Below are 54,599 nucleotides of genomic sequence, written 5' to 3'. Positions count from 1 at the left end.
ACGGACATATTTGATCGCCCGCCGGAAGTAGGTGTAGGCGACGTGGATCGCGCCGTCCGCGCCTTCCAGCAGATAGGGGTAGGACAGCTCAAAGTTCTTGCCGTCCACCGAGTTATTGGTGAGGCAGGTGCCCGGGCTGTCGTCGACGATGCGGCGGATCGGCCAGGTGAGGCCACCATCGGTCGAGATGCAGAGGGTCAGCGGCGCCCGCGGAACGCCCCATATGGGGGCGCAGCCCCCGCTGGCGTCGGGCCGGTCGTCGCCTCCCTCGAGCTCATCGTAGAGCGAGGCACGACGATCGGTCGAAGTGGCCGCCGAGACTGGGTTGCACACCATGGCGAGGCGGCCATCGGCGAGCCGGATGACGTTGATCGAGCTGTTGTTGTTCGGCACATCCGTCGGTGCCGGCGCCGACCAGCTGAAGCCGCCGTCACGACTTTCGGAGCGGTGGACGAGATCCGACTGCCGCCTGCGGTAGAAGGCGACCATGTGGTCGCCATCGAGCGGCACGATGGTCATATGCACCGAGCCGATCGAGCCCGGGACTTCGTCCAGCGTCCAGCTCTGGCCGTCATCGAGGCTCGCGGCCACCCCGGCAGTGTCGTGGCTGCCGTTCCAGCGCTGGCCCGCCTGCGTGATGCAGCGGAACACCGGCATCAGCCAGGCGCCGTCCTTGCGGCGGACGAAGCGCGCGCGAACGAAGGTGCCGAGCGGCAGGGCGATCTCGCGCGGCTCGCCACCGGTCAGGCGGTCGCCATCGAGCGACACCGGGCGAATGCGAAGCAGGCACTCGTCCTGGTTGCCGGCCGGCTGGGCGGTGTGGATCAGCTGCCAGTTACCGGCGCCGTCGCGGGCAAGAACCGGGTTCTGCTCGGAGCGGTCGGCATCGTTGCTGAGCTGCACCGTGGGGCCGAACGCCTCGGCCCCGGGCCTGAGCACGGTGCCGTGGATGGAGATGTCCGACTTGCCTTCCAGCGTGCCGCCGAACCAAAGGCAGGCCAGCGTGCCGTCGTCGAGCAACTCGATGAAGGCCGCATGATTCTGCACCATCGGTGAGGCGAGGAACGCCTCCTTGCGCCCGTCGGCCGCGCCGACGAGCTGCCCGTCCATGCGTGCGGCAATCTCGTCCGGAGTCATTTCTCCCCCTTCCTGGTTGGCCGCAAAAGTCACATCCAAACACATGTTGTCAAGTTATAATCCTTCGGCGCGGCATTCGCTGGCTGCAACATGTCATAATTTAAACATGGTATTTCAACATATTAGCTGGCAAGCGCCTCCGACGGTGATGCGTCAATACACTTTTGGTTTGACAACTAAGCTGCATCGCGGCTTAGGTGTGCCCCGCTGGCGACCGCATAAGTGGCGCCCCGGAGGATTTCGCGCAGGCCGCTCGCAGCTCGGTCTACGCTACCCGCGAAAGCTGCGATGGGAGGATGAGTTGATCATCAGACACGTTCTGGTTGGCGCCATCTTGGCTTCGAGCATGATCGCTCCGGCCTTGGCACAGACCAACACCGACATAACCGTGGTGCTCAGTGAAGAGCTGGACCTGGTCGAACCCTGCATGGCGACCCGCTCGAATATCGGCCGCGTCATCATGGGGAACATCTCCGAGACGCTGACCGAGCTCGACGTGCGTGGCGACAAGGGCCTGATGCCGCGCCTCGCCGAGAGCTGGGAGGACAAGGGCAACGGCACCTGGCAGTTCAAGCTACGCCCGGGCGTGAAGTTCTCGGACGGTACCGATTTCGACGCCGCCGACGTGGAGCACTCCTTCGCCCGCGTCTTCAGCGACCAGATCACCTGCGAGAGCAAGCGCTACTTCGCCGACACCAAGCTCGCTTTCACCGTGGTTGACGCCAACACTATCGACGTCACTGCGACCCCGCCCCAGCCCATCCTGCCGCTGCTGATGTCGCTAGTCACGATCGTTCCGTCGGAGACCCCGATGGAGTTCGTGCGCGATCCGATCGGCACCGGTCCCTACAAGCTCACCGAGTGGACCGCCGGCCAGCAGATCGTGCTCGATCGCCGCGACGACTACTGGGGCACCGCTCCGGCCGTGACCAAGGCCACCTACGTGTTCCGTTCGGAATCGGCGGTTCGCGCCGCCATGGTTGCCGCCGGCGAGGCCGACATCGCGCCGCAGATCTCGGCTGTCGACGCCACCAACCCGGCCACCGATTTCAGCTACCCGAACTCGGAAACCGTGTACCTGCGTATCGACCAGACGGTCGAGCCGATGGGTGACCTCCGCGTCCGCCAGGCGCTGAACGCCGCCATCGATCGCGAAGCCTTCATCGGCACCGTGTTGCCGGCCGGCACCGAGCTTGCCGTCGCCATGGTGCCGCCGACGACGCTCGGCTGGAATCCGGACCTGACACCGCCGGCCTATGACCTGCAGCAGGCCAAGGACCTCCTCGCCGCTGCCGCCGCCGATGGCGTGAACGTCACGGCGCCGGTCGAAGTGATCGCCCGCACCGAGAATTTCCCGGGCGTCACCGAAGTGGGCGAGGCGCTGGTCGACATGCTCAAGGAAGCCGGCTTCAACGCCAGCCTGCGCATGGTCGAAGTGGCCGAGCACGAGCAGTACTACAGTAAGCCCTACCCCGAGGGGCGTAACGCCCAGCTCGTGGTTGCCCAGCACGACAACGCGCGCGGTGACCCGGTGTTCTCGATGTACTTCAAGTACCACAGCCAGGGCACCCAGTCGGGCATCAACGACCCCAAGGTCGACGACCTGATCACCCGCGCCAGCGCCGCCACCGGCGAAGAGCGCGCCAAACTCTGGTCCGAGCTGTTCGCCTACGTACAGAAGGATGTCGTCGCCGACGTCCTGCTGTTCCACATGGTCGGGCTGAGCCGCGTGAGTGAGCGCCTCGACTTCACGCCGACCATCGCCACCAACCAGCAGCTGCAGCTGAGCGAGATCGCCTTCAAGTAAGGCCGCTCTGCAGTACAATCAGGCAGCGCCGGACCCCCGCGTCCGGCGCCGCTGCTTAAACTCAGGACGCGCTTTCGAGGTGGAAAGGCTGCAACTTTTCCTGAAAGCGCTCTGCAAAACTTCGGAATGCCGCCATGACCAGACTGATCGGACAACGTGCGATCGCCAGCCTCCTCTCCCTGTTCGGGCTGATGGTCCTGGTCTTCTTCCTCTCCCGCCTGACCGGCGATCCGGCGGTGCTGTTCCTGCCCATCGACGCCACCGAGCAGATGAAGCAGCAGTTCCGGGCCCTACACGGTCTCGACCTGCCGGTGGTCGAGCAGTTCTGGCGCTATCTTGTCGACCTGGTGCAACTCGATTTCGGCGAGAGCCTGCGCAAGGCGCGACCCGCCCTCGACGTGGTGCTCGAAGCCTATGCGTGGACGCTGCCGCTGGCGCTGATCACCATGGGCATCGTGGTTGTCGCGGCGATCGTGCTCGGCTCGCTCGCAGCCTTCAATGTCGGCGGCTTCTTCGACCGGCTGGTCTCGATTGTTTCGCTGGTCGGCGCCTCGGCTCCCGATTTTTGGATCGCGATCGTCGCGATCGTCGTCTTCTCGATCGGCCTGGGCTGGGTGCCCACTTCCGGTGTCGGCACGCCGTTGCACTGGGTGCTGCCGATCGCGGTGCTGTTCATCCGCCCCTTCGGCCTCGTGGTGCAGGTCGTGCGCGGCTCGATGTTGTCGGCTCTCTCGGCGCCCTATGTGAAGACAGCGCGGGCCAAGGGCGTGAAGAACATGCCGCTGATCTTCGTCCATACGTTGCGCAACGGCATGCTGCCGGTGATTACGGTGATCGGCGACCAGGCGGCGGCCATGCTCAACGGTGCGGTGATCGTCGAGACGATCTTCGGCTTTCCCGGCGTCGGCAAGCTCATGATCGACTCGATCCTGCAGCGCGACTTCAACGTGGTACTGGCGGCCATTATGGTCACGGCCATCGCCATCTTCATCATGAACATCCTGATCGACATGGCGTACTCGCTGCTCGATCCTCGGATCCGGCACTAAGGAGGCGTCGCCATGACGGACATGTCGCTCGCCAAAGAGCCCGCAAAGACACCGGTTCAGTCACCGGCCCCCATGCCGCGCCCGGCCTGGCCGCTGCTCGCCATGCTGTGGCGCGACAAATTGGCCTTCACCTCGGCCATAGTGCTGCTCCTGATCATCGTCGCGGCGCTGATCGGCCCGGCTTTGCTGGGCGAAATGGCCAACGACCAGAACCTGCGCGGCCGCAATTTCGCGCCGTTCAGCCTGACCCGCGGCTGGGAATTCTTCCTCGGCGGCGACTCGCTGGGTCGGCCGATGCTGGCCAGGCTGATCGTTGCCGCGCACTCTACCATCCTGATCGCCGGCGGCACCGTCCTTGCGGCCATGGTGATCGGCGCGGGCCTCGGCCTCGTTGGCGGCTACATCGGCAAGAATACCTCGCAGGTGATCATGCGGCTGGCCGACGTGATCATGAGTTTTCCTTCACTGCTGCTGGCAGTGGTGGTGCTCTATGTGCTTGGGCCGTCGATCCCCAACATGATCCTCGTCCTCGCCATCACCCGCATTCCGATCTACCTGCGCACGACGCGCGCCGAGGTGCTGGAAGTGCGCGAGCGCATGTTCGTGCAGGCCGCCATCGTGATGGGCGCTTCGCACCGGCGCATCATCTTCCGGCACATCCTGCCGGTGGTGGCGCCGACACTGGTGACCATCGCAACGCTCGACTTCGCGTTCGTGATGCTGGCCGAAAGCTCGCTTAGCTTCCTCGGCATCGGCGTCCAGCCGCCGGACATCACCTGGGGCCTGATGGTGGCGCAGGGGCGGCCGTACCTCACCAGCGCATGGTGGCTGGCCTTCTGGCCAGGCCTGCTGATCGTCATCACCGCCCTGTCGCTGAACCTGCTGTCGGGCTGGATGCGCATTGCGCTCGATCCCAACCAGCGCTGGCGCCTCGAGGCCCGCAGCACTACGGAAGCGAGCAAGACAAATGGCTGACGCGATCCTCTCGGTCAAAGACCTGTCGGTCGACTTCCATACCGCGCGGGGCACCGTGCATGCGGTCAAAAATGTCAGCTGGTCGGTAAATCGCAGCGAGACGCTGGCGATCCTGGGCGAAAGCGGTTCGGGCAAATCTGTCTCCGCCAACGCGGTGATGAACCTGCTCGATATCCCGCCTGCCAAGATCGTCTCGGGCGAGATCATCTACGAGGGCGAGGACCTGCTGAAGGTCAGCTACGAGAAGCACCGGGCCCTGAACGGCAAGAAGATCGCGATGATCTTCCAGGATCCGCTGGGTCACCTGAACCCCGTCTACACCGTCGGCTGGCAGATCGTGGAGATGATGACGGCGCATGGCCGACCGGCCGATATGGCCCGGGCCCGCGCACTGGAACTCATTGCTCGAGTGGGCATCCCTGACCCCGAAACGGCCATGCGGAAATATCCGCATCAGTTCTCGGGCGGCCAACGGCAGCGCCTGATGATCGCCATGGCGCTCATGCTAAAGCCGGAGATCCTGATTGCCGACGAGCCGACCACGGCGCTCGACGTCACCATCCAGGCCGAGGTGCTGGCGCTGCTGAAGGAACTGCAGGCCGAGACCGGCATGGCGATGGTCCTGATCACTCACGATCTCGGCGTCGTCGCCGAGATCGCCGACCGCGTCGTGGTGATGAACCAGGGCGAGATCGTCGAAGCGGGTTCGGTCCGCGACGTCTATCACAACCCGCAGCACCCCTATACGAAGAAGCTGATCGCGGCGGCACCAGGGAAGGGCGCGATCAAACTGCTCGACACTGGCACGCCGTTGCTGCTCGAGACCAAGAACCTCACCAAGACCTACGGCAGTTTCACCGCGCTCAAAGGCGCTTCGCTGACGCTTGCGCGTGGCCAGAGCCTCGCGGTGGTCGGCGAAAGCGGTTCGGGCAAGTCAACGCTCGCCCGGACACTGCTGCGGCTGGAGACCGCTGATGCCGGCGAAGCACTGTGGAAGGGCCGCGACCTTCTGAAATTGGGTGCGCGCGACCTTCTTGCCGTGCGCCGCGAGATCCAGATGGTGTTCCAGGACCCGACACAGTCGCTGAACCCGCGCATGTCGGTCTACCAGCTGATCGCCGAGGGCTGGGATATCCACAAGCTGATGCCGGACAAGCCGAAACGACATGGTCGCGTTGCGGAACTCCTCGACCAGGTGGGACTCCAGCCCGAGCACGCCGAACGCTACCCCCACCAGTTTTCCGGTGGGCAGCGCCAGCGTATCGCTATCGCCCGAGCCCTGGCGCTCGAGCCGGAACTGATCGTCTGCGACGAGGCGGTGTCGGCGCTCGACGTGTCGATCCAGGCCCAGGTGATCGCGTTGCTCGACAGCCTGCGGCAGCGCCTCGGCATCTCATTCCTGTTCATCGCCCACGATCTCGGCGTGGTCCGCGATTTCGCCGACACCGTCATCGTCATGAACAAGGGCGAGATCGTCGAGCGTGGACCGACGGCGCAGATATTCGACAACCCCCAGCACGCCTATACGCAGCGGCTGCTGGCGGCCAATCTCGATCCCGATCCGGACGTGCAGGCGCAGCGGCGCGCGTCGAGCTCTTTGACCAATGCCTGAACTGGCGATCATCGCCGACGACCTGACCGGGGCTCTCGATGCAGCGGCGCCGTTCGCCATGCGCGGGATCACCACAACGGTCGCGCTGGGTGCTTCCGCTATCCCTACGGCCATCGCCACAGGCGTCACCGTGGTGGGCGTCTCCACCGACAGCCGCGAGGTTTCGCCCGAGCAGGCGCGCGAAAACACGCGGGCCGCCGTTGCAGCGCTGCCGGCGGGCACGACGTTGTTCAAGAAGGTCGACTCCCGGCTGAAGGGCAATATTGCCGTTGAGCTCGATGCGATCCCGCATGAGCGGAGCCTTGTGATCCCGGCGATCCCGGCCTTCGGCCGCTGGATGCGCGACGGCAGGCTTGGCGGCCTTGGCGTGAACGAACCGATCGACATCGCCGCGCGGCTCGGTCGGCACGCGGCAGTCGCGACGATCCCCGATATCTCCCAGCAGGCGGATATCGAAGCCGCTCTGGCGAACCCGCACGACCTGCCTATCGGGGCACGCGGACTGGCCGAGGCGATGGCCGCCGCCCTTGCGCCGGCGGCTAGAACGCCAGACACCACATTGCGCAACGAACGGGCTTATGTCGTCATCGGCTCCACCGACCCCATCACGCTCACCCAACTCGCCCGTCTGCGCGCCGGCGGCTTGAACCTCGCCTATGTCGCGGCCCCGAACGGGATCGGCCCACAGGTACTGCCGTCCGCTGCGCGGCTGACTGTCATCCAGGCGACGCCCGGCGCCGAGGCAGCCGATGGCAAATCGGTCGCACTCGCACTGGCGGACACATTGGCTCGCTTCGACCCGCCTCCCGGTTCGCTGCTCGTCCTTTCGGGCGGCGCCACCGCACAGGTGATCCTCGAGCGGCTCGGCATCGATGTGCTCGAACTTGTGGGCGAGGCCCTGCCCGGCCTGCCGCTGGCGCGGGCCAACGGCTTGACCTTTGTCACCAAATCAGGCGGCTTTGGCAGCGAGGACACCCTGGAGCGGCTGCTCGCCCCGTTCCAAGCGCATCAGGAGCGCATCGCATGACCATGAGCGATGGTCTCAACGTAAGGCGCAGCCTTTCCGACGCAGTGTTCGACCGCATCCAGCGGGCGATCAAATCCGGCGCTTATGGTGTCGACGAACGGCTGCCTACCGAGCATGCGCTCGCCGCCGAGTTTCAGGTGTCGCGCCCGGTGGTCCGCGATGCACTGCAGAGGCTGCGCGATCAGGGGCTGATCTATTCGCGCCAGGGCGCCGGCAGCTTCGTCCGCGAACAAGGCATCCGCGAGCCGCTCGGCTTCGGGCAGATGGAGAACCTGTCCGACCTGCAACACTGCTACGATTTCCGCCTGACGATCGAGCCGGAAGCAGCCGCGATGGCAGCGCAGCGGCACACGCCGGAAGCGCTGGCCAAGATCAAATCGGCGCTGAGCCTGCTGCGCGACGCCACCAACCGGCAGGCGCACCGGGCGGACGCGGATTTCATGTTCCACCTCAGCATCGCGCAGGCCTCGGCCAACCCCTATTTCTCCACCGCCATGCAGGCGCTCGAAGAGCACATCGCGGTGGGCATGCGCTTTCACGGCATGTCCCTGCGGGCCACCAGCGACGGACTGCAGCACGTCTTCGTGGAACACTCCGCTGTGTTCGACGCCATCGCAAATCGCGATGCAGAGAGTGCCCGAACTCTCATGCGCAGGCACCTGACCGGTTCCCGCAACCGCCTATTCGCGCCATTGCCGCGATAGCGTTTGTCACGTCCACTTTGGGCCAAAAGCGGCCTACGAAGTCCTCTTGCGTCACAAGCGGTCGGTCAGTTCCTCGCGGTAGGACGTGCACGAGGGGGCAACGCCGAACGGCAAGTGCCTTAGCGCGGACGCATGATTGCACCTTCAGGCCGCAGCCGTCCCGAACGCAAGCTGACATTTCACTACCGAGGAGCTTGACCCGCCCCTGAGGCGGCAAGGCGGCCTGCAAACTCTTTGCGGCAAGCTTGGCGACGATATCGATCAGCGCCTGCCTAGCGGCGGGATCCGCGGCCTGTTAACCAGCCGAAACGCAGAATATCACCGTACACGACGGCACAGGGAATCGATGCATCGCGCTTCTTCTGCCACATAGGGTCGACCTATGCAGCCTTTGATATTTGGCGGCTCTGGCTACCGCCCGCTACACTTGCTTCCGCGATCACGAAAACATCTACGATACGGTCGAGCTCGCTGGCTTGCGCTTCGGTCTGCTCGATCGCGGCATTGGTCTGTTCAACTAGCGCGGCGTTATGTTGGGTCATTTCGTCCATCTGCCGCACCGCCGTCGTTACCTCCGAGATGGCACTCGCCTGCTCGCGGCCGGCCTTGGCGATCTCGTCAATCAGGGCGGCGTTGTCCCGCACGCCTTCGAGCATGGAGGCCAACCGGTCCGCCGCTTCGCTGACCAGCCGAGAACCGCCGCTGACTTCGGCGGCCGACTGTTCGATTAGCGCCTTGACCTCCGAGGAAGCGCTGGCCGCCGACTGCGCTAGCCGGCGCACTTCCACTGCGACCACGGCAAATCCCTTGCCCGCATCGCCGGCACGCGCCGCTTCCACCGATGCGTTGAGCGCCAGCAGGTTGGTTTGGAACGCGATGTCGTCGATGAGCCCAATAATGTTGGAAATCTTGCCCGACGAAGAGGATATCCGCTCCATCGCCGAATTGGCGGTGCGCATTACGTCGCCCGTCTTCTCGGCCGTCTGCGACACCTCTCGAGCTTTGGTGCGCGCAGAGTCTGCCCTCTGCGCGTTATCAGTGACGGTCTGGGCCAGCTGTTCCATGGCTGCGGAGGTCTCTTCGATCGCTGCTGCCTGTTTGGTAGTGCGTTCGGCTAGATCGTTGGCTCCTGACAGGATCTCGCCAGTAGCCGATTTCACCGCGCCGGAGGTGGTCCGCAGCTGCCCGATGATGTCGGTCAGTTTCTCGCCAACCGCGTTGGTATCGGTCTTCAGGCGGGCAAAGGCCCCCTTGTAGTCGCCACGCACCCGGTGCGTGAGGTCGGTCCGGGCCAACGCCGCAAGCACGCTGCCGGTCTCGGTGATGCCCCGATCGACGGTAGCGACTAGGTTGTTGACCCCGGTCATGACGCCTCGCAGGTCGTCGTCCCGCAGCGTCAACTCGATACGGCGCGAGAATTCGCCGTCGACGGCAGCATCCACTACATCGGCGAGCCCGGCGACCAGCGCATTCATAGCCTCGGTTCGTTCCCGCGTCTGCCCGGCGCGGACCTGTTCAGCCAGGTCGAGTTCGCGCACCTTGATGCCGTTCTGCTTGAACACCTCGACGGCCGCCGCCATGGCGCCGATCTCGTCGCCTCGGTCCTTGCAAGGGACATCCGTCTCGAACCTGCCTTCGGCCAATTCGCGCATCGCCGCGGTCATGGCGACGAGCGGTCTCGAAATGGCGCGGGCGGTGACCACGGAGATGGTCGCACCCAACACCACGCCCAGCGCCAGCATCAGCCATTCGGTGATCAACAGCGTGGTTGTCGCCGCCGAAGAGGCAGCTGCGTCTGCCCTAAGCATGCCGGTCTGGTTGTCGACCATGCCACCAGCCCGCGTGCCGTCGGCCTGCACCGGTCCGAGCAGGATGGTAAGCAACTGGTTGGCCCGCGGCGCTGCTTCCGCCACCAGCATGGTGATCGCTGGCCTGGTGTCGGCGAGATCCGTGATCGCTTCGACACCGGCTTGCGCCGCCTTGAACTCGTCGCGGATGGTTTTGAAGTTGGCCCAGGCGTCGATGTTCTCCTGGTTGGTCCAGCGTGCCGACAGCGCGTCCATCTCGACGCCTGCCCGGTCGATATCGGCCCAGCTCGCGGCCCGATCCGCCTTGAAGCTGTCCTTGCCGGTGAGGATGTAGCCGCGCAGCGCCGCCAGCGAACCCTGCAGGCTCGCAGTGAGACGCTCGGCGGTCAGCGCCGTCGGCGTTCGCAAGGTGGCGATGCGCGCGCTGATTGTCTCGATGGCGTTGACCTGCCAGAGCGCGACGGAAACCGCTCCCACCAGCAGCAGCACGGTGATTGCGAAACCAGCGTATAGGCGATGTGAGATCTTCAGACTGCGGAAAAGTTGGCGCACCGTTTACCTCCTGGCAAATGGCGACGGACGTGTTCGCCCCTCGGCCGGCGCTTGGACTCCCCGTACATGCTCCAGCCACCTAGTATTACCGCGTAGGCAATAACCTAAGGTTAAGCATTTATTCCCGCGTCGGCCAAAGGCGGCCGCCGACGCTGCTAGGTCGCCTCGTCCAGCAAGCGCAGCAGCATCAGGAAATCGACGCCTCCGTAGATCAGCCTGCTTTGCGCCAAAGCGGTCAAGCAACCGGAGTCAGTTATTTTCAGGAGCAGACGCAGTGACTCCGGAGGGCGTGGGCACCCCGCCGCGGATCGCCGCAATCGTCGAGCGGGCTACCGTGGCAGCTTCACTGCGGAGCGACAACTGACGTTCGGCGTCATCAGAAAAAGGCGGACTCTGGCATAGTTCTGGTCTATGCCGACGCACGTTGCCGGTTCGCCGGCTTTTTGCAACTGGTCCATGAATGAAGCGCCGCGAGCCCACGACGTCGAGCCTGTTACGCCGACTCAATCGTTCGGCAGTGGTGGATTTGATCCGCACCGAAGGAGTGGCATCGCCTTCGAGCCTTGCCGAACAACTGAACATCAGCATTCCGACCGTGACGCGAGTGATCAATGATCTGATTGCCGAGGATCTGGTGGCATACGACGGGTTTGACGAGGCCAATGTCCGGGGCCGTCCTCGGGCACGCGTCAAGTTCCGCGGCGCGGCGCATGCGATCATCGGCATTGAGGCCGGCAAGGGCGAGTTCTATGGCGCCGTGGCCAATCTCGAGGGGGTCGTGCAGACCGAAATGCACGAGACGGCCGACGATGATGGCGAACGCAACTTCGAAAAGCTGGTGGGCCTGATCCATCGGCTGATGGCGGCCCCCCGCCCGAGCGGCCAGACCATTCGCGGTATCGGCATTGGCCTGCCCTCGATCGTCAGGCAGCCGGCGGGCGAAGTGGTGCTGACGCTCGGGCTCGGCTGGCGTGACATGCCGTTGCGGGCGCGGCTCAACGAACATTTCCAGATGCCCATCGTCGTCGAGAACGGGCGGAACCTCGCCGCCGTGGGCGAATGGGGATTCGGGGCTGGGCGTGGCGCCGACAGCGTCGTGAGCCTCTCGATCGGGCCCGGTGCCGGCGCGGGCATCGTGATCGACGGCAAGCTCTATGGCGGGCACTCGCATGCGGCGGGCGAGCTCGCCTGGTATCTCGATGACCCCCTCCTCACCGGGCGGCCGTTCGAACATCTGGGCGACAAGCAATCGCTGCGTTTTTTCGGCATCCCCGAACAGGCGACCAAGATGCTCGAAGAAGCCAACATCCAGTATGCGGCGGGGAAGCTCACCCTTTCTGCCGTCACCGACCGGCAGGCGGACAAAATCGCGCCGGTCGTGACCGAACTGCTCGATTATGCGACGATGGCGGTGGGCAGTGTTGCTGCCTTCATGAACCCCGAAATCATCGTGCTGGCGGGCCGGGTCGTCGGCGGCGGTGATCTGGTGCTCGATGTGCTGCGGCATCGCCTCAAGGGCAATGTGTACGACCCGCCGCGCCTCGTAATAGGCGCCCTGGGGCACCGCGACATCGTGCTTGGAGCGGTGCGCCTGGTGCTCGATGCGACAACGCTCAACCCTGCCGACAGCCTCGCGATGGCCGACTAAGATCAATCGATCGCGATTGACAGCGATTGAATCTCGGCATTAAGTTTCTAACTGAAAGAAAAAACGCGCCCTGCATCGTGTAGGAGCGTGTCTTTCGAGGGAGGACTTCAATGACGAAGATTTTCAATCCGCTCGGGCGGACGATGCAGCGTCGTGACTTCTTGAAAGTTGCGGGTGCGAGCGTTGCGGTGGCCGCCCTGCCAGCGGCAGTTCGTGGTGCCGATCCCGTCAAGGTGGTGCTGTGGTCGTGGGTGCCGGATCTCCAGCTTCAGGTCGATATGTTCAACGCCGCGCATCCGGGCATCCAGGTCGAGCTCGTCAATGCTGGCCAGGGCGACCCAGAGTATCAGGCAGTCCGTGCGGGCCTGCAGGGGGGCAGCGGCCTGCCCGACGTCGTCCAAATCGAATTCCAGCACCTCGAGAGCTTCCGCCAGTTGGACGCTTTCGCCGACATCGGCCAGTGGGCAAACCCGCACAAGGCGGAGTTCCCGGAAGGCACGTGGAGCCAGCTCGGCAAGGGCGATGTGGTCAACGCCATGCCGCAGGATACCGGTCCGATGGCGATGCTCTATCGCAAGGACGTCTTCGACAAGCATGGGATCACGCCGCCCGCCACCTGGGCCGAGTTTGCCGATGCGGCCAAGAAGCTGCATGCGGCGGATCCCAATGTCTACCTGACGGACGCGCTGTTCAGCTCAGGGGACTGGGTCAATGCTCTGCTGTGGCCGATGGGCTGGAAGCCGGTCAGCCGCGACGGCGACAAGCTCGTGATCAACATCAACGACAAGATTTCTAAGGACTTCGCCACCTATTGGCAGGACCTTATTTCCGCCGGTGTCATCGAGACCAAGCCGGGCTTCAACAATGAGTGGTACACCGGCCTCGACTCGGGGCGCTATGCCACTTGGCTCACTGCGGGCTGGGGTCCGGTGTTCCTGACCTCGTTCGCCAAGACCAGCGCGGGCCAGTGGCGTGCCGCCGATCTGCCGCAGTGGGACGCAAGCAAGTTCGCGACCGGCGCCTGGGGTGGCTCATCACTGGCCGTGCTGAAAGCGACCCAGCATCTGCCTGAGGCCGCTGAAGTCGCGATCTGGCTGTGCAGGGATCCCGAAGCCACAAAGCTCTACACCACCAAGCAATTCTTCTTCCCCACGACCAACGCGTTGCTGTCGAGCCCGGAATGGGCGGGCAACAAGATGGATTTCTACGGCGGACAGGAAGTGAACAAGGTGTTCGCCAAGTCGTCGAATGCTGTGACGCCGTTTGAATGGAGCCCGTTCCAGAGCTTCTTGTACCAGTCGATGTCCGATGAATTCGGCGCCTCGCTCAGCGGTAACGGCACGCTGTCGGATGCGTTCGACCGTATCCAGGACGCGGTGGTCACCTACGCGAAGGAACAAGGCTTTACCGTAGCCTAAGTTCTCCCGGGCAACGGCCGGGCGCGCCTGATCGGCGCGCCCGATCTCTTCATCTTGCCGGACGGGGGGCCTTGGCAATGTCGAATACGCCAGCCGCTATTACGCGCCCAGCGCGGTCGGGCGGTTTTACGTCACGAAAGCTCGCGCCCTATCTCTTCTTGGCGCCATTCTTGCTGCTGTTCATCGCCTTCATCGTCGCGCCACTTGTGTATGCGTTCTACATGAGCCTGTTCCGCGACACGCTTGTCGGTGGCCGACAGTTTGCCGGCGCCGCGGCCTATATCAAGGTGGCGAGCGACGCGAAGTTCTGGGGCGGCGTCTGGAACCTCGTTATCTTCGGGATCGTCCAGGTGCCGATCATGCTGGGTCTCGCTCTGCTGTTCGCCATCGTGCTCGATCGTGGCCAGATCTATGCCAAGGGCGTCTTCCGGCTCGGCTTCTTCCTCCCCTACGCCGTGCCGAGCGTAATCGCGACGATCATCTGGGGTTATCTTTACGGCCCTACCTTCGGCCCGTTCACCCAGATGGCCAAGGCGTTCAACCTGCCACCGCCGGACTTCCTGTCGCCGGGCGCGATGATCTTCTCGTTGGCCAATATCGCGACGTGGGAATATGTCGGCTACAATATGGTGATCTATTACGCGGCGCTGAAGGCGATCCCGTCGGACCTCGCCGAGGCCTCGCGGATAGATGGCGCCTCGCCCTGGCAATTTGCGCGGCTGATCCAGCTGCCGCTGCTGTGGCCGGCGATCCTGCTCACCATCATCTTTTCGATTAACGGCACACTGCAGCTGTTCAATGAGCCGTATTTGATGCGCGCGCTCGCCAGAAACACCATCAATTCGAGCTACACGCCGAACCTCTATGCCTATTCGCTGGCGACTCAGAACCAGCAGTATGGCTATGCAGCCGCCGTCTCGTTCGTGCTTGGCATCGTGATCGCCGGTGCCTCCTATATCTTCACCCTGGTCACCAACCGCCGTCGGCCGGAGCAGTGATGACTGCGACCACCGAGATCGCCACTTTCGAAGCTGCCAGGCGCCTGCCCGGCGAACGGCGGCGCGCGCGTATCATGCTCACGCTGCTGTTGTCACTGTTCCTCGTCTACAGCCTCGCGCCGCTGCTCTATCTGGTCCTATCGGCAACCAAAACAAATGGTGACCTGTTCGCCACGTTCGGCTTCGGCTTCGGCACCGAGTTCAACCTCTGGCAGAATCTGGTCGATCTGTTCTCGCGTGACAATGGCATGTTCCTGCGTTGGATGTTCAACAGCGTACTCTATTCGACCATTTCGGGGGCAGGTGCGGCGCTGCTGGCAACAGCGGCGGGCTACGCGTTCGCGAAGTTCAAGTTCCGCGGCCGAAATCTGACCTTTGGGCTCGTGCTGGGCGCGGTGTTTGTCCCGCAGACGGCCCTAGTGGTGCCGATCTTCCTGCTGCTGGCGCTTTCGGGTCTCAGCGACAATCCCCTGGGCGTGATCCTGCCCTCGATGATCTCGCCGATCGGTGTCTATCTGATGCGCGTCTATATCGAACAGGGCGTCGATGACGAACTGCTCGACGCCGCACGTATCGATGGCGCCGGCGAGTTCATGATCTTCCGCGCCATCGTGCTGCGGCTGGTGGCGCCGGGCATGGTGACCGTGGCGCTGCTCTCGTTCGTCGGGACCTGGAACAACTACTTCCTGCCGCTGATCGTGCTGCGCTCGCAGGAGTATCAGCCGATCACGGTGGGCCTTGCGACCTGGTATCAACTCGCGCAGCAGGGCGGTGGCGGCGGACAGGTGCTGTTCTCGATCGTCATCACCGGCGCGCTGGTCAGCATCATCCCGGTCATCGTGGTGTTCCTGCTGCTGCAGCGGTTCTGGCAGGGCGGCCTGACGGCCGGCGCCATCAAATAGACTATCGCCTGGAGTTTTCCGCCTATGACCACTGCCTCGAAATCCGCGCCGCTCTCTGTCTGGCGGCCGATCGCGACCGACACTTTCCTCGTCGGTACCCCGCATTACCCGGAGCATGTCGATGAGAGCTATTGGCAGCGCGACGCCGACCGCATGGCAGCCGCGGGCTTCAACGCGGTGCGACTTGCGGAATTCGCCTGGCATATTATCGAGCCGCATGAGGGGACGTTCGATTTCGATTTGTTCGACCGGGCCATCGATGTGCTGGGCAAGGCCGGCATCCAGACCATCATGTGCACGCCGACGGCGACGCCGCCGCGCTGGTTGACGGCGCGTTATCCCGAAGTGCTGCGCGTCGATGCCAATGGACGCGCCATGAGCCATGGCTCGCGCCAGCACGCCAATCTTGCTAGCGGAGTGTTCCGCGAGCATTCGAAGCGCATCACTAAAGCGATGGCCGAGCATTATCGCGGCAATTCGCACATCATCGGCTGGCAGACGGACAATGAGCTCAATACCTCTGGCTCGCTGTCTTACGGTCCGGTGACGCTGGCCGAGTTCCAGGCCTTCCTCAAGGACAAGTACAATACCATCGCCGCACTCAACGATGCGTGGGGCGGACATTTCTGGGCCACCGCCTACGACGATTTCGATCAAGTGGTGCTGCCCCTCGACTACGCCCCGGCCCCGGTCGGGCCGACCCATATGGTCGACTATCACCGCTTCCTCGCTTTCGTCACGGCGCGGTTCCAGCACGATCAGGTGCTGATCCTGCGCGCCACCAATCCAGACTGGTTCGTGTTCCACAATCTGGGGCGGATCGACGACATCGACTTCCGCGGCGAGTTCTCCACCGATCTCGATTTTCTCGGCTTCGACATCTACCCGTATCTTGATGACGAGAAGCATCGCGTCGGCGGCGTGGGCGAAGCGCAGGCGCTTCAACTCGATATCTGCCGCGGCTTTACCGGCAATTTCATTGTGCCCGAGCAGCAATCGGGCTTCGGCGCACAGCCGTACTTTTCGACGCTGACGCCCGAACCCGGGGAGATGCGCCGCATGGCCTACACCTCGGTGGCGCGCGGCGCCGATGGCGTAATGTTCTTCCGCTGGCGGCCGGCACATTTTGGCGCCGAGATCTATTGGATGGGCATCATCGATCACGACGACATCCCGCGCCGCCGCTATGACGAGGCCAAGCAGTTTGCTGGTGAGGTCACAGCGCTCAAGGACAAGATCCTCGGCACCCATGTGCGCATGGATTTGGGCATCGCCGGATCAGATTTCGACAATCAGGAGATGCACCGCTCCTACCCCATCGGCTTGCCGAGCCCGCAGGACGATGCGATGCTTCTGCATCGCTATTGCTACCGGCACAACATCGCCTGCGGCTTCATCCATCCAGAGGACGATCTATCGAAGCTCAAGGCACTCTATGTGCCGCATTGGCTGAAATGGACCGATGCGTGGACGGCGCGCATCGAGGCCTTCGCCAGGGCCGGTGGAACGGTGATCCTCGGCGGTCGCACCGGATCGCGCGACGTCAACAACCAGGTCATCCGCGAGACCTCGCCGGGCAAGACGCTCTCGGCGCTGGCCGGTGTCACCGTCGAGGAGTTCGGACGTTTGACGCCAGTCGACGGCGACGGCCTGTTCGCGCATGGAGGCCGCTTCGGCGCCAACACGGTGCGCAGGAAGCTGCCGGCGACATCGGCCAGCCGACAATATGAACTCAAGATCGGGAATGCGCAGGTGACGGCGGCGCATCTCTATGAGCTGCTTAATGTCGCGCCCGGCACGGAGATTATCGGCAGATGGGCCAGCCGCTTCGCCGAGGGCCAAGCCGCGATGACTTCGCGCAAAGTCGGCAGGGGCAATGTGATCTACCTCGGCACGTACCTCAGCGATGCTCTGGTCGAGGTGCTGGCCGATCAACTGCTGGCGCCCGCCGGTATCGTGCCGCTCATGGCCAACATGCCGGCCGGCGTCGAGGCGACCATCCGCGAGAGCAAGGACCGCCGCCTGCTGTTCATCCTTAACACGCTGGGAGAACCGGCAAGCATCGGCGATGTCCCTGCGGGCAAAGATTTGCTCGACGACGGCAAAGTGCGAGGCGGTAAGCTGTCACTCCCGGCCTATGGCTGCAGCATCATCGAACTCGACTAGAATGCTTGGGCGCGACTGACCGAAGGAGGCGGAGCCAGTCGGTCCATTAACGCCAGTGCCAGCGTCATCGGACCGCGGCGCGTCACCGCCGGGCACACCGCTGGAGCCACCGAGGTGATTGACCAGCGCCAGCAGTGCCTCCCTCGGCCAGCAGATATCGGTATTCGGGACGACAGCTCCGATCAACTGCAAACCAGTTGGCAGGCTCGGGCGGACGGCAGGTGCCCTCAGTGGGCGCCGGACATTCGGATGATCCACGTAGCGTCATCGTGGCAATTCGAGCTAGGATACTGCAGCCCTAGTGATGAGCGGCCCCATCTACTTGACGACGGCCAGACGCTTTCACGAAGGAGGAGGGCAGCGAGTCGATGGTACGGCACGAGTCCGGCTCATCTACTTTTTCCCGTGTAGGCATGCTTGCCGCCGCCGCGGCGATGGTGGTGGGTGCCGTCATGTTTGCCCAGGGACAGGCGAGTTCTCGCGCCCTCGACAGGCCGCCGCAGTTGTTGTCTGAGACCGGGCTCTACGCGGATGCCGGCGATCTCGCTATCGATCCGCGCAACTTGCCCTTCTCACCGCAATACCCGCTTTGGACGGATGGCGCGGCAAAGAGCCGATGGATCCGGCTACCGCCTGGAACGACGATCGACGGATCCGACCCGGATGCCTGGACGTTCCCGATCGGCACGCGGTTCTGGAAGGAATTCAGCTTCAGCGGCCACCGCGTCGAGACGCGCTACATGGAGCTGCAGGCCGACGGGAAGTGGCTGTACGCGGCATACGAATGGGCGCCGGATGGCCACGAGGCGGTGCTGGCGCCCGACCGGGGCCGGCGCGCTGCCTTTGCCCTGGGCCATGGAGCCTTCCACGGGGTTCCGGGCACAATCGACTGTAAGGTTTGCCACGAGGGCGGACCGGCCGAGGTGCTGGGCTTCAGCACACTGCAACTCTCGCCCGCCGTGGACACCGCCGCCCTGCATGGCGCGCAGGGCGCTTCGGACATCAAGCTCGATTATCTCATCGAGCATGGGCTGATCATAGGCTATGAGCGCTGGCCATCGCGTGCCCCGGTGATCGAGGCGCGATCGGAAGCGGAGCGCCTAGTGCTCGGCTACATGCACGGCAATTGCGGCCAGTGCCATAACAGTCGGGCGTCGCTCGCCAATCTCGGGATGTTCCTGCGCCAGGAGCTACTGCTGAGGCCGACCAGCGTCGTCGAAACGCTCGTCGGGCAGCCGGTGAAAAAGAGTGCGCCAGGACAATCGGCCGACGCGATCTACCGAGTCGACCCGGGGCATCCGGAGCGTAGCGCGCTGCTGCAGCGATTGTCGTCGCGCTATCCAGCGCTGCAGATGCCGCCGCTCGGAACCGCGCTGGTCGATGAAGAGGCGGTGGCGCTCGTCACAAAATGGATCACAGAGCTCGAGGCCGATAAAGGCCAGTAAGAGGGAGGACTACGATGAAGCACTACGTGTTCGGACTTGCACTCCTGTTGCCGATGATCAGCACGGTTGCCGCGCAGGAGGCGGCCAACCCCGACTTGGTGAAGCGCGGCGAATATCTCGTGAACGCCATGGGATGTCACGACTGCCACACGCCGTTCAAGATGGGGCCGAACGGTCCGGAACCGGATATGAGCAAGGGGCTGTCCGGCCATCCGCAGGAGATAGTGATCACTGCGCCTGCCGTGGTGTCGGATCCGTGGATGGGTGCCTCCTCGATGACGAACACGGCCCATTCTGGTCCTTGGGGAGTCAGCTTCACTGCCAACTTGACGTCCGATCCGGAAACCGGGGTGCTCCGCGACTACACCGAGGCCCAGTTCCTGCAGATGATGCGGACCGGCCGCAAGCAAGGACAGGGACGAGCGATTCTGCCCCCAATGCCGTGGCCGCCTTTCGGGAAATTGAACGACGACGATCTCAAGGCGATCTATGCCTACCTAAAGCAGGTTCCACCCATCAAGAACAAGGTGCCCGACCCTCTCCCGCCGACGCAATAAGCATTCCGCCCGGGGCGTTGCGTGGCGGCCGTTGCTGCCTTCCCAAGTGCCTCCGGCGGGTCCGCTTTGGGCCAGATGCGGACACTAAGTTCTAGCCGGACTGGACTTGTTCCGCACAAGGAGCATTGCTGCTTTCGACCGGACCATTCCGGGCTTCGGTCGGTGCAAGCCCAACGATCATGGTCGGGCACTGATCGAAGGAGCGCTAGATGGCGACCATCAAACTCACCGACGCACAGCGCGTCATCCTCGCTGCCGCGGCAGCCCGCCCAAGCGGGCTCGTGCTGCCCATACCAAAATCCCTGGGTAACAATCGCGGCACCCTCGGCGTGCTTCTCAAAAGTCTACTCGCCGACAGCTGGTCGCCGAGCGACCCCTCCTTCCCCGGCGAAGAACTATGGCGCGACACTCCGGAACTCGGTCGCACCACGCTGACAGTCTCGGATGAAGGCTTGAAGGCAATCGGAACTGAGCCGGATATCAACGAGGATCGCGCGATGCCGAGCGGGACTTCCCAGACGCCCGTCATTTGTGATGCTGTGGGCCAACCAACCGTGCAGGCGGGTCCAAAAGCCGACAGCAAGCCTGGGGTGATGATCAGCGCACTGCGTCAGGTAACGGTATTGGCAATGTCCGTCACCAGCGCGGGTCGCAAGCCTCGTCAACGGCTGGATATCGGGAACTGTGCCTCACCGACTGACAAGGACAGACTGCCGGTGCCTGAGCGAGTGTCCGCTAGGGGCCAGAAGCAGTCGTCCGCAGGACGGGTGGGGCGCACCTATGTCCCACACCACGAAGTCCGCCGCGTACTGGTGGTGGAATGAAGCGCCCCAATGCCAAGTGCGAAATGGCCTATTAGAGACTGGCGCGACTGCATTGCGAATTCAGGCTCCCAGTTCGCCGTCTCCAGTTGGGTTCGCGCGGCTGCCAGGGCGAACTAGACTCGACCTTCCCGAAGGTTAGCGGAGGCACCCTTTATGGACCAAGAAAATAAGTAATATCAATAAGTTAATGGCGGAGAGGGAGTCCGTCGAACCCTTTCGCCAGCGTGTGCATGGACGTTTCAAAACACCAAGAAAATCACCCTCTTGCCTCTCGGGCTGTCTATACGTGTGCCAGCGTGTGCTCTATTATCCCCACTTCGGAATGGGGAAAATAGTGGGGATGATATGCCGCGCGGCATCCACAAACTGACAGACACCGGCATCCGCGCCGAAAAGGCGGCGGGTCGGCATAGCGACGGCGGCGGGCTCTACCTCAACGTCACTTCGACCGGCACCAAGTCCTGGCTGTTCATGTGGGTGCGCGACGGCAAACGCCGTGAAATGGGGCTGGGGTCATATCCCGCGCTCGGGTTGTCAAAGGCCCGCGCCAAGGCCACCGAGTTGCGCGAGGCAGTGGAGGCCGGCCGCGATCCCATCGCCGAGAAGCGGCAGAAGCCCGAAAAGACATTTGGCGAGTGCGCGACCGACTATATCGACCTCAACAAAGGCAGCACGAAGAACAAGGCCGGGTGGAGCAACTCGAAGCACATCCAGCAATGGGAAAACACCCTCAAGGACTACTGCACCGCTATCACCGACAAGCCCGTGTCGAAGGTGACTTCGGACGACATCCACGCGCTACTGCTGCCGATATGGACGGAAAAGCCGGAAACTGCATCCCGGCTCCGCGGACGGATCGAGCGCGTCATGGCCTACGCCATCGCGCACAAGATTTGCCCCGGCCCCAATCCCGCTCTTTGGCGCGGCAACCTAAAGGAACGTCTGCCGGCACGCCCTGCCAAACGTCTGCAGCAGCATCACGCGGCTATGCCATATGCGGATGTCCCCGCGTTCATGGTGGAGTTGGCGAAGCGTCCCGGCATGGCCGCCCGCGCTCTCGAGTTGACGATCCTGAACGCCCTCCGCTCCAATGAAGTGCTTGGCGCGAGGTGGGATGAATTCGACCTCAAGGCCGCCATCTGGACGATCCCGCCCGAGCGGATGAAGGCCCGCGTCGAGCATGTCGTGCCGCTCTCCGACAGGGCGCTGGCCATCGTCAAGGCGATTGCCGAAGTTCGCACAGGGCCGCTGCTGTTCCCGACAACGAAAGACCGCAACAAGCCGGTTTCCAACATGGTGATGCTGATGCTGCTGCGCAGGATGAAGCGCGACGACATCACCGCGCACGGCTTCCGATCCTCGTTTCGCGACTGGTGCGGCGATCAGACCTCGTTCCCCCGCGAAGTGGCGGAAGCCGCTCTCGCCCACAAGGTCGGCAACGAAGTCGAGCAGGCCTATCGCCGGGGTAGCGCGCTGGCGAAGCGCAGCAAGCTCATGCAGGCGTGGGCCAACTATTGCTTCTCCCCGGTGAAGAAAGCCGAGGGCAACAACTTGGTGCTGCTTGCGAGGACACGGGAGGGCGCTGCATGACAGAAAGTGCGGGGCTAGGCCGGCCAGCCGAAAGTCGGGATCACCTACCGATTGCCCCGTGCAGCCATAGGTGACTGATCGCGAAGGTGGCGATGGCAAGAGATTTTGAGCATTGGCCGTATTCGGCCTCGATAGCGTGGGGCCTCTGGCGCACCAGAAGCGCCCTATTGCGGGCATGGGGCGATGACACCGTTCCCGGCATCGCCGCGATCCGCATACGGGCTGAAACCCCGACCGAGCTGTTTCCCGACGAGGGCGACGTGCTCGCCCCGCTCGAGGTGATCGAGGCGGGCATAAGGGAGGCGCTGGTTGCCGGCCGCATCGGCGCCTCCGGCATCACCCCTCGCGGCGCGGACAAGAACAAGCGCATCCCGATCCCAGCGTCGTTTTGGGATGGAGCCATCCCCGCGCCCGGCTCTTCAGTCGACCGGTTCATCAAGCGGGACGACAACGGACCTGGCATCACTCCATTTGCCGATATCCTGCTCAACGCCCGGGAACTGGTGCGGGCGTTCCCGAAGCCTCTCGACAAGAAACCCGCGCCGGCCGATGCCGTGTTCGAGTCGGCGCCCGAAGCAGCGGACGAGATGACTGTATCGGCCCCGATCAAGGCGAACCCAGATAGGGCTCCGGAGCCATTGCGCCGGTTCCTCTGCGAATACCTGCTGGAGGAGCATGGCGGGAAATGGCCGGCTAAGGACTCGCTCAACAAGATACGGGGCGACCTGATCGTATGGGTGAAGGGCAAATACGGGCTCTCTGTGTCCCGCCCGCTAGGGAAAACGGCAACAAGCTCCCTATCGCGTTTCCGAAAAGACAAGGCAGCTTTTGATAAATCAATGCAATGGGTTAGAGCGAAAACGCAACAATAGACGGCCGTTGCGCAACGGTTTTGCCGTTGTTGCGCAACGGTGCATCTTGCGACAGCCCAGCATACATGGGGCTACTTCGACGCCATCCGAAATCATGGATGGCCCCGATGAACACCGAAGACCTCGCCTACCCGCTCCCCGCCTTCCTCCGCCTGGCCGGCATCAGCCGCTCCCAGGCCTATCGCGAGATTAATGCCGGCAAGCTGAAAGCTAAGAAGCTCGGCACCCGCACCGTAATCCTCGCATCGGACGCGCAAGCGTTCCTCGACAATCTGCCCGCCTACGAACCGCGCAAAGCGGCCTGACCTGTCCCCAACCTGAAAGGAAACGGGACCAAGGCTTGCCCGCCCGGTCCCGTGGTATTCGTCGATGAAGAACATCATTATGCCTGACAGCGGCCCGCGCCGCAACGACCAACCGCACCACCAGTCAACGCCCCCGGTAGATCTGACGCCTGCCGGCCGCGTAATCTGGTTTCGAACGAGGCGTGCTGCCGCGACGTGCAACGCAATCGCCGAGATTGCTGGACTTGGCGGGAGGTCAGCATGACCGACACCGCGATTTTCAAGAGCAAAACCTGGAGGCGTCGGGACCCGGCGCTGCCACCTACGCCACAACTCAAATGGGCTTATCGAAACCGTGAGAAGCTAAAGGCGCATGCTCTGGTACGGCAGGCCCTTCGCAACGGTAGGCTCAAGCGGGGCAAGTGCTGGTGCGGCTCGCTGCGAACCGAGGCCCATCACCCGGACTATTCCGCGCCGCTAACCGTCGAATGGTACTGCCGTCGTCACCACCAACAACTACACGCTTTTCTGCGGTGGTCGGCAAATGGCTGACCTCTGTCCCAAACGTCCGGAGGCCCGGATCGGCGTCGAGGTGGTGCGCCATGGCTGGCTTGAGGCGTAGGCTGTGCCCAGGCCGAAACCCAACACGATCGTCGGTCAGTTCATTCCGCACCGGATCGACATGCTCGAAAGCGCTGCCTGGGGAAATCTTTCCCTGGCGGCCCGCCGAGTCCTCGATCGAATTGAATGCGAGCACGCGAACCACGGCGGCGTCGAGAATGGCAACTTGCCGGTGACCTACGGCGACTTCGAACTGTTCGGAGTCCGGCGAAAATCTATCGCGCCAGCTATACGCGAACTGGAAGAAGCCGGCTTCATACGTGTCACGCATCGTGGGCGAGGCGGAAACGCTGCCTTCCGCCAGCCAAGCAGATATCGCCTAACCTATTTGGCCACGTCAAAAGCGGCACCGACCGACGAATGGCGCCATGTACCGATTGTAGTCAGAGCGGGGCCACACCTGCCGGGGATCGCCAATGCCGCATGAGCTGCTGCTCTTCCCGATTGCGCGCGACCGGCGTGTTGTCCTAGCTCTCGTGAGTGTCCTTCGCGCGGAGCGCACAGATCGAGGCCGACAGACTATTTGGCGAGTTCGCATGCGAACAGTCGAGCGGCACCTGCGACAGCTTGGAGCGAGTGAAGCAGACATCGATCGGCAAATATCAACCCTTCGGGCCGCGGTGACTGCCGAACTCACTCAGCGGGCTTCGTAGGTCCGAGAGTATCGGTGCTGGGGCTGTGGCGCAAAGCGTTTAGGCCGCCCGCCCTTTGACTACCGTACCGTCACGTCCTGCCTGTTCGCGTAACAGACTCACGAACTGTACAATAGGCAGCGGCCTGGCAAACAGATACCCCTGCCCGTAAGCGACACCGCGAGCGATCAGGTCAGCGAGTTGCTGACCTGTTTCAATCCCCTCAGCAATCGCCGTTAGACGGTGGTCCTGTGCAATGTCGATAATGTGCTCGAGTACTCCTCTCCCCAGCGTGTCGCGCGTGGAGTTGGCTACAAAAACCCGATCAATTTTGATGTAGTCGATGGCGAGCCGATCGATATAGGCAAGGTTTGAATAGCCGATCCCGAAATCGTCAATTCCGATTGCGAAGCCCTGCTCCCTCAGAGAATTGATGCCAGCGACCTCAGCTTCGAGTTTGACCTCGGCGCGCTCGGTAACCTCCAGGTGGAAGCACTTCGGAGACAGGCCGCGCGACACCACCGCCTGTGCCACCTCGTCGGCAAAATCCGGCGCCGCGAGGTCGCTGGAGGAGATGTTGATGCTCAGGTAGAACTCCTCCAGCCCAATGAAGTGACTACCGAAGTCCTCAATGGACAAGGCAAGCACAGTCCGGGTTAGTTCCCGAATGATGCCGTGTTGTTCCGCGATTGGCACAAATACATCCGGAGAAACCCACTCGCCGTTTGAGCGCCGCCATCGAGCAAGCACCTCTGCGCCGACCCATCTGCCAGTCGCAAGCTCAACAATGGGTTGATACACGACCACCAGCTCGCCGTGTCTCAATCCGTTACGGAGCTGGGACGGCAAAGATTCTCGAGCCGCGGTGAGGCGACGATTAGCAACGACAAAGAGGAGGCTTCCTGCCGCCCCAAGTGGAAGGAAGATGAGGCACATCGTCGCGAATGTGTCGTATAGAGTACCACTTGCAACCGCTGCATAGGCGAAGTGGTCCCATTTCGGCGACCGCTGCCAAGCAACCACCCAGCCATCTTGGATGATGATACCTGCCATTCCGTCCATGGCGGTACTGCGCCAATCAATGGTCAGATCGCCTCGCGCGATGATGGTCTGCCGATTGGATAAAGCGACTAGGCCCTGGGGAGCGCTGGAGTCAGTTCGCTCCAGAGAAAACAGCAGCGAAGGATGAATCAGCGCGGTGTATCCATCGCTGTCGCTCACCAGAAGCAACTTGGTTCGCCTGGCCTCTGCGAGCGTCCGATCGCGTCGAAAGGACGTGTTCGTCGCAGAGATGTAGTCCGGTGGGCCAACATAGGTCGGGACCGAGCCTAGTGACGAACATTGCAGTGCGTCTCGTGAGAGGAAACCTACCCCCTGCAACAGGCTCGAACTCAGATCGACGCTTCGCATGAAATCCACCGAACTAGCAGAGCAGGCCTTCGCGGGCGCATAGACGTGCATTGCCCGGAAAGCGTCCGAAATCTGCGTAGTGATATGGGCGCTGCGATCGAGCGCGAGATCGGCCAACAACGCAGCTCGCTGCTGGATCTCGCGCTCGCTGAGGCCCAGGGCTAGAGCGAGACTTAGCAGCACCGGCAGGGCTAGCAGAAGCAACTCGATCAAAGCTCGGCCCTTGGCAGGTCGGCAGGACAAGACCAGACGCAACGGAGCTTGCACGGCGGTCTTGAGAGCAAACATGTGACCCCTCCTCGGGGGTTCGCTGGAAGTTGGATCTAGGCTGCAAGAGGCTTCCGGCCTTGGATTTGCCTCGCGGTGAGCTCCGCACCCGCTCGAATGAACATCTCAGTAGGCGCTTCCCGCGACCCTGTTGACGCAAAGCTTCGGAGGCGCAACCCCACATCGGGACCAATAGTGAACGGTAGACGGCTAATGGGTCGTGAAGATTGCGCGGAGTGTTACCGCGGCCCCTACGACACGGTGGGCTTTCTGAGGCCTGCCTGAGCACTCGACCTACTTTGGGAACTAAACGTCACGCGCGATTAACTCTCGCTATGTCATCGTACCGTCATGCGCGAGGCGATCGGCAGGGGGGAAGACGCCGGAACGTTCCTGTTTGGCAGGAACGGCGTAATGTTGCGCAACATCATCGACGGAGCCGCAATCGGCATGGCCGTTTCCGCAATGGACGGGCATATCCTGTACACGAACCGCGCGTTCGCCCGCGACTTCTCGGTGACGAACCGGGACGGCGAGATGAACCTGCACCGCATCTTCGCCCCCGACGACCGCGAAGGCCAGCAAGCCCTTGCTAATGTGTTGGCAGGTCGGTCGAGCACCCATGAGGGCGAATATCGCTGCCGGGATGCCAGAGGGCAGAGCATCTGGGCAATGGTGGCACTTTCGGTGCTTGAGTCAGATGTTACTGGTCAGCCGGTCTATATCATCGCGCAAGTCAACAGCATTGACCGGCGCAAGGCCGCCGAGGCGTCGCTTGCCGAGAGTGAGAGCCGCTGGCATTTCGCGCTCGAGGCCGCGCGGCAGGGCGTGTGGGACCACGATGGTCGGACCGGCCACATGTTCTACTCGCCAATGTGGCGCATCATGCGCGGCATTCCACTCGATGAGCCGATCGACGACCGGCAGGAAGCCTGGATCGAGCGCATCCACCCCGACGATCGTGAGCGGATACGCTCGACCGTCTCGCGGCAGAACCTTGGCGACGATGGCTACGACATTCTCGAGTATCGCGAGCGTCATCGCGATGGGGGCTACATTTGGATTTTGAGCCGGGGCAAGCCGGTTGCCTGGGATTCGGAAGGCAGGGTGCTGCGCACCATCGGCACCGATACCGACATCACGCACCTCAAGGAGATCGAGGCGCGACTTGAGCACGCGGCGACGCACGACCCACTGACGGGGTTGGCCAACCGCGCTTCGTTCGGTAGTGCCGTGGTGGCGGCGGCTGGGGCCCTGCCAAGTTGCCTCATGTTCATCGACCTCGACCAGTTCAAGCCGATCAACGACGCGCTCGGACATGCAGCCGGCGACTCGGTTCTGGTTGCCGTGGGAGAACGGATCAAATCGGTGGTTCGCAGCGCCGATTTCACCGCACGGATCGGCGGTGACGAGTTCGTCGTGTTGCTGCGCGACTGCGCATTGGAGAACGCTCTCGGACTAGCTGAGGAAGTATCCGCTGCGATCGCCTCCATCGAAATTGCACCGATGAGGAAGCCACACAAACTGGGGGCGAGCATTGGTCTAGTTCAGCTGACCGCTGGCGCAACCGCTGACGCTGTTCTCGCCCAGGCGGACGCAGCCTGTTACGCCGCCAAGAAGGCGGGTCGCGGTCAAATCGTGATCGCTGCCTGAATCGGTACCGCCAGGTTGGCATCAGCATAGCCAGACGGTCGCTTCAACGAATGGTTGAAATCCGTCGACCGCAAATTGAACCTGCCTAAATCATTTCACCGGGGGCGTTTTCGCCCCTGACACCGGGGGCGTTTTCGCCCCTGACTGAGCAGGTTTTCGGGGGCGTTTTCGCCCCTACTGCATTGGGGGCGTTTTCGCCCCTACTATCTATATCTCGGGAGAAAGGGGCACCGCGAACGGCAGCCCGCTTCCGCAGTGGCGCCCACAACGCAGGCAAGGAAGCGGGCGGGCAGCCGGCGACGTGGCCGAGGTTTGCTCTCTCTGCCTTGGTCACACGGGCACACGCAGACACATCCAGGAACATTATCAAATAATATCAAGGACTTAAGCGGATTTTTGCTGGTCAAAACGGCGGTTCTGGCCTACCTTCGGCCAACACTAGTCGTTGGAAAGCGCGATCCATGAAAACCAAGCTGCCGACCCGGCCCAAGGTCGATGAAGTGATCAAAGTGGTGTGCTCCGCCGAGGAGAAGCGCGAGGTGTTTGGCATGGCAGCCGCACGCCGGACTTCCGTCTCTGAATTCGTCCGCCGCGCCATCCGCCAGGCGTCCGACTCGCCCGAAGCGGCGTAGGGGGCGACGATGGTTCGGAACACCAGCTGGACAGTGCCGGAAGTCCGGGACCCTCTCGGGGATGCGCTCATTGCGTTTGATACTGCGCGTGCAGGCGCTCGCGGTGAGCGCTACGAGAACGAGGCCAGGGACACGCTGGCGAAGTACGTCGAGAGCCTTTACGGCACCGATCCCGCTGTTCGTGCCGGCGCGGCGACGAACCCCGGCCAGGGCGAAATCCGCCCCACCTCGCCCGGTGGCCGAACGGGTGTGCCCAGCAGTCTCGACCAACTGATCAGCGGCTCGCACGATGCCGCCGAACTCGCCCGTGACCCTCGCACGTCCGCTGCACTTGAGGCACGATACGGGCAGCAGCCAAGGGCACCAAAGCGGGTCGCCAGCGCTGATCCGAACGACCCGGCGATGTCGTACTATATCGCCTCGACCCGAGCGGCAGAGAGCGGCGGCGATCCAAACGCCCGCAACCCCAACTCGAGCGCAGAGGGTCCGTACCAATTCCTCGACGACACATGGTCCGGGCTCATGCACCAGTACCCCGACCTTGGGCTTACCCCCGATGGCCGCACCGATCCCGCGCAGTCCGAGAAGGCGATGCGCGCTTTCACCAATGACAACATCAGGGCGCTTCGCAGTGCGGGGATCCCCGTCAATCCGACATCTCTCTACTCCGCGCACTTCCTTGGCGCCGGCGGAGCGTCGAAGGTGCTAAGCGCCCCTTCCAATGCGCCGATGACGGCGCTGGTATCGCCCGAGGTAATCGAAGCCAATCCCCAGCTAGTCGACATGACGCAGGGCGATTTCGTGCAATGGGCATCGACAAAGGGTGGCGGAGCTACTGGGGGCTATCGAGCGCCGCGTGCGGGTACCGATGGCTCGTTCGCCGGCCCAGTGCGCCAAGTGCCGCTACCCCCGAAAGAAGTCCTCATGGCGCTGGTGCAGAACCCGGCGACCCGTGAGTTCGGCGCCTCGCTGATCCAGCAGGCACAGAAGGGCAGCACCACTACCGACCAGTTCCAGACGTTCTCCTCGCCCGATGGCACCCTCGCGCAGGTGAACATGTCGACGGGCGAGGTGAAGTTGCTCCGGGACGGCGCCAAAACGGACAGCTGGCGCACCGTTACCGATCCCAACGAACGCGCGCAAATGGGCATCCCGGCCGATGACAAGGGCGTCTATCAGGTCGACCAGACGGGCCAGGTGAAAGCTGTTGGCGGGGGCGGCGTGAACGTCAGCATCGGCGGCGAAAAAGCTTACGACCAGAAGTTGAACCAGAACCTGGCCGAAACCTTCATCGCGACGCAAGACGGCAGCAACAACGCACTTCGCACGATCACCACGCTCGACGCCATGACGGCGGCTCTCGACGACCCGAAGTTCTATTCGGGCTTCGGCTCCGAACCCGCTCTAGCTGTGAAACGGCTCGTAGCTACCATGGGCCTCGATCCAGCCGCGGCGACCTCTATGGAGCAGTTCAACGCGCTCGCGAAACAATCCGCCCTTGACCTCATGGGTGGATCGCTGGGTGCTGGTTTCTCGAACGCCGATCGGTCGTTCGTCGTCGAGCAGACGGCCGACCTCAGCGCCACCGAAGAAGGCAACCGTGCCCTCATCGCCATGCAGCGCAAGCTGGCACAGCGGCAAATCGAAATCGGCAAAGTCGCGGCGCAATACGCTGCGCAGCACGACGGTCGCCTCGACAGCAATTGGGCTAGCTACCTCGCCGACTGGGCAGAAGCCAATCCGCTGTTCCCGCAGCAGCTAAATGTAGGGCGTGGCGCAGGTGCTGCCCCGGCAACTGGCGGTGGCGGCACGCTGCCCGACCCCATGGGCATTCGGTGAGGTGACGAGATGGCCGGCTTACCGTTCAACCCAATGCAGGAACCGCCACGGGTGCCGGAAAAGCCCGCCCCGATAGCATTCGACCCAGCCGGCCTTCAGAAGCTGCAGCAGATGAAAGCGGAGGCGCCCAATTCGGCAGGCATGACCGATGCGCAGTTCGCGCTCGCCATGCATCAGAACCACTACAGCGACATGCCGCTGGTCGATTACCTCAACAAGGTAGGTCTGGACCGCCGCGACCTCATCGACGAGACGATGGGCTCGCCGTACTACGACTATGCCATCGGCGCCCTGGAAGCCCCCGGCGTTGGCGAGACGCCCGAACAGGCTGCGGCCCGCTACGGCGGCAAGCTTACAAAGTCGGAACCCAGCTTCATTGAGAACATCGCGCGTGCCTTCGGCCAGGGCGGCATGTTCGGCTGGGGCGATGAGGTTGTTGCGGGTGGAGCTGCCGCGCTTGATCCCCTCGTCCATGGTGATCGGGGCAAGGACTTCCGCCAACGCTATGACGCCTATCTCGCCCGCGAACGTGGCGATATCGACGACTTCCGCAAAGAGAACCCTGTTGCCGCGTATGGGGCAGAGATTGCCGGCGCGATCCCCACCAGTGTGGCGGCTGGCGGAACGCTTGCAGGACAGGGCGCAAACACCCTGCAGCGCGTCGGTGCCAACCTTGCCGTCAATGCCGGCCAAGGAGGCATCTACGGCGCAGGTGCAGCAGAAGGTGACCTCGGTGATCGGGCAGTAGGAGCGGCCACGGGCGCCGCGATGGGCGCCGGAACGGGCCTCGTGCTCGATGGGGTGGCCGGCGCAGTTAATGCCGCCTTCAAGCAGGGCGCCAAGGCGCGCGCCGTGACTGAGGCTATCGACACGGCCCCGGCCGCCGATGCCCTCAAGGCCAACTCGCAAGCCGCTTACAAGGCCGCTGAGACTGCCGGCGTGACGTTGAAGCCAACGGCCACTGCGATCCTAAAGCACGACCTCGGCAGCTTCCTCACAGACGAAGGGCTTATGGTTGGCGGCAAGATGGTCGGGGACTTCGGTCGCGTTCGCAAAGCGATGGTGCACCTCGACAAGCTCGCCGGCGAGCCAATGACTATCAAGGCATTTCAGCGGCTCGAGGAGAGCTTCCAGAACGCCGCTCGCAGCACCAAGCCGGGCGAGGCGCGCGTTGGCGGCATTATGCTCAAGCAGCTTGACGATTACATGGACAGCCTGCCGCAGGGCGCCTTCGAGGGCTCCGGCAACGGCGTCGAGGCGGCTTCGAAGTGGAAGGTCGGCAAGGATCAGTGGGCCGTCCACAAGCGCACCAAGGCCCTAGAGGATGCAATCTACTCGGCCCGGCTCTCCGGCAATTTCACCGAGGGCCTCAAGGGCGAGTTCCGCAGGATGCTGCTCAACGACAAGCAGCGCGGCCGACTTCTTCCTGAGGACATCGCCGAGATGGAGAAGTTTGTCGAAGGCGGGCCCATCGGCAACGTGATGAAGTACTTGGCCAATGGCGGTGGCATGGGCCAGACCATCTTCGCCGGCATGGCAGGCGGTCCGGTCGGCGCTGGTGCAGCGCTACTGGGTCCACCGGCCATTCGTGCGGGTCTGGATCGCAGCGCACGGCGGACTGCCGATACCGTTAGAGCCAGCACCGCCCTAGGGCAGAGGCCAGCAGCCGCACCCGTCAACGGGGTGAACCTGCAACCACTGGCGCCGGGCGCCGCAAACGCGAACGACGATCCCCGCAAGTATCTCGAAATTCTCGTCACCGGGGGGCGCTAGGTGCGGTCGCGACGGAAAAACATGGCCGGGAACCTACCAACGAAGGCCACTCCCGCAAGGAAAGCGAAAGGCGCGGTCAGTAAGGCGAACATGGGATTGCCGGTGATGTACGCCATCACGACGCAGAGTAGCGTCATTCCTCCGAAGAGCACCATCAACAGCCAGAGGGTACGGGGCTTGTCGAGCGGGCCTTTCGGCACTTCCACCCAATCACCGCGCTCGCGCCTCAACTCAATTTCGGGACGCTTCACCATGGCGGGGAAGATGCTCCCGATCCTCCCCAGCTTCAAGACGCTCAAAGGAGACGCATCATGGCGGTGATGTGGAATGGCTCACTCATCCCGTGGATCGACGAGAGTGGGGATCCGATGGTCGGTGCATTGGTCGAGTTTTTCAACGCGCTGACCTCGACGCCGCAGACGGTCTATACCGACTACTCGCTCAGCACTGCCGCCGGTGTCTCGGCCCGCACTGCAAACGCCCGCGGCCAATTCGGCCCGCTGTACCTCAACTCCAATCCGGGGGCCTTTCGATCCAGGTTGACCGATGGAAACGGCGCGGTGGTCTGGGACATCGACGCCATCGACGTGCCCCAGGCAGCAACATACGTCCCACCGGATGCCGGCGATACGGCGCCGGAGCTCCTGGTCAAAACCGGCATGCGCATTGGCTACTACGGTACGGATGCACCGGCCGGCTGGGTACGGGCAGGTGGGCGCACCATCGGTTCTGCAACCTCTGGAGCCACCGAGCGCGCCAATGCCGACTGTGAAGACTTGTTTGTTCACCTCTGGACCGTCGACAGCACGCTAAGCGTCTCGGGTGGACGCGGGGGTACTGCGGCAGGGGACTGGGGTGCGAACAAAGCCCTTACTCTGCCAGACTACCGCGAGCGGATCCCAGCCGGCATGGCCACAATGGGCAACTCCGATGCAGGACGCATCGCCGACAGTCTCGTCGATGGTGGCGAGACCTCGTCCATCCTGGGCGCGACGGCCGGGGTCGATGATGTGGCCCTGACGACTGCACAGCTACCCGCACACGACCACGCCGCCGGCACACTGCTCATGCCCAACCATGGCCATCCGACCCGTGTGGACAACGGCAACGATGACACTAACGACCCGCTCGGCGGAATGATGCTGCGATCATCAAGTGTTGCTAACTACGCCGCTTTCACGGGCACCCCGACCAATACGCCGGGGCAGCAGGTTGGCGGCTCGGGCACTGCAGCAATAACCGGCACGTCCGCCTCAACGGGCTCAGGTTCGGCGCACAACAACATGCAGCCGACCATCTTCGAGCTCGTGATCATAAAGCTCTAGTGGGATCGCGATGCTCAACACTGCCCCGGCCATTCTCTACGACCCGCCCAACTCTGAACTCTCAACCATGGTTCAGGAAGCGATGCTGACCATCGGCGTTTTGCTCGCGCGCTACCCTGTCGCCGTGCAGACAATCGACGGCAACTTCCAGTGGATAGCAGCCCTCCACAAATGGCGGGAAGACCTCTGGCTGGTCGCCGGCTACCTCGCCGCTGCAGGGTTCGATCCGCCGTGGGATCTGGAGTTGGAGGATCAGCCGACCGTCTTCATCGTCACCTGGCGCGCTCTGCTCGCAAAGGTATGGCCGGCAATCGACCCAATGCGGCCCGACCGACTCCACAGGGTGCAGTGATGTCGGAACAGCCCAAGCGCATAGGCGAAGGCAAAGCCGGACCGGGTCGTCCCAAAGGCAGCCCAAACAAGGTTACAGCGGTGCTGAAGGACGCCATCCTCCAGGCGGCGACAGAGGCCGGCGATGGCGACTTGGTGGCCTATCTAAAGCGTCAGGCGGGCGAGAACCCCGTAGCCTTCATGACCTTGCTGGGCAAGGTGCTGCCGCTTCAGGTCGAGGGCACACATCTCGTCACCTACGAAGTGTCAGACGAGCCGCTGACAGAAGATCAGTGGGCGGCTACCTACGCAGGAGAGATGCATTGAGCGACGGCATCGGTAGTGGCCGTGCTGGCCCCGGCCGTCCCGCGGGGTCGGTCAACAAGGTCACGGGCGCACTCAAGGAGGCGATCCTACTCGCTGCCCAGTCGGTCGGTGAGGATGGCGAAGGCAAAGACGGGCTCGAGGGATACCTGCGCGATATTGCCAGGAACGAGAAGCGCTCGTTCGTTGCACTGCTTGGACGCGTCTTGCCTATGCAGGTTGAGGCGTCTGTCGAGCGTTCCAAGGTGACCAAGGAACAGAGAGATGCGGCGCTTGCTGCCGCAATGCGCGCATATGAGGCCGATGGTCAGGACCGATAAACAAACGCTGGAAAACGGATCTGCGGTCAGAGGGGGTTAAAATGCGAACGCGTCGGTGGGGCGGGGACTTAGCGGGACCGGAGACATGATGGAGCGGCTGCAGAGGCTCGAAGAGCAGGTATCGGCTGCTCGCCTATTGACTTCCGGTCGATGGCTCGCGCCTCCTGCACCTTCCTGCATTTGGGGGATGGCAGGCGTGCTCACCGAGCCGCACATCAAGGAAGACTTGTCCATTGCCTACGTGGCGGCCGTTTCGGCCCGAGCTGGGGTGAGCGCGAGCTTTGGGAGACCCCACGACTACGGGGTCGATGGTTCCTTTTATCCAATTGCCCAATGGGGCTCGAGCCGCATCGAGAACGGATTCCAGGTCGATTTTCAACTCAAGGCTTCAATCAGATGGGCCTTAGACGACGACCACGTTGTCTATGATCTTGAAGCGCGAGCCTATAACAGCATGGCAATTCGCGACCCCAGCGCCGTCCCGTTGGTGGTCATCGTGATGTGCTTGCCCCTGCAAGATCGGCTTTGGCTTAGGCAGAATGAGCGAGCGCTGCTGCTAAAGAACTGTTGCTACTGGTATTGGTTGCCCCACGGTCCACCCACCGACAACGCCTCAACCCGCCGCATCCGAATACCCAGAGCGAACGCCCTTACGAGCAGTAACCTGTTGGAACTCCTCGAAAGAGCCAAGGCATACAACAAGGGGGCGCGGGACCATGTCTGATGCTCCAAAAGTGAATCTACCACAGCTCGGCTTGATGCGCCGATTTCTGCGCGCCAACGGATGGAGTTCCCAGTCGCTGAGAAATGGCGCGCTCGAGCTCTTCACCCTTCCTGGCGAAGGAGCTACCGCGTTGGAAATCGTCCTTCCGGCCAATTCCACCACTGTGGACGCCGACAGGCGCCTGATGCAGGCGCTAAGGACATTGGCCGGGTTGGTCGGACGAGAGATAGAATGGGTGGCGCATGACGTCGCGATGTTCGACTTCGACATTGTGCGCGCGCGACTGCCTGACAACATGGTTCTTCGCGACAGCGTATCGCTGAATGTGGCTGAACGGTTCCTGAGGAATGCTCGGCGGCTACTAGGTTCTGCAGCGGCGGCTGAACTCAAGCGCTCGATCTATGTCGAGGACAATCAAATAGTGGGGGCGGAGTATGTCAACCGCTGCCGTTTTGGGCATACCTTCCGAGGCAGCTTCGGGTTCACAATTGAGTCAGAGGCTGGACCATCGCCGGCAGCGTTGGATGAAGAACCGGGGCCGGTTCCCTTCGAGCGGCGTGTGATCGAGAGGATCGCCAAAGGACTCGCGACCCTCGAAAGAGCGGCTCTGCTCCAGAGCCATGAACCACTGATCGAGATGGCGGCCCAAGGTTTCAACGTGAATATGCTGGACGACTTCACAAGGCTGCTGGGTGACAGCTCCGCAGCAAAGATCACCTTTGACATAACCCTTACGAGCGCCTGGCCGGCGCCGCATGGACTGCAGCTAGTCTCTGAGGTTCCAGGCTCCGTACTCCCCTTGGTGGATGCTGCGGTTAGCTACCTCAAGCCGCCGTCCTTCAGCGACATCGAGACGATTGTCGGCAAGGTGATCCGGCTCGAGACCCGCGAGAACCCCGCAGATCTACTCCACGAAGGAACCCGGGAAATTGTGGTGGAGGGAGAAAGCCAAATGCGAGGACCGACCTTGCTCCGTGTGAAGCTCGTTCCCCACTCTTATCTCGTCGCGGTGGACGCCCATCGAAGCGGCCAAATGATCAAGGTAGTTGGTTTGGTCAAACGCTCGTCGCGCGGCAACCTTATGGCCTCCGCCGAGGAATTCTCGGTCATCTAAAAAGCGGCGGGAACAGCAGCCGTCAGGTCGTCTACCTAGATCGTCGATATCGGCGATTCCGGATCGACGTGCACTCTCTGCTGATGGTGTTGCTATGGGACTTCCCCCTCGAGCGGCTGCGGATGCTCCTGCAGTGCCCCGGTTGCGAGACGAAGTCGATATCGATCACCTGGGATTCAACGCCACCCGAACCGCCTTCCGATCGAAGCATTCGGCAGAGACAATCTGGAGCCGGCGGGTTGCCAGTTATCCGGGGCGGCGCCTAAGTCTGAAGGTCGCTGACGCCGTCTAAAAGGGATTCGACGGAGGGGTCGTCCGCCTCTTATGTCGCTAAGCCTTTGTTTAGCCAGTGCGTCTTGGTGCTATTAGTCTCTGTCCCCACTGATCTCCCCACTGTCAAACGTTACGACCCCTCAGAATGCGCATCTGGCGACGCAGAGTTGCGGGCTATTCGTTGCGGCGCATAAATTCAGCGGTCAAACATCCATGGCCTTTCCAATGTCCTCAATCGACGAGCTTCCGGATCTCTTTACCGCGAGCCAAATCGCTGCGCGTTTCGGTATTTCCGAGCGAAGGCTCAGGGAAGACGCCCGGAAGAGCGGCCACTGCCGCATCATTGGCCGGAAGATGATGTTTGGCGCCGATGACGTGGCAGGATTGACGGAGTTCTGGAAGCCAGTACCCCAAGTGCCGCGGCAACCAACCCAATTGAACGGGGCGAACCCCAGGGGCGATTATGTGCAGTTGCTCGCCGTGCGTCGCATGGATGAGCTCAGCAAGGCAAAGCCAACGAAGCCCGCCGCGCGAGGCCGCGGGAAGGGCTAGCGCTCGGCGGATCGCAACTGCCGCCGATGCATAGCGCCGTTCAATCCGGCAAATCTGGGGGTGCCCGGCCTTAGTGGCCGAGCACCTTGATTGCACAGCTTTCGCCGTCGGCACCCGCGACCACCTCGGCAGTGCGAGCACGGGCTCCGGCCGCCAGTTCTGTCGAGAGCTTCAGAGTACCAACTTCGCCGAGCGCGGCGACCGTCCAGCGGAGTTTGGTCTTGGCCGGCAAGGCAAGGCTGCCGTTATTAGTGATTATGAGAGCGTCGTCGTCCACGAGGCAGGTGAGCTTCAGAAGGCCCGCGGCTAGGGCCTGCTTCATGTCCAGCTTGCCGTTACTGCCGAGCATGATGTCGTTCATGTTCTCATTGTTGAAGAAGACGATCTTGTCATGGAGGTTCTCGTCGACGTCACGAGCCTCGTCGGTATCGATCGCATCCTGGAGGTTGTCACCGGCATCCTGTGCCTGATCGGTGTCGATTGCATCGCCGATCGAGTCGGCGACCGATTCACCTACGGACTCTCGCGCCCCAAAGGCATGGGCGCCGGCTGTGGTGAGGAGGAGGGCGGCGAGGCCGAGCGCGGCAATACGGGTAGTGTTGGTCATCTGCGGTTCTCGAAGGCGGCGAAATTGCCGCTGGGCCGCAACCAACTGGCAGCGGAGGGCGGCGATATCGCTCGCGCCCATTGAACGCGGATTGAGCGTAAGGTTCAGATTCGGTTCAGAGAAAGCCCCAATGCACAGCTCATCTTGTCCGCTGGATTTCGCTCGATGAAGCAGCTGCCCGTGGAAATCACAGGGGCCATCGATCAGCCCACCACATCCTCGTTTCGGGGCCTTGTAAGCCGCACCCCAGCTCCCCCACCGTTCTCGGGAATGAACTGCACGCCGGCCGCCTCGAGCGCGGTTTGCACGGCTGAAATAGTGTCGCCGGCACTGCGCCCAGGTCCCACCTTCTCCATGCGCTTTATCGTGGGCAGCGAGACCCCCGATCGGTCGGCCAACTCCTGCTGCGACCATTCGATGAGTGCCCTACCGGCACGCATCTGCGCTGCTGTGATCATCCCCTGGCTACTCCATGATACCTTTTAGCGATTATGATAGCCAAAAGGTATTGACCATTAGGATCGCTGTTGATACATAAAGGATAACGAAGCCGCTAACAAGGTTCATCCGATGTTCAACCGCTCCGAAATCCTCCGCAAGGCCTGGACCTTCTACCGGACCGCCCGCCCCGCATTCTTCGCCAAGGGCGACGCCGGCACCAAGCGCATGTTCCTCCGCTTCCTGTTCGCCAAGATGCTACGCCGCGCGTGGGAAGAGGCGAAGAAGGCGGCAACCTCTCTCGCTGCTACCGCAGCCGCGTTCGTCGATGCTCAGCGCCGCGTGCAGGCCGCTGCCGTCGCCGCTCTCGACCCGATGGTCCGCTCGGCACGCATCGTCGAGATCCGCTCCGAGCTGCAGGTGCTCGACTACGCCCCGCTAGGCGTCCGGACCTCGCAGCGCCGCCACAACCTGGGCGCCGAACTCTCCCTCCTTCAAACTACCGCTGCCTAGACCTCCAACAGCGGCACTCCCCAAACCCTATGAGGCCAATATGACCAAGTTCTCACGTCGCGCCGTTGTCCAGTCTCTGCTTCCGACGGCCGCACTTCCTGCAGGCGCCATCGCGATGGCCGGGCCTGAGGCTCCGGCTACCGGCGCTGCCACCGCCGCTGGCCTGGACAGCGCGACCCTCGAGTGGTGGCTTCGGTTTTCCGCTCTCAGCTCGCCCGAGCAGCTGCGCTATGCAGCACTTCTGAGGGCGGCGCCAAGCCCGGGCCTCAACGAAATGGCCGATGCGATCGAGCGCTACGTCGCAAGGCGGGAGGCGCCCGCCAAGCAAGCCTGACGAGCAAGCGGCCGGGACAGTTGCGGCACAACCGCCCCGGCCTTTCCACTCCGAAACCTCAGAGGCTAGAAATGGACAAGGTCCAGACTATCAGCCGTCGCGCGGCTATCATAGGCGCGCTCGCTTCCTCCTCCGCCCTCGGGACGGCAGTTGCGGCAACAGCGGACAGCCCCACGTCGACAATTTCGCTGCTCTTTCCCGACTGGCTCGCTCTGCGAAATGAGCGTGATGTACCGGCAGAGGAATGGCCTGCACACTTCGCGCGCTACGTTGAGCTGCAAGAGCGCATCACTGCGGCATCGCCCGCCAATGTTCGTGAGGCTGCCATTCAGCTCGTTGTGGAAACCGACGATGGTGACAGCGACTATCGCGATGAATTCTATGCGCGCCTCCGTGCTCTGGCGATGGGGGAGGCGAGAATATGAGGGCGGCGCTCGCTACCCGGTTTGGGGATCCCCGCAAGGCGGCCGAGGCGCGCCTCGAGCAGTTGCACGACGCCATGTTGTCGATCATCGCCGCTCTCGACACGATGGACGGCGATCCGGACCTCGAGCCGTCCATCTGCGGCGGGATCAATCCGGACCGTTCGGACGTGACGGATGACCGCGAAGGCGGCGACGTGTTGGACGAGGGCGAACCGAATGATTGGGACGGGGAGGACAACGGCGACAACGAGCCGTCCCTGGGTCGCAGTAACCCTGACCCCGGGCCCTTGCCACCCGGATGGTTCTACAGCGCCTTCCACGGCGGTGACGCGGATGTCTAGGAGCGGGGGCTACGGCCCCCATTTCGTCCCTCGCCGCCTACGCCGATGCTTCTACTGCCAAGCGCCGTTGCAGATTCCTGGCGCAACCCCGGCAGGCCGAACCCGTGACCATATCTATCCCCGATCCATTCTTCAGCGCCTTGGGCTCCGACTGCCCCATGAGTGGCATGCTCTCAATGTCGTTCCGTGCTGCCCCGGCTGCAACGACTTGAAGGCCGATATGCATCCCGAGCAGTGGTTCGAGTTCCTGGACGCTGGCGGGCGCGACCGGCTACGACACCGCTTGCAGAAGCTGTCCCATCACGGGTTGAGACAGCCCGCGGTACTTGGCCCGAGCGAGCGTACCAGCACCAGGCGGCGCGCTCGCACCTAGCGCCTTATGCCTTGACGCAAGCGGTCATGCTGCTCTGAGGTTGATCACCCGCATGACAGCGGGCACCGTTCCGTTGTTGGTCGCGCTCTCGCGGGTGCTGCCCTTGGCGCAGCTCCACACGTCGCCGTCCTTGGCAACGAAGTCCATATCGCCCGCCGTGATAGCGAGTTCGCCTTCGGTGACGGTGCAGACCATATCGTCCATCATAACGTCGCCGAGGGGGATGGTCGCCTTCGGCTGGAAGATCACGTCCTCCATGAACACGGTCTTATAAGCTGGAATGTGGGAGTCTCGTGTCCCCAGCGTCACGAGCCGGACGCCGGGGAATAGCTCCTCGCCGTCGGTCGCCGCGTATTTTTGGGCCGCAGCCGCGGTTGGCCATGCAGCGAATGGAGCTGCGACCGCTGTGACGCCAAGAGCAAGGGCCAATCTCCGATTTAGTTCGTTCATCGCATCCTCCTCTATTGTTCGAAGAAATGGCGACCGCCCATTTCGCTCTTCAGCGATCCGGCGTGGAGCTCGACGGGCGACGCCCTTGTTCGACAAAAAGTCTGTCGTCTGAGACTAGTTCGTTCCGCCCTTGCACCCGCCGCCCTTGCCGGGGAAGCCGTGTGGGAGGTCATAATACTTGAACGAATCCGCGGCCGTCTGAACTTGGGACGACGTCTGCCCATCGGAAGAGTCCATGTCGTTCAGACCACTATACGAGCATGCAGAGTTGGAGTGCGTTGGGGCCGCAGTTTCATTTGTGTTGTCGGGCGTGCCCGGTGGCCCTTTCACTTCGCCGGCAACCGCGGCTGCCAGTGGGGCGCCTAAGAGAGTGATAGCAACTACCGATGTTGCGAACATTCGCATGATGGTCATCGTTTCTCCCTTTCCAATTGTGAGCCTGCCAACACGCCATCCTGGCGCACGCCTAGAGCGGAAGCTCTGCCGATGACAGGCGGCCTCCTATGCGGAGCGGTCGCGGCAGGAACTGACGCGACGGTGGAGCGTGGCTATGAAGGGTGGCCTACACAATACGATCAAAGGTCGCCTGGGACGAGCCCGCCAGCGCGCGGTGTTCGCTACTGGACCAAGCAACAACGAGCCAGCGTCAACGATGCAGTCGCGAGGTTTGCCGCCGAGGTGACCGAGCGCCGCTAGAGCAGCGATAATGGTGACGCGGGATCCAACTGAAAGCTTAACGAATGCCTGAGACAAATACAGCGCAGGGCGGAGTCATCCCCAGTGCCGGCGCCGAACAGCGGCGAAATTGGCGCGGCGCTGTCTCGGGGGTCACGCGCTACGTATTCGCAGTAGCCATCATTTTTGCAGCAGTGATTGGTATCGTCGCGTACGCGTGAGTTTCCAACGTGTCGCTCAATTGCCGGTTTGCCGGTGAGACGCGGCCACCGGTTTTGACTCCGGCGAGAAACGGAACCGCAAGAATATCGACAGAACCACAATGACGGCCGTCGACAGGAACTCCGACTGCCAGTTCTGGAACGACTCAAACCAGAGCTGAGCGCTGCCCAGATGCTCGAGCCAGGAAGCTGGAGGCTGACCGTGGAGGGCCGCTTCATCGTTTGACGCAGCCGTGCTCCCCATCCAGTGGAAGATGAACGACACAAGAAAGAGTGTCACCAGCACGATCCCAAGCGAGTACGAATACAGCCATAGCCACAGACCGCCCGCCCGCACGGGCCACGGCGCATTTTTGTTTCGCTTTTTTTTGGCCGGGTCCTCGTCAACCTCCTCCTCAGCCTCCGGGTCTTTGGATTCCGAAGAACCACGCTGAAAGAGGAAGGCCGTCAGGACGACATAAAACGACATCTGCAGAAATTCGCTCTCCCAATTCTCGAACACTGCCGAGATGAAGCTGCCGCTGGCGATGTACGACCAAAGGTCGGTTGCTGGCGATCCATGCTCCGCCAGCGTGGCGTTCTCGAGCTGCAACCCCGCCAGCCCCATCCCCACTAGAGAAAGCGCCGTGAGTACGAGAAGGACGACCGTCAGCCCGTTGTTGCGGAAGAAACTCATGGCGAGACCTTGAATGAACCTACTCGCCACCAACCTCGCCCCAGCGGTGAAGTTCCGTAGCCTTAGCCTGTCCAGAACCGATCCGAGTGCCCTCGTTAAGCCGCCACGCGTAGCCGCCTGTGCACATAGTTCTCGTCGAAGCCTGCGATCTGAACGAGCTTAGCCGGGTCCTTGATGTGGAGGACACCTCGGGCAATCGTCGTGGCGCCGCTTTTACGCAAAAACGTTGAGCACCCTATTGAGGTGAACAGGCGTCATCCCCAGCGAATCCGCTAACATCATCTGGGACAATGGCAAAGCAAGTTCGGGTCCCGACCAGAGATAGGCCGAGGGGTGCGGTCTGGGCTTGTTTCCCCTCGGCCTCCTGTTTTCCCGCGGTGCGGGGCGAGGCGAGGTAACGAAAGGGCAGATCTCGCCTTCGCCACGACGGCTACTTACAAACCTTCCGCGGCAACGTGGGTGTCATCCACGGCATGGGTCAACGCCGTCTAGAGACCGTCGTTGCTGGCGACTTCGGTCGCCATCCACCGGCCGGTACCGTGAGGGCCTGGTCCGCGAGGAGAGGCTTAGGCCGCCGCAAAGCTGGCGACAACCACGACGCCCAAGGTGATCAACGTCACGATAAGCAGCCAGGCCATAACCATCCAGGCAATGCCGGCGTACCGCCGGATCATCGGGGCCTCGCCTTCAAGCCCTCACCTTGTTCTCGAGGGTCGCTATGGTCTCCCCCAGCTGCTGCGATAGGCGCGCAAAGGACTTGTTCAAGTCGTCGGTGAGATCGTGAGCCGGCTGGCCATCCAAAGTGGCCTTGAAGCGCCGGTGAGCAAGACGAACGTCCTCGAGCATCGCGGCCAGCAGCACCTGAGCCTCGTGCCGTTCGGGAGTCCGCTGCCGAGACGACTGGGTGAGGCCCCGAAGCAAGGCCAGTTCACTGTTCCATTGCGCAATCGGACCCAAGTAAGGCCCGATCAACATTCTCGCGGCGCGCTTTGACGCCCCAATAGTTGAAACGCGCAACATGTGCGCTGAAGACGCTTCTGTGTGCATGATCCCGGCCTTCCGCAGGGGGGTGAGGCGGGAGTGTGGGCGTGACGCCGCGCTGCTCTCAGCCGGTCCCGCGCCATTGCAATCGGGACCGATGTTTAGAAGCTTACGCCTCAAATGGATCGTTAACAAAGGGGCTATCGAGTGAGCCTTCGGCTCACTCTACTCACTTCGACTGAAGGATAGCAGCCACAGCGCGTGATGGGTGGGGTTCGGTGCTTTAGCCGAACCCCCGTTAGCGCCAACCGTCCCGCGCGAGTTCTTTCATCTCGATCCATGTGTCGGAAAAGCGATCACGTTGCCATTGTCGCCGCTCGCTGTTGAACAGCGTGTCAAAATCCAGGTGGCGGCTCATGCCCCATCCTTCCATGACTTCCCCGGCGTCCAAAAGATTGAATATCGTCGTTAGTTCTTCCTGTGTCACCGCCCCCCTCGCGCTTGGCGCTAAGCTGATTGGCGTTCGGCCAGGCGTCAAGGGACAAGGCGGCGACGATGCACATATCCCGCCCTCTCGCGCTCACAGGTCGCCTTTGGGCCAGCCATCTTAAGGCACCTGTGGCCTACGAACCGCAAGTCTCCGAGGCGCCGCTTACGCATCTCATGTCGCACTACTGCGGAGTATCGGGTCGCGATGACGTCACGATTGCGGCGCTACACTACTGTGCCCGATGGATAAGGGACGTTGATCGCAGTGGGCGTCGTCGGGAGTTTTTTACGCCCCGTCCTCGCGAACCAGCCCCTCGCGATAGTCCCTGATGGTGTTCCTGTGCGAGGTGGTCTGGAAGGGGGACCGGAGGGAAGGCATCAACTGCCGCAGCTCCAGGTCAGCCATGGCGTTGTCTAGCGCATCGCCGCCGGCATGGCCCAGGACAACTCTCACAAAGGAAAAGGCCACTTCGGGGGAAGTGGCCTTGCAAGCTTGGCGGACTGGCGTTCTTAGGGGCGCCGTACCGATGCCTCTACAATGTTTTGCGCGGTCCTAAGTTCCGTGCGGTCGGCAGCTCTGTAAGATGCTGCCGGTGACGCGCCGCCCCTGCCTAAAGCCCGGATACCGGGGATAAGCCCAGGAACGCTAGAGGGACAGCGATTTTTCCAATCGAGTTATCGTCCAGTCGAAAGACGCCTTGAGCCGTCGTGGATAGCTGATCTCGAACGCGGCAAACTTGTCGCCGGCGGGGTCGAATATGAACTTGGCGTAATAGATCAGTTCTTCTCCGCTTTCAGGGTCGGGCATGTAACCCGATACCACAAACCAGGTTCGACCCGAGGCCTCGTACACCATCGTGCGGTTGGGATCAGCAGTAGCAACTTCGCGTCGGAATTCCGCAATGGAGAGCTCCTGCACGTTGCGCCCGCTGAAAACTTCGAGCTGTGCTGCTCGAGCTTCGTCTGCAAGGCGTAGCCGGCCGACTGATCGACCAACGACTTCGAAACTGCCAGTTGGAAGGTCGATGCCCACCCCAGACCCAGAGTAGTGGGACCATTCTGCCGCTTCGGCGCTGTAGGCACCCAAGAGAAAGATGACGATTGCGAGGAGTGAGCGGCCGAACATGTAGAACCTCCATCGGACCGCGGAACATCGACCTATGGTGGGGTCGCTTAATCCACATTCCAGAACCCCACCATTGGCCAGACGGCTTCTTACGAGCCTTCTGCGGAACGTGGTTTTGTCCACGGCACGGGTCAACGCCATGAGGAAACCGGGGGTTGCAGGCGACTTTAGTCCCTATCGAACCTGCGAAACCAAAGCCGGCCCCTTCCGTTGATTCTTGTTGCGGCGCCCACGGAGTGCTTTCCCATGGTTCGCCTCGCTACCGCTCTTCTCATCATCTGCTGTCTCGGGTCTACGCCCGCAGCCGCCCAGGACACCGCTTCGGTCGACGCTTTCGCGGCTCTGCCGAGTTCTCAGCCGGTGGTCGTTAACTGCATCCGGGTGTCGGAGGACCCCGAAATTGCCGATCCCGAAAACGGAATATGCGTCACCGCGGCGCGCGCGTACGTCAGCGCCGTGCAGGGCCTCGACGCTGTCGCTGTGGATGCCGCCCTGCGGCAGTTGGTGGAAATCCTGGCCGAACTCCCCCGCGGGACGCTGGAAGAGTGCCGGCGATACAGGGATGAAATCGCGCAGGCGATCATCATCCTTAGTGAGTCTTCGTCCACCCGCGAGTTTCGCGGTCAGATACTCCAAATCGCGCAGTCGCTGGTCGAGGACTGTGGGATAACGGTCGGAGCGATCGACGGCGAGATCGTCAGCCCGCAATGACCTTGCTGGGCTACGGCTCACGCAGTTTTCGCGTGAGCTCGGGGCCCCCTTCAATCAGGGTTGTGCGGAAGGTAGGTATGACCCTGTTCTACGTGCTGCTGGCTATGGCCGGCTTCATGTGGGTCTTCGTGATGCCGGTGTTCGGGCTGTTCTACACAATCGAGCTGCTGACTTAGCGAGGCACGCTGGTCCGAAGTGCATGGGCCATTCTCGGCTCTGTTTTCACTTTGATCGGAAAGACCTGTCCACGATCGTGCTGCCAACGACCGGCGGCCCACGTGTCGGGTGAGGTAAGGGAGTGGCGGGGCAAGCGGCGTTTAGGGCCGCCGGACTCTTGCCCCGCCCTGCAGCGTTTGCGGATGCTGCATTGCATCAACCCCTTGGAACCGACTGGGTTGCTGGCGACCGAAGCCCCGATTGGTCCTAAGGGCGGCGGGATTTGAGCGGCTTGCTCGAGGACGGCAGGGCACTGAGGGGATGGTTGTCAACAGAACAGAAAAGCCGACACCAGGGGGCGATTGGTGTCGGCTCTTCGTGTGCATGGGCCGTTCGGACGCGGTGAACTGCGGATTGTGCGTTGCAAAGCGGTCCGACCGTTGTTGTAGCACTATCAAGCTGACGTTCGCCTGACATGGGATTTGGATTAACCCAGGGATTACTCTCACCCACTGGAACCGACTGGTTGTTCTGCTACCCTTGCCGCAGGCACTATGGCCAGCCGCGTGCCGGCACCGTCGACAATATCTATCCAGTAGAAGTGGGGCGAACGAACGCCCCACTCTTTTCGACGGCTCAGGCTCGATCGTCCACGTAAACAGTAAACGATCCGTCGGCCTCGGTGGTCACGGCCACGATGTCGTCGACGGGACAGGTCGTTGGGTCGAGCTTGGCCTTCAGGTCGGCGTTCGCGCTGATAGCCGCTTTTAGGCTCGTAACGCCTGCACTGTTCTTGCTGAGTGCGTTGTCCAGGGCGGTCGCGTCGCCTGACGCGTCACCCTTCAGCGTGGAGATTTTCACGCAGTTGACGGTCGATGTCGCCTTGAAGGTCGTCAAGTCGGCCATCTTGTTGGCGTTGAGGCTCGAGATGAGCGAGCCATAGTTAGCCATGGCGCCAGCCTGACCGTAGGCAACCATCGGTGTGGCTCCTAGAGCGGTGGCGACCACTAGTGCTGCAAGCAGTTTCATTGCGGTTTCTCCTCTCTTGGCCCTCGACCCGAAAACTTCCCTTTCCAGTCCTGGTTCCCACTTAAGTGCTTGCTAAGTACAAAATGGAGGACGAGGCGCATCACCTTGCTGATGCGCCGTAGGCACCACCGAGGTCAAACCATCTGCTAGCCCAATAGCGAGGTCAGGGCGGAACCAAAATGGTCGGCAAACTGGCGGCGTCAATGGTCCCGACGTGAAACTGCCGGCCCTCGGGGAGAGAGCCGGCAGCTTCGACGGGCGCCCCTCTTGCGGTGAAAGAGCGCCCGATTCCTTCAGTTCAGGTTGTCGAGGTAGTCGCAGGTCTCCCTGGTTTGCCGATCGCTGCCGTAGTCGAAGATGGCACGCCGATCTCCAGGTCGGTCTCGACGCTCGGCCTCGCTGCGCGGCAGCACGCGTGCGCTTTCTACATCCGCATCTGCGCCGGCTTCGACGTCGTCTTCATCGAAGAAGGTCACGAGGCAGACCAGTTCCTCGCGCGGTCCTCCGCCACCGCCACCACCACCACCGCCGTCACCGCCGTCACCGCCCGGGAAGCCCCCGCCAATGATGATGCTGAAGTTGATGTCGGGTCGAACGCGCCGTCCGCCGAGATAGTCGTCATCCAGGTTGTTGGAGACGAGGAAGCGCGCCGACACCCAGCCATCCGGGCCGGGATGGGTGATGTAGCACCAACCGTTGGACCGACAACGACGGACGTTGACGTCCTCGCCCCGGAACAGCCGGTCGACGATACGATAGCCGGTACCGGGGCCGGATCGCACATTCACGGAAAGCCTGGCCTCGGCTGCACTGACAGCCGTTGGCAGGGCACACAACCCGGCCAGGAGCGCCAAGGTGGAGAGCATCAGTGTCTTTTTCATCGTTCTTCCTCCTAGAGCTTCGCCTGCAGCCCGGGCTCGCCGGCGGCACGCAGGAATTTGCGATAGACCCATCCGGTCCGCCCGCCTGCATCGATCAGGATCCAGCCATTCTGTTCGCGCACCGCTGTAACTTTGCTTCCGCCTTTGAGGGCGAAGACCTGCGGCGTTGCTTTGTTCGGGCCGCTGCGGACGCGCAGTGACTCCACTCCAACCGTGTGGGTGTACCCGGAGACGACGGTTTGCATCGTCGTTTTGCCGGCGGCACCACTCGGGGGGGTGGGTACCACCTTGACTGTCTTGGCGATGTTGAATGCGTCGGGCTGGGCGACGGCGAGCGTCGAAACGTAGTTCGTGGTCATGGCCGCCTTCACAGACGTCGTCCGGCCGGCTTCCGCTATTTGAGTAAGGGTGAACTGCAGCCCCCCGAATGTCATGAGGCCGGCTAGCAGCGTCACGCATATGAACACGGCGGCAGAGGCGAGTGTGTGGGCCATTTTCGGCTCCTTATTGTCGCGATGTGCAGTCCTAGTCCTAAGTGACAACAGCCTTGTGTTTCGTGAGTTGCAGGCGACTGAAGTCGCCATTGAACTCGACCTGAGGTTTCCCGTGCATGGAACCGTATCGCAGCCGTGCTGACGGGCTCCGGTTATTGGTTAGCAGCTGGATGTCAGGTTCAATCGTCTGCCACGGCAGCGATGGCTAAAGCGGGACCGCCACAAGCTCCATGCCGAGCTGCAGCGCCAGCTTCACGGCATCGTCCCAGCCGAGTTCCTGTGCCGTGCGCGGGTAGATCTCGTGGCCAGTCGCCACCCATTTGCGTAACCGCATCGCGCCGTTCTCTGTCGCCGTCTCACGGGTCATGCCGTGCCCGGTGCACCGAGGCGCGTCCGGAAACGAGATGCTGAAGTGGTCGCCATGATCATCGACCAGGCCAAAGACGATGGTCAGCTTTGGCATCAGAGGCCGTGCCGCTTCTTCAGGTCTTGGCGGATCGATTCCGGCAGCGATAGCTTGCCGAGGATATCCTCGACGATCTCGCGATCTGTCATCTGGCCGCCGGTGCTCGACAACCCCTTGCTGCGGGCGAGCGCCGGGCCGAGCTTCTCCCGCACGCTGGGCGCCGCTGGCTTATGGGGGAACTTCGGCTTGGGCATGAAACGCGCCTTACTGACTGACGCGACTCAACACCGAAATGGGCGTCATGTTCCAGCGATAAACTGAGCCAGATTGCCGACTAGGTAGATGCTACCGGCGAGAAGCGCGACGATGACTAACCACGCGACAATCATCCACCCAATGCCGTACCGCCCCCTGAGCATGATGCTCCTCCCGCGGGCCGGATAGTCGGCTTGTCTGCATGGCCCCTAGCATCAGGTTCGGAGAATATCGCCGCCGCCACGGACCGCAAGCGACTCCGTGTTCAACTCAGCCCCCCTTTTGCAACCAAGCTCCGTTTGCCGCGTCTTGGGAGCTGGTGGAGGCTAAAATGCGGTACTACTTTGATATTTTCGACGGCGACCACTGGGCGCGTGACGACATGGGCGTGGATTGTGCCAACGACCGCGGAGCTCGTCACCAGGCAGTCTTAGCCATAACTGAACTGGCTCGCGAACTCCTGCCACACGATGGACCCGAGAAGGAACTCGCTATTCGCGTCAGGTTGAAGGAGGAAGTGGCGTTCTCAGTGCGGCTGGTGTTTGAGACGTCGTCCGGCCCGGCTCTCACGGATGTTTCAGTGTTGTCTTAAGCGCTGCGCCGACTAGCCCCGCAATGGCCAGTGCCCGTAGATCAGTGCGTAGCAGACAACGCCGAAAAGAATGAGGCCAGCCGCTACCATCGCTACCTCAAGCCATCTAGGAAACCGCCGGCCGAACATGAAAGGCGCAAAGACCGCCGTCAGCGAAAGGGCACCAGCGAACGCCAAATGAAGGACGAGCTGGTCCCCGGGTACCATGAAATCCGGCGTCAAGGGCATCCCCACCAGAGGTGCTTATCAGCCGAGAACACTGCGCAAGAAGATTGGCTCCGTCAAACAGAACCCCGGTCCTCCTGTCGCAAGGAGAGCCGGGGCTACCAGGAGCCTGGACGGACCAAGGAGGGCTTGGGGGCTCGGTATGGTCCGTTGGCGCGAGAGTTATGCCGCTCAAAACGTGTCGACATATTGACGTCGACGCCAAGACACAAAGGCCCCGACCCTTCCCAGCAGCGGAAAGGATCGGGGCCAAGTTGTGTTGTGAGAACCGAGAAACGAGTCCTCAAGAACAGACAAATTCCAAGGCAGTTTCGCGGGACCGCCGCATGATCTGCCGGGGACTGCAGTCGGGCGAGAGGCAGGCTATCAGTGGTAGCTCGATTATCGTGCCGACGACGTGACAAGCGCCAGCAACAGGTTGCTCCGTCCTCTCCATCTAAACCAGCTCGCAGCGGCGTGACGGGCCTGACAACTACATTTGATGCTTTGTGTGCGCCACCCCTGTTTGGCGTCAGCGACGTAGGCCGAGATCGGCCGCAAACTCAGTGTCATCACCATTCGCGACCTGAAGCCTGAAACTCAGAGACACAGTGAAGAGCGGACTTCCATGGTGGTCGCGGACCGCCACAGACATGTCGTAACTGGTGCCGTCGTCGGGAAGGATATCCCGAGCCATTTCGGCCAGCGCAGTCGTCGCCTCACGAAATGCGGAGCTTACGCTGGGATGGTCCTGGCCGGTGTCGTCACGGAAAAAGCGTGGACCATCACTGATATCGAGGAAGTACCGCATGCTGGTCTCCCCTGGTCGAGATATCGCCTTTCCTTAGATCGGCGAGGCCGGTCGATGCCAATCACACATGGAATTGGTCCTTGATCGGCCTCCATCTGCTCTACGAACGCCGGTGGGTCGAACTTTGTTGCTGGCGACCTAGGCGAGGGATCCCTGGACGCCCCACTAGTCGTTTGCGCCCTTGGTCACTTGAATTTGCTGGAAGACATCCCGGCCGAGAACGCGGGCGTTGAGCCCCATCCATGGCACACTCTTGGCATCAACGGGCCACCAATGCGTGGTCATCCCGCAGGTCGGGCAGAAGTGAAATTCGAGAAGGCGTTTGTTCCACACATAGACCGAGGTCGATCCGCTGATATTGACCTGATCGGGCGAGTAGTACGCCCAAAGGGCCCCCCGCTTCTGGCAGTGTTCACACTGACAGTCGTTGAGTTCAGTGGGCATCGAGGCGACGCGGATTTTTACCGCCCCACAGTGACATGAACCTTCGATGGCATCGTGTCCTAGCAACATCAGCTTCAGCCCTACTACTCGATCAGCTCCGACCGTGCCGCAAATTTAGTCGGCTGGCGAGCCCGGACCAGCAAGGCACCTTTGGCGCGGCAATTGCCGTCGGGTGGGCCCCGAGGAGTCGTCTTGATCATACCGTCGGCGCCGCGTTCTTAAACGGGGGGTCCGCAAGAGGTCACGGGCAAGTCTCATACGTCCACGATGGGACGCGCGTATTCTTCTGGCACAAGGACGGGACTACGTCTCGGTGACGCCGGCCTCCCGGTCCTCTTTGGCCTGCTCGACTATCTCAGGCCCGAACCACAGCGACCTTATTCGGATCCGCGGGCGTCTCGGCCGCTTCGACGTCGTCCTCGTCTGCACCAATGGGCGCCCTCGACACGTCATCGCGCTAACGAACGACATTCTAGCTAAACCGTGTCGTCAAGTTCGAACGAAACTCCGATCTCCAACGAGCCCCTGCGCACAATGGTCGCTGCATAGGCCTTGCCGTCGGAGAGTTTGAGCTCGAAACGCTCTGGTATCCCGACAGGGCTGTCGACCCGAAGGAGGGCGCCCGTCTCTGACAGGTTACGTACGACGCAATTGATCGTTGAGGTACCGCCGTTAAATACGATCAGCGCCCCCTTGAGCACACGGTGGCGTTGCGATCTGCGGTTTTCGTTCATTCTTGCCTCCGGCTACAGCGAGAAGGACCAGAGTAGCTGAAGCCACGTCGACGACAGTCCGCTTTTGAGCGTGGCACATGCGGTGACTTATGCCCGCCAATCGGGACACCAGTAGGATGCATCTCGTTCAAAGGAGGACAAGATGCAGCAGTGGTGGTGGGCCATGGTGCCAATGGTGGCGGCGTCAATCGGGTACGTTATAAGGCGCGCGTTCGAGAAGCGGAGACGTTCTGAGGGACTGAAGCGAAGGCTACAGGCGCTTGCGCTGCATCAAGGTCTCAAACGCGCGGGCCTGTCGATGAGTGACTTGGACAAGGTCGAAAAATCGGCCGCCGACTAGAGATTGATGAGTGGCGGCTTTTGGCCAACGCGGCCATCGCGTCTTGGCGCGCTGGGCCTCGTGTTCTAGGTTGTCCACCTCGTTCCAGGCAATTCCGGGAGAGCCAAGATGGCGTCCACATTCACCGTGCACGAGGCGTCCGGGTATGAGCAGCTTATGGGGCGATGGAGTCGCAAGCTTGCACCCGCATTCGTCGAGTTTGCGGGGCTCGCTGCCGGCGAGAAGCTGCTCGACGTCGGGTGTGGTACGGGCAGCCTGACATTTGAACTCGCCACACGAAGCGAGCCCGTCGAGATCCGAGCCATCGACTACGCTCCGGCATTCGTCGAGGCCGCGCGGCAGGCTAATACCGATCCGCGGGTCACGATCGAACAGGCGGACGCTACTGCATTGCCCTTTGGGGATCGGACATTTGATCGGGCGATGGCGATGCTCGTATTGCACTTTGTCCCGGACACGCCGCTGGCAATAAGAGAAATGCGCCGCGTCGTCAGGCCAGGCGGTGTCGTGGCGGCGGTTGTGTGGGACCATCTTGGTGGCATGTCCGGAATGCGTATGATCGTGGACACCATCGCAATGCTGTCGGAAGGTGGGCGCCAGCTTCGCAACCGCTATGTCTTCCAGCCAATGATGCAACCTGGCGAAATGAAACGAGCCTTTGTCGACCAAGGACTGAACAACGTGGCGGAGGACCAGCTGATGGTCCGCATGGACTACCGCGACTTCGATGACCTGTGGGCGCCCATAGCTGCCGGCGAAGGACCGCTTGGCAAGTTTGTTGGCCAACTCGAAGCAGAGGAGCTCAATAGAGCAACCGCCGCAGTTCGAGATGCATACGAAAGCGGGAGACCTGACGGCCCGCGTTCGTTCGCCAGTTTGGCCTGGGCCTGCCGCGGGATTGTTCCGTAACCGGCGGCACTTCGGCGGTCCCTCCCTCGACCGCGACACGGGTGTCTCCTTTCGGCGCAAAGCGGACGCTGGCCTATGTCTGCATTTTGGCCAAAGCGGACACCATCTAGCGACCGCTGTTGGCCCCAATGCGGACCTTCACCTAGCCATTTCACTGTCGAGATGCGGGAGCAGCACAACACTTTCTTGCTCGTTGGGGTCGGTCCGAGCAACGATTGCGGAAGCGGGGGTATCGGTCAGGTTTGCTGGTAGGTGCGGCACTCCAGCAGGGATGTAGAACAGATCCCCGGCGTTCGCCTGGACGTGATGTTCTAGCTGTTCGCCATACCAAGCGTCGATCCGGCCGGAAAGCACGTAGATTGCCGTCTCATGGTGCGCGTGCAGATGCGGCTTCGCTCGGGCGCCCGGCGGCATCGTCAGCACATGCATACAGATTCCTTGAGCACCCACAGTTTCCTTGGATATTCCATGCAGGTAGGACAGATCCTGTTTCCCCTGGTAGGTCGAACCTGCGCGAACGAGCTGACAGGTAGGGCTAGCCTCATTCATTCTGAATTTCCCCGATTGAAGCTTGCGGAGGGCGGACGTCCTTCGACGCCCACAACCACTGCTCAGACTGGATGGCCGAGCGCCTCGGCCAGCACCTTTGGCGGAAGCTTTTCCGCCAGGACGTTGGCGAGCGTCGTTTCCAGGTCGCGCAGCCGGTCTTCTAGGGTCGCCATCCCCGGTGCGCCGAAGGTGTCGATGTAGCGCTGTGTCTCGCCCTTGGCGAAGAGTTCGACCAGCACCGTCGCATCAATCCAGACCTTCACTATCTTGAAGAGCCCGGTTTCGACCTCCTGCGAACGCCAACCTTCGCGCTTGGCAATCGCCTCGATTTCGCCGCTGCTCCTTATGGTGCTGATCAAAACATGACCGCTTCCCGGAGCAAAATCAGCGGGGCGCTGCCTAAGACCAAGTGGCGCGTCCGGGTCGAATACTGCCGTCGCCGGCAATATCTCGAGAAACGAGCCGCGGTCATCGCCGGCAAGCACGAACCAGGCACCGTGCGGAAAGGGGGGCGTTGGCGCACGCATAGCCGTCGCACCCGTGAGTTCGGCGAGCACTTGGGCAACCCGTCCTGGGTTACTCACGCCGAACGACATATGGTGGATCATCATGACGAAACTCCTTTGATCGTCTTTGTGCCCGACCCGCAATTCGGTTCAGCCGCGCCCTTGCGCGGCCAAGATCAACGCTCTGACGGCCCATTGCGCGGCCTCCGCCGCCGATGCGCCAGAAAGCTGCCAATTGTCCTTCATGGATGCCCAACCCGTCGCCGAACAGAGCACAGTCACCGAGGCGAGCAGCCGTGTCGCCTCATCTTCTGGCAGCTGGTCAACCACCGGCCTCAGGGCCTCGGAAAACTTCCGTCGTCTCGCATCGGAATTGGCGAGGCGCACCGAACGGCCGTGCGGGTCGTGCATCATCGCCCGCACCAGCGCCTCGTCTCGATCGAAGGCCTCGAATAGCGCACTGACATGCGAGACCACTTCGTCAGGTGAGGTCGGCAGCGGCGGGACTTCGATGAGTTCGTTCACCCAGCGCCAGAACGTGCCGAACAGCGCCTCCCGATTCTCGAAATAGCGATATAGCGTGCGCTGCGGCACGCCGGATTCCTTGGCGACTAGATCAAACGTCACGTCGCTGCCGCGCCGTAGCAGGGTCGCCACGCCCTCCATGATTCGGCCTTCGGTCATGGCGGCCAACTCTTCGCGGGGAGACGGTCGGGATGTTATGTTTGTGCTCATGGCAGTCTAACTGCCATAGTGGCATCTGTA

59 protein-coding genes (1 of these 59 running past the window's edge) are annotated in these 54,599 nt (G+C 62.3%); 37 read left to right on the top strand and 22 right to left on the bottom strand.

Going from position 1 to position 54,599, the window contains the following annotated elements; translation table 11 throughout:
* On the bottom strand, positions 1–1,137 hold the 5' portion of the coding sequence (locus ACOYW5_RS17575) for a sialidase family protein (protein WP_423066185.1). Its footprint begins 36 nt before the window's first position; 1,137 of the gene's 1,173 nt are visible here — the first part of the coding sequence; it begins with the start codon at positions 1,135–1,137; the stop codon falls past the left edge of the window.
* Positions 1,138–1,441: 304 nt separating this feature from the next.
* Here ACOYW5_RS17575 and ACOYW5_RS17570 point away from each other — a divergent pair, with 304 nt between their 5' ends.
* The 6 genes from ACOYW5_RS17570 (at position 1,442) to ACOYW5_RS17545 (ending at position 8,311) form a co-directional block, all read left to right on the top strand.
* The gene (locus ACOYW5_RS17570; RefSeq protein WP_423069490.1) at positions 1,442–2,944 is read left to right on the top strand and encodes an ABC transporter substrate-binding protein; all 1,503 of its coding nucleotides are present in this window, start codon (positions 1,442–1,444) and stop codon (positions 2,942–2,944) included.
* A 134-nt stretch (positions 2,945–3,078) separates the two neighbouring features.
* Entirely contained in the window at positions 3,079–3,993 is a 915-nt protein-coding gene (locus ACOYW5_RS17565; protein WP_423066184.1) for an ABC transporter permease, read from the top strand.
* Between the two features lie 72 nt (positions 3,994–4,065).
* Positions 4,066–4,968, top strand: coding sequence for an ABC transporter permease (locus tag ACOYW5_RS17560; protein ID WP_423069489.1), 903 nt, complete (start codon positions 4,066–4,068; stop codon positions 4,966–4,968).
* The gene (locus ACOYW5_RS17555; RefSeq protein WP_423066183.1) at positions 4,961–6,580 is read left to right on the top strand and encodes an ABC transporter ATP-binding protein; all 1,620 of its coding nucleotides are present in this window, start codon (positions 4,961–4,963) and stop codon (positions 6,578–6,580) included. The genes ACOYW5_RS17560 and ACOYW5_RS17555 overlap by 8 nt, the downstream gene beginning before the upstream one ends.
* Complete coding sequence (locus ACOYW5_RS17550; RefSeq protein WP_423066182.1) at positions 6,573–7,607, top strand: four-carbon acid sugar kinase family protein; 1,035 nt, start codon at positions 6,573–6,575, stop codon at positions 7,605–7,607. Before ACOYW5_RS17555 ends, ACOYW5_RS17550 begins: the two co-directional genes overlap by 8 nt.
* Positions 7,608–7,609: 2 nt before the next feature.
* Entirely contained in the window at positions 7,610–8,311 is a 702-nt protein-coding gene (locus tag ACOYW5_RS17545; RefSeq protein WP_423069488.1) for a FadR/GntR family transcriptional regulator, read from the top strand.
* A 380-nt stretch (positions 8,312–8,691) separates the two neighbouring features.
* Here the strand turns inward: ACOYW5_RS17545 and ACOYW5_RS17540 are convergent, their stop codons facing one another.
* Positions 8,692–10,671, bottom strand: coding sequence for a methyl-accepting chemotaxis protein (locus ACOYW5_RS17540; RefSeq protein WP_423066181.1), 1,980 nt, complete (start codon positions 10,669–10,671; stop codon positions 8,692–8,694).
* A 460-nt stretch (positions 10,672–11,131) separates the two neighbouring features.
* Here ACOYW5_RS17540 and ACOYW5_RS17535 point away from each other — a divergent pair, with 460 nt between their 5' ends.
* From ACOYW5_RS17535 to ACOYW5_RS17485, 11 genes are all read left to right on the top strand, one after another.
* The gene (locus ACOYW5_RS17535) at positions 11,132–12,319 is read left to right on the top strand and encodes an ROK family protein (protein WP_423066180.1); all 1,188 of its coding nucleotides are present in this window, start codon (positions 11,132–11,134) and stop codon (positions 12,317–12,319) included.
* Between the two features lie 110 nt (positions 12,320–12,429).
* A complete protein-coding gene (locus ACOYW5_RS17530) occupies positions 12,430–13,737 on the top strand; it encodes an ABC transporter substrate-binding protein (RefSeq protein WP_423066179.1) in 1,308 nt (435 codons plus the stop codon).
* 158 nt (positions 13,738–13,895) lie between these two features.
* The gene (locus ACOYW5_RS17525; RefSeq protein ID WP_423066177.1) at positions 13,896–14,735 is read left to right on the top strand and encodes a carbohydrate ABC transporter permease; all 840 of its coding nucleotides are present in this window, start codon (positions 13,896–13,898) and stop codon (positions 14,733–14,735) included.
* Positions 14,735–15,637, top strand: coding sequence for a carbohydrate ABC transporter permease (locus ACOYW5_RS17520; RefSeq protein WP_423066176.1), 903 nt, complete (start codon positions 14,735–14,737; stop codon positions 15,635–15,637). The genes ACOYW5_RS17525 and ACOYW5_RS17520 overlap by 1 nt, the downstream gene beginning before the upstream one ends.
* Positions 15,638–15,661: 24 nt before the next feature.
* Positions 15,662–17,803 carry a beta-galactosidase gene (locus ACOYW5_RS17515; protein WP_423066175.1) on the top strand — a complete coding sequence of 714 codons (2,142 nt, stop codon included), beginning with the start codon at positions 15,662–15,664 and terminating at the stop codon, positions 17,801–17,803.
* A gap of 413 nt (positions 17,804–18,216) precedes the next feature.
* The gene (locus ACOYW5_RS17510) at positions 18,217–19,248 is read left to right on the top strand and encodes a hypothetical protein (RefSeq protein WP_423066174.1); all 1,032 of its coding nucleotides are present in this window, start codon (positions 18,217–18,219) and stop codon (positions 19,246–19,248) included.
* Positions 19,249–19,262: 14 nt separating this feature from the next.
* Positions 19,263–19,805 carry a c-type cytochrome gene (locus ACOYW5_RS17505; RefSeq protein ID WP_423066173.1) on the top strand — a complete coding sequence of 181 codons (543 nt, stop codon included), beginning with the start codon at positions 19,263–19,265 and terminating at the stop codon, positions 19,803–19,805.
* 209 nt (positions 19,806–20,014) lie between these two features.
* Positions 20,015–20,629 (top strand): hypothetical protein, encoded by a 615-nt coding sequence (locus ACOYW5_RS17500; protein WP_423066172.1) that lies wholly within the window; start codon positions 20,015–20,017, stop codon positions 20,627–20,629.
* A 345-nt stretch (positions 20,630–20,974) separates the two neighbouring features.
* A complete protein-coding gene (locus ACOYW5_RS17495; protein WP_423066171.1) occupies positions 20,975–22,219 on the top strand; it encodes a tyrosine-type recombinase/integrase in 1,245 nt (414 codons plus the stop codon).
* A gap of 92 nt (positions 22,220–22,311) precedes the next feature.
* Positions 22,312–23,091, top strand: coding sequence for a hypothetical protein (locus ACOYW5_RS17490; RefSeq protein ID WP_423066170.1), 780 nt, complete (start codon positions 22,312–22,314; stop codon positions 23,089–23,091).
* A 107-nt stretch (positions 23,092–23,198) separates the two neighbouring features.
* The gene (locus ACOYW5_RS17485) at positions 23,199–23,396 is read left to right on the top strand and encodes a DNA-binding protein (protein WP_423066169.1); all 198 of its coding nucleotides are present in this window, start codon (positions 23,199–23,201) and stop codon (positions 23,394–23,396) included.
* A gap of 388 nt (positions 23,397–23,784) precedes the next feature.
* Here ACOYW5_RS17485 and ACOYW5_RS17480 read toward each other — a convergent pair whose 3' ends face one another.
* A complete protein-coding gene (locus ACOYW5_RS17480) occupies positions 23,785–24,267 on the bottom strand; it encodes a hypothetical protein (protein WP_423066168.1) in 483 nt (160 codons plus the stop codon).
* Positions 24,268–24,412: 145 nt separating this feature from the next.
* Between ACOYW5_RS17480 and ACOYW5_RS17475 the strand changes: the two genes are divergently transcribed.
* Entirely contained in the window at positions 24,413–24,649 is a 237-nt protein-coding gene (locus ACOYW5_RS17475) for a DUF6074 family protein (protein WP_423066167.1), read from the top strand.
* A gap of 39 nt (positions 24,650–24,688) precedes the next feature.
* On the opposite strand, the gene ACOYW5_RS17470 is transcribed toward ACOYW5_RS17475, so the two are convergent.
* Positions 24,689–26,326: an EAL domain-containing protein gene (locus ACOYW5_RS17470; RefSeq protein WP_423066166.1), complete on the bottom strand. Its 1,638-nt coding sequence runs from the start codon at positions 26,324–26,326 to the stop codon at positions 24,689–24,691.
* A 330-nt stretch (positions 26,327–26,656) separates the two neighbouring features.
* Between ACOYW5_RS17470 and ACOYW5_RS17465 the strand changes: the two genes are divergently transcribed.
* The 4 genes from ACOYW5_RS17465 to ACOYW5_RS17450 all read left to right on the top strand — a co-directional run bounded on the left by ACOYW5_RS17465 (position 26,657) and on the right by ACOYW5_RS17450 (position 32,202).
* Positions 26,657–27,958 carry a diguanylate cyclase gene (locus ACOYW5_RS17465; RefSeq protein ID WP_423066165.1) on the top strand — a complete coding sequence of 434 codons (1,302 nt, stop codon included), beginning with the start codon at positions 26,657–26,659 and terminating at the stop codon, positions 27,956–27,958.
* Between the two features lie 461 nt (positions 27,959–28,419).
* A complete protein-coding gene (locus tag ACOYW5_RS17460) occupies positions 28,420–28,590 on the top strand; it encodes a ribbon-helix-helix protein, CopG family (RefSeq protein ID WP_423066164.1) in 171 nt (56 codons plus the stop codon).
* 9 nt (positions 28,591–28,599) lie between these two features.
* The gene (locus ACOYW5_RS17455; RefSeq protein ID WP_423066163.1) at positions 28,600–30,429 is read left to right on the top strand and encodes a hypothetical protein; all 1,830 of its coding nucleotides are present in this window, start codon (positions 28,600–28,602) and stop codon (positions 30,427–30,429) included.
* Between the two features lie 33 nt (positions 30,430–30,462).
* Complete coding sequence (locus ACOYW5_RS17450) at positions 30,463–32,202, top strand: hypothetical protein (protein ID WP_423066162.1); 1,740 nt, start codon at positions 30,463–30,465, stop codon at positions 32,200–32,202.
* Here the strand turns inward: ACOYW5_RS17450 and ACOYW5_RS17445 are convergent.
* A complete protein-coding gene (locus tag ACOYW5_RS17445) occupies positions 32,199–32,456 on the bottom strand; it encodes a hypothetical protein (protein WP_423066161.1) in 258 nt (85 codons plus the stop codon). The genes ACOYW5_RS17450 and ACOYW5_RS17445 overlap by 4 nt on opposite strands.
* Positions 32,457–32,513: 57 nt before the next feature.
* On the opposite strand from ACOYW5_RS17445, the gene ACOYW5_RS17440 reads away from it, so the two are divergent.
* The 7 genes from ACOYW5_RS17440 to ACOYW5_RS17410 all read left to right on the top strand — a co-directional run bounded on the left by ACOYW5_RS17440 (position 32,514) and on the right by ACOYW5_RS17410 (position 37,164).
* The gene (locus ACOYW5_RS17440) at positions 32,514–33,527 is read left to right on the top strand and encodes a hypothetical protein (RefSeq protein ID WP_423066160.1); all 1,014 of its coding nucleotides are present in this window, start codon (positions 32,514–32,516) and stop codon (positions 33,525–33,527) included.
* Positions 33,528–33,537: 10 nt separating this feature from the next.
* Positions 33,538–33,879 (top strand): hypothetical protein, encoded by a 342-nt coding sequence (locus ACOYW5_RS17435; RefSeq protein WP_423066159.1) that lies wholly within the window; start codon positions 33,538–33,540, stop codon positions 33,877–33,879.
* Complete coding sequence (locus ACOYW5_RS17430) at positions 33,879–34,184, top strand: hypothetical protein (RefSeq protein WP_423066158.1); 306 nt, start codon at positions 33,879–33,881, stop codon at positions 34,182–34,184. The genes ACOYW5_RS17435 and ACOYW5_RS17430 overlap by 1 nt, the downstream gene beginning before the upstream one ends.
* Positions 34,181–34,501, top strand: a complete 321-nt coding sequence (locus ACOYW5_RS17425) for a hypothetical protein (RefSeq protein WP_423066157.1) — start codon at positions 34,181–34,183, stop codon at positions 34,499–34,501. Before ACOYW5_RS17430 ends, ACOYW5_RS17425 begins: the two co-directional genes overlap by 4 nt.
* Before the next feature lie 88 nt (positions 34,502–34,589).
* Positions 34,590–35,225 (top strand): DUF4365 domain-containing protein, encoded by a 636-nt coding sequence (locus tag ACOYW5_RS17420; protein WP_423066156.1) that lies wholly within the window; start codon positions 34,590–34,592, stop codon positions 35,223–35,225.
* Complete coding sequence (locus tag ACOYW5_RS17415; RefSeq protein ID WP_423066155.1) at positions 35,218–36,339, top strand: hypothetical protein; 1,122 nt, start codon at positions 35,218–35,220, stop codon at positions 36,337–36,339. Before ACOYW5_RS17420 ends, ACOYW5_RS17415 begins: the two co-directional genes overlap by 8 nt.
* A 498-nt stretch (positions 36,340–36,837) precedes the next feature.
* Positions 36,838–37,164 (top strand): hypothetical protein, encoded by a 327-nt coding sequence (locus ACOYW5_RS17410; RefSeq protein ID WP_423066154.1) that lies wholly within the window; start codon positions 36,838–36,840, stop codon positions 37,162–37,164.
* 70 nt (positions 37,165–37,234) lie between these two features.
* Here ACOYW5_RS17410 and ACOYW5_RS17405 read toward each other — a convergent pair whose 3' ends face one another.
* Entirely contained in the window at positions 37,235–37,771 is a 537-nt protein-coding gene (locus ACOYW5_RS17405; protein ID WP_423066153.1) for a hypothetical protein, read from the bottom strand.
* Between the two features lie 570 nt (positions 37,772–38,341).
* On the opposite strand from ACOYW5_RS17405, the gene ACOYW5_RS17400 reads away from it, so the two are divergent.
* The 4 genes from ACOYW5_RS17400 (at position 38,342) to ACOYW5_RS17385 (ending at position 39,822) form a co-directional block, all read left to right on the top strand.
* Positions 38,342–38,722, top strand: coding sequence for a hypothetical protein (locus ACOYW5_RS17400; protein WP_423066152.1), 381 nt, complete (start codon positions 38,342–38,344; stop codon positions 38,720–38,722).
* 40 nt (positions 38,723–38,762) lie between these two features.
* On the top strand, positions 38,763–39,056 hold the full coding sequence (locus ACOYW5_RS17395; protein ID WP_423066151.1) for a hypothetical protein: 294 nt from the start codon (positions 38,763–38,765) through the stop codon (positions 39,054–39,056).
* A 71-nt stretch (positions 39,057–39,127) separates the two neighbouring features.
* The gene (locus ACOYW5_RS17390) at positions 39,128–39,481 is read left to right on the top strand and encodes a hypothetical protein (protein WP_423069541.1); all 354 of its coding nucleotides are present in this window, start codon (positions 39,128–39,130) and stop codon (positions 39,479–39,481) included.
* Complete coding sequence (locus ACOYW5_RS17385) at positions 39,478–39,822, top strand: hypothetical protein (protein ID WP_423066150.1); 345 nt, start codon at positions 39,478–39,480, stop codon at positions 39,820–39,822. Before ACOYW5_RS17390 ends, ACOYW5_RS17385 begins: the two co-directional genes overlap by 4 nt.
* 397 nt (positions 39,823–40,219) lie before the next feature.
* Here the strand turns inward: ACOYW5_RS17385 and ACOYW5_RS17380 are convergent, their stop codons facing one another.
* The 5 genes from ACOYW5_RS17380 to ACOYW5_RS17360 all read right to left on the bottom strand — a co-directional run bounded on the left by ACOYW5_RS17380 (position 40,220) and on the right by ACOYW5_RS17360 (position 44,813).
* Positions 40,220–40,645, bottom strand: a complete 426-nt coding sequence (locus ACOYW5_RS17380) for a hypothetical protein (RefSeq protein WP_423066149.1) — start codon at positions 40,643–40,645, stop codon at positions 40,220–40,222.
* 912 nt (positions 40,646–41,557) lie between these two features.
* Positions 41,558–42,217, bottom strand: a complete 660-nt coding sequence (locus ACOYW5_RS17375) for a DUF6766 family protein (RefSeq protein ID WP_423066148.1) — start codon at positions 42,215–42,217, stop codon at positions 41,558–41,560.
* Positions 42,218–42,904: 687 nt separating this feature from the next.
* Positions 42,905–43,078 carry a hypothetical protein gene (locus tag ACOYW5_RS17370; RefSeq protein WP_423066147.1) on the bottom strand — a complete coding sequence of 58 codons (174 nt, stop codon included), beginning with the start codon at positions 43,076–43,078 and terminating at the stop codon, positions 42,905–42,907.
* Between the two features lie 418 nt (positions 43,079–43,496).
* Positions 43,497–43,685: a hypothetical protein gene (locus ACOYW5_RS17365; RefSeq protein WP_423066146.1), complete on the bottom strand. Its 189-nt coding sequence runs from the start codon at positions 43,683–43,685 to the stop codon at positions 43,497–43,499.
* A gap of 648 nt (positions 43,686–44,333) precedes the next feature.
* Positions 44,334–44,813 (bottom strand): hypothetical protein, encoded by a 480-nt coding sequence (locus ACOYW5_RS17360; protein WP_423066145.1) that lies wholly within the window; start codon positions 44,811–44,813, stop codon positions 44,334–44,336.
* Between the two features lie 246 nt (positions 44,814–45,059).
* Here ACOYW5_RS17360 and ACOYW5_RS17355 point away from each other — a divergent pair, with 246 nt between their 5' ends.
* On the top strand, positions 45,060–45,524 hold the full coding sequence (locus ACOYW5_RS17355; protein WP_423066144.1) for a hypothetical protein: 465 nt from the start codon (positions 45,060–45,062) through the stop codon (positions 45,522–45,524).
* Positions 45,525–46,316: 792 nt separating this feature from the next.
* Here ACOYW5_RS17355 and ACOYW5_RS17350 read toward each other — a convergent pair.
* The 5 genes from ACOYW5_RS17350 to ACOYW5_RS17330 form a co-directional block, all read right to left on the bottom strand.
* Positions 46,317–46,709: a hypothetical protein gene (locus ACOYW5_RS17350; protein ID WP_423066143.1), complete on the bottom strand. Its 393-nt coding sequence runs from the start codon at positions 46,707–46,709 to the stop codon at positions 46,317–46,319.
* A 293-nt stretch (positions 46,710–47,002) separates the two neighbouring features.
* Complete coding sequence (locus ACOYW5_RS17345; RefSeq protein ID WP_423066142.1) at positions 47,003–47,590, bottom strand: SH3 domain-containing protein; 588 nt, start codon at positions 47,588–47,590, stop codon at positions 47,003–47,005.
* 11 nt (positions 47,591–47,601) lie between these two features.
* Positions 47,602–48,084, bottom strand: a complete 483-nt coding sequence (locus ACOYW5_RS17340) for an SH3 domain-containing protein (RefSeq protein ID WP_423066141.1) — start codon at positions 48,082–48,084, stop codon at positions 47,602–47,604.
* A gap of 205 nt (positions 48,085–48,289) precedes the next feature.
* Positions 48,290–48,547, bottom strand: coding sequence for a hypothetical protein (locus ACOYW5_RS17335; RefSeq protein ID WP_423066140.1), 258 nt, complete (start codon positions 48,545–48,547; stop codon positions 48,290–48,292).
* Positions 48,547–48,744: a hypothetical protein gene (locus ACOYW5_RS17330; RefSeq protein ID WP_423066139.1), complete on the bottom strand. Its 198-nt coding sequence runs from the start codon at positions 48,742–48,744 to the stop codon at positions 48,547–48,549. Before ACOYW5_RS17330 ends, ACOYW5_RS17335 begins: the two co-directional genes overlap by 1 nt.
* 332 nt (positions 48,745–49,076) lie before the next feature.
* On the opposite strand from ACOYW5_RS17330, the gene ACOYW5_RS17325 reads away from it, so the two are divergent.
* Positions 49,077–49,337 carry a DUF6894 family protein gene (locus tag ACOYW5_RS17325; protein ID WP_423066138.1) on the top strand — a complete coding sequence of 87 codons (261 nt, stop codon included), beginning with the start codon at positions 49,077–49,079 and terminating at the stop codon, positions 49,335–49,337.
* A gap of 736 nt (positions 49,338–50,073) precedes the next feature.
* Here the strand turns inward: ACOYW5_RS17325 and ACOYW5_RS17320 are convergent.
* The 3 genes from ACOYW5_RS17320 to ACOYW5_RS17310 form a co-directional block, all read right to left on the bottom strand.
* Positions 50,074–50,352, bottom strand: coding sequence for a DUF6894 family protein (locus ACOYW5_RS17320; protein WP_423066137.1), 279 nt, complete (start codon positions 50,350–50,352; stop codon positions 50,074–50,076).
* A 165-nt stretch (positions 50,353–50,517) separates the two neighbouring features.
* Positions 50,518–50,796: a GFA family protein gene (locus ACOYW5_RS17315; protein ID WP_423066136.1), complete on the bottom strand. Its 279-nt coding sequence runs from the start codon at positions 50,794–50,796 to the stop codon at positions 50,518–50,520.
* A 476-nt stretch (positions 50,797–51,272) separates the two neighbouring features.
* A complete protein-coding gene (locus ACOYW5_RS17310; RefSeq protein WP_423066135.1) occupies positions 51,273–51,530 on the bottom strand; it encodes a PilZ domain-containing protein in 258 nt (85 codons plus the stop codon).
* Between the two features lie 142 nt (positions 51,531–51,672).
* Between ACOYW5_RS17310 and ACOYW5_RS17305 the strand changes: the two genes are divergently transcribed.
* Both ACOYW5_RS17305 and ACOYW5_RS17300 read left to right on the top strand, forming a co-directional pair.
* Positions 51,673–51,870: a hypothetical protein gene (locus ACOYW5_RS17305; protein ID WP_423066134.1), complete on the top strand. Its 198-nt coding sequence runs from the start codon at positions 51,673–51,675 to the stop codon at positions 51,868–51,870.
* A gap of 108 nt (positions 51,871–51,978) precedes the next feature.
* Positions 51,979–52,779: a class I SAM-dependent methyltransferase gene (locus ACOYW5_RS17300; RefSeq protein WP_423066133.1), complete on the top strand. Its 801-nt coding sequence runs from the start codon at positions 51,979–51,981 to the stop codon at positions 52,777–52,779.
* A gap of 138 nt (positions 52,780–52,917) precedes the next feature.
* Here ACOYW5_RS17300 and ACOYW5_RS17295 read toward each other — a convergent pair whose 3' ends face one another.
* From ACOYW5_RS17295 to ACOYW5_RS17285, 3 genes are all read right to left on the bottom strand, one after another.
* Positions 52,918–53,328: a cupin domain-containing protein gene (locus ACOYW5_RS17295; RefSeq protein WP_423066132.1), complete on the bottom strand. Its 411-nt coding sequence runs from the start codon at positions 53,326–53,328 to the stop codon at positions 52,918–52,920.
* Between the two features lie 62 nt (positions 53,329–53,390).
* Complete coding sequence (locus tag ACOYW5_RS17290) at positions 53,391–53,939, bottom strand: hypothetical protein (RefSeq protein WP_423066131.1); 549 nt, start codon at positions 53,937–53,939, stop codon at positions 53,391–53,393.
* A 45-nt stretch (positions 53,940–53,984) separates the two neighbouring features.
* On the bottom strand, positions 53,985–54,518 hold the full coding sequence (locus tag ACOYW5_RS17285; RefSeq protein WP_423069487.1) for a TetR/AcrR family transcriptional regulator: 534 nt from the start codon (positions 54,516–54,518) through the stop codon (positions 53,985–53,987).
* Between the last annotated feature and the right edge of the window lie 81 nt (positions 54,519–54,599).

Origin of the sequence: Devosia sp. CN2-171 (genome assembly GCF_049354815.1) — a bacterium.
Taxonomy (GTDB): domain Bacteria; phylum Pseudomonadota; class Alphaproteobacteria; order Rhizobiales; family Devosiaceae; genus Devosia_A.
Note: the sequence above shows the minus strand (reverse complement) of the source record. Positions and strands in the feature narration are given on the sequence as shown.

Bases quoted from the DNA above. Each gene is read 5' to 3' on its own strand.
- ACOYW5_RS17315 (WP_423066136.1), bottom strand. From the start codon at position 50,796: ATGCCCACTGAACTCAACGACTGTCAGTGTGAACACTGCCAGAAGCGG.
- ACOYW5_RS17550 (WP_423066182.1), top strand. From the start codon at position 6,573: ATGCCTGAACTGGCGATCATCGCCGACGACCTGACCGGGGCTCTCGAT.
- ACOYW5_RS17420 (WP_423066156.1), top strand. From the start codon at position 34,590: ATGGAGCGGCTGCAGAGGCTCGAAGAGCAGGTATCGGCTGCTCGCCTA.
- ACOYW5_RS17475 (WP_423066167.1), top strand. From the start codon at position 24,413: ATGCCGCATGAGCTGCTGCTCTTCCCGATTGCGCGCGACCGGCGTGTT.
- ACOYW5_RS17285 (WP_423069487.1), bottom strand. From the start codon at position 54,518: ATGACCGAAGGCCGAATCATGGAGGGCGTGGCGACCCTGCTACGGCGC.
- ACOYW5_RS17500 (WP_423066172.1), top strand. From the start codon at position 20,015: ATGGCGACCATCAAACTCACCGACGCACAGCGCGTCATCCTCGCTGCC.
- ACOYW5_RS17505 (WP_423066173.1), top strand. From the start codon at position 19,263: ATGAAGCACTACGTGTTCGGACTTGCACTCCTGTTGCCGATGATCAGC.
- ACOYW5_RS17310 (WP_423066135.1), bottom strand. From the start codon at position 51,530: ATGAACGAAAACCGCAGATCGCAACGCCACCGTGTGCTCAAGGGGGCG.
- ACOYW5_RS17290 (WP_423066131.1), bottom strand. From the start codon at position 53,939: ATGATGATCCACCATATGTCGTTCGGCGTGAGTAACCCAGGACGGGTT.
- ACOYW5_RS17520 (WP_423066176.1), top strand. From the start codon at position 14,735: ATGACTGCGACCACCGAGATCGCCACTTTCGAAGCTGCCAGGCGCCTG.
- ACOYW5_RS17430 (WP_423066158.1), top strand. From the start codon at position 33,879: ATGTCGGAACAGCCCAAGCGCATAGGCGAAGGCAAAGCCGGACCGGGT.
- ACOYW5_RS17360 (WP_423066145.1), bottom strand. From the start codon at position 44,813: ATGTTCGGCCGCTCACTCCTCGCAATCGTCATCTTTCTCTTGGGTGCC.
- ACOYW5_RS17465 (WP_423066165.1), top strand. From the start codon at position 26,657: ATGCGCGAGGCGATCGGCAGGGGGGAAGACGCCGGAACGTTCCTGTTT.
- ACOYW5_RS17385 (WP_423066150.1), top strand. From the start codon at position 39,478: ATGAGGGCGGCGCTCGCTACCCGGTTTGGGGATCCCCGCAAGGCGGCC.
- ACOYW5_RS17380 (WP_423066149.1), bottom strand. From the start codon at position 40,645: ATGAACGAACTAAATCGGAGATTGGCCCTTGCTCTTGGCGTCACAGCG.
- ACOYW5_RS17510 (WP_423066174.1), top strand. From the start codon at position 18,217: ATGCTTGCCGCCGCCGCGGCGATGGTGGTGGGTGCCGTCATGTTTGCC.
- ACOYW5_RS17495 (WP_423066171.1), top strand. From the start codon at position 20,975: ATGCCGCGCGGCATCCACAAACTGACAGACACCGGCATCCGCGCCGAA.
- ACOYW5_RS17405 (WP_423066153.1), bottom strand. From the start codon at position 37,771: ATGACCAACACTACCCGTATTGCCGCGCTCGGCCTCGCCGCCCTCCTC.
- ACOYW5_RS17450 (WP_423066162.1), top strand. From the start codon at position 30,463: ATGCAGGAACCGCCACGGGTGCCGGAAAAGCCCGCCCCGATAGCATTC.
- ACOYW5_RS17395 (WP_423066151.1), top strand. From the start codon at position 38,763: ATGACCAAGTTCTCACGTCGCGCCGTTGTCCAGTCTCTGCTTCCGACG.
- ACOYW5_RS17335 (WP_423066140.1), bottom strand. From the start codon at position 48,547: ATGCCAAAGCTGACCATCGTCTTTGGCCTGGTCGATGATCATGGCGAC.
- ACOYW5_RS17325 (WP_423066138.1), top strand. From the start codon at position 49,077: ATGCGGTACTACTTTGATATTTTCGACGGCGACCACTGGGCGCGTGAC.
- ACOYW5_RS17375 (WP_423066148.1), bottom strand. From the start codon at position 42,217: ATGAGTTTCTTCCGCAACAACGGGCTGACGGTCGTCCTTCTCGTACTC.
- ACOYW5_RS17535 (WP_423066180.1), top strand. From the start codon at position 11,132: ATGAAGCGCCGCGAGCCCACGACGTCGAGCCTGTTACGCCGACTCAAT.
- ACOYW5_RS17340 (WP_423066141.1), bottom strand. From the start codon at position 48,084: ATGGCCCACACACTCGCCTCTGCCGCCGTGTTCATATGCGTGACGCTG.
- ACOYW5_RS17555 (WP_423066183.1), top strand. From the start codon at position 4,961: ATGGCTGACGCGATCCTCTCGGTCAAAGACCTGTCGGTCGACTTCCAT.
- ACOYW5_RS17470 (WP_423066166.1), bottom strand. From the start codon at position 26,326: ATGTTTGCTCTCAAGACCGCCGTGCAAGCTCCGTTGCGTCTGGTCTTG.
- ACOYW5_RS17480 (WP_423066168.1), bottom strand. From the start codon at position 24,267: ATGCGTGACACGTATGAAGCCGGCTTCTTCCAGTTCGCGTATAGCTGG.
- ACOYW5_RS17305 (WP_423066134.1), top strand. From the start codon at position 51,673: ATGCAGCAGTGGTGGTGGGCCATGGTGCCAATGGTGGCGGCGTCAATC.
- ACOYW5_RS17445 (WP_423066161.1), bottom strand. From the start codon at position 32,456: ATGGTGAAGCGTCCCGAAATTGAGTTGAGGCGCGAGCGCGGTGATTGG.
- ACOYW5_RS17300 (WP_423066133.1), top strand. From the start codon at position 51,979: ATGGCGTCCACATTCACCGTGCACGAGGCGTCCGGGTATGAGCAGCTT.
- ACOYW5_RS17455 (WP_423066163.1), top strand. From the start codon at position 28,600: ATGGTTCGGAACACCAGCTGGACAGTGCCGGAAGTCCGGGACCCTCTC.
- ACOYW5_RS17440 (WP_423066160.1), top strand. From the start codon at position 32,514: ATGGCGGTGATGTGGAATGGCTCACTCATCCCGTGGATCGACGAGAGT.
- ACOYW5_RS17490 (WP_423066170.1), top strand. From the start codon at position 22,312: ATGGCAAGAGATTTTGAGCATTGGCCGTATTCGGCCTCGATAGCGTGG.
- ACOYW5_RS17415 (WP_423066155.1), top strand. From the start codon at position 35,218: ATGTCTGATGCTCCAAAAGTGAATCTACCACAGCTCGGCTTGATGCGC.
- ACOYW5_RS17400 (WP_423066152.1), top strand. From the start codon at position 38,342: ATGTTCAACCGCTCCGAAATCCTCCGCAAGGCCTGGACCTTCTACCGG.
- ACOYW5_RS17530 (WP_423066179.1), top strand. From the start codon at position 12,430: ATGACGAAGATTTTCAATCCGCTCGGGCGGACGATGCAGCGTCGTGAC.
- ACOYW5_RS17515 (WP_423066175.1), top strand. From the start codon at position 15,662: ATGACCACTGCCTCGAAATCCGCGCCGCTCTCTGTCTGGCGGCCGATC.
- ACOYW5_RS17545 (WP_423069488.1), top strand. From the start codon at position 7,610: ATGAGCGATGGTCTCAACGTAAGGCGCAGCCTTTCCGACGCAGTGTTC.
- ACOYW5_RS17350 (WP_423066143.1), bottom strand. From the start codon at position 46,709: ATGAAACTGCTTGCAGCACTAGTGGTCGCCACCGCTCTAGGAGCCACA.
- ACOYW5_RS17435 (WP_423066159.1), top strand. From the start codon at position 33,538: ATGCTCAACACTGCCCCGGCCATTCTCTACGACCCGCCCAACTCTGAA.
- ACOYW5_RS17560 (WP_423069489.1), top strand. From the start codon at position 4,066: ATGCCGCGCCCGGCCTGGCCGCTGCTCGCCATGCTGTGGCGCGACAAA.
- ACOYW5_RS17565 (WP_423066184.1), top strand. From the start codon at position 3,079: ATGACCAGACTGATCGGACAACGTGCGATCGCCAGCCTCCTCTCCCTG.
- ACOYW5_RS17330 (WP_423066139.1), bottom strand. From the start codon at position 48,744: ATGCCCAAGCCGAAGTTCCCCCATAAGCCAGCGGCGCCCAGCGTGCGG.
- ACOYW5_RS17355 (WP_423066144.1), top strand. From the start codon at position 45,060: ATGGTTCGCCTCGCTACCGCTCTTCTCATCATCTGCTGTCTCGGGTCT.
- ACOYW5_RS17410 (WP_423066154.1), top strand. From the start codon at position 36,838: ATGTCCTCAATCGACGAGCTTCCGGATCTCTTTACCGCGAGCCAAATC.
- ACOYW5_RS17345 (WP_423066142.1), bottom strand. From the start codon at position 47,590: ATGAAAAAGACACTGATGCTCTCCACCTTGGCGCTCCTGGCCGGGTTG.
- ACOYW5_RS17485 (WP_423066169.1), top strand. From the start codon at position 23,199: ATGAACACCGAAGACCTCGCCTACCCGCTCCCCGCCTTCCTCCGCCTG.
- ACOYW5_RS17460 (WP_423066164.1), top strand. From the start codon at position 28,420: ATGAAAACCAAGCTGCCGACCCGGCCCAAGGTCGATGAAGTGATCAAA.
- ACOYW5_RS17320 (WP_423066137.1), bottom strand. From the start codon at position 50,352: ATGCGGTACTTCCTCGATATCAGTGATGGTCCACGCTTTTTCCGTGAC.
- ACOYW5_RS17295 (WP_423066132.1), bottom strand. From the start codon at position 53,328: ATGAATGAGGCTAGCCCTACCTGTCAGCTCGTTCGCGCAGGTTCGACC.
- ACOYW5_RS17390 (WP_423069541.1), top strand. From the start codon at position 39,128: ATGGACAAGGTCCAGACTATCAGCCGTCGCGCGGCTATCATAGGCGCG.